Here is a 55593-nt window from a genome sequence, read left to right as displayed (position 1 = left end):
CTGATCGGGCCGGCAGCCCAAAAATCGGACACGCTTGAGGCGCTGCAAGACCTTGGCTGTATGCATGTTCTACCGCTTGTTCCCCCGCCGAATGAACCTGAAAAGATCAGCGAACGTGGTGCAAGAGAAGCGTATAAAGCGTTGCGTTTCCTTGCAGAAGTTCCCGAGCCACGGCGCCAGATCCAGCGAAACCCCGGTTTTGACATGGACGGTTTCGTGAATGAGGTGACTGACCTCATGCAGCGCACTCGGGATACGATGGACCGGCGGGATTTTCTGGCGCATCGTATCGCTCAGGTGCGGCCCTGGGGTGATCTGGACTTCCCGCCAACGGATGTTTTGGCAGGCAATCGGCTGTGGTTCTATCAGTTGCCACTGAAACACCGTGAAGCTCTGTCAGAGGTCAAATTGCCCTGGGCGATTTTGGAAGAAGACCACCGATTTCTTTACGCGGTCCTGATCTCTCCCGACGAGCCCGACGATGACATTCTTCCGATCCCGCGCACGCATGTGGGTTCGTTGCCCATTCACGAGCTTGAGGCGCAACTGGAGGAGGCCGAAATCGCGCTTGAGGCCTTAGAGGCAGAGCGCGTGGCGCAAACCCGCTATCTGACCTTGATGCGCCGGAACCTGTCCGTTGCAGAAAGCGCCGCCGAACTGGCTCATGCAAAGCAGAAAGTACGCGATGAAGAGGCAGTTTTTGCTGTGCAGGGCTGGGTCCCCAAAGACCGTATGGACGCTGTATTGGAATTGGCGAAAGCAAAAGATGCGGCAGTTCTGATCGAAGAACCGGGGCCGGAAGATACCCCGCCCACATTATTGGAACAGCCTGAAAAACGTAGTTCTGCGGTGGACTTGGCGCTGTTTTATCAAGTACCCGGCTATAAGGATTGGGACCCCAGCGTGATCGTCGCAGCCTCGTTCGCGTTCTTCTTCGCAATGATCGTGGCAGATGCTGGATACGGGGTCGTAATCCTGCTGGGCCTTTTGCTGTTCTGGAAGCGTATGGGCGCGACTGCGGGTCAGCGATCGTGGCGTCTTTATGGGCTGACCGTTTCTGGGGCTACAATCCTCTACGGCATCTTGGTCGGCAGTTACTTTGGGGTTTCTCCATCTGCAGGTTCGATCTGGGCAAAGCTCAAGGTGCTGGATTTGAACAATTTCGGCGCAATGATGATGGTGTCGATTGTGGTTGGTGTCTTGCATCTGGTTCTGGCCAACGCATTAGCGGCCCATGCCGCGTGGGGGCAACGCAAGGCGATTGCCAATCTGGGTTGGATTGCTGCCTTGATCGGCGGGTTTGTACTGTGGCTTAGCTATATGAACGGCAAATCGCCTGTGCCGGGGTCGGCGATCCTGATCCTCGGCGTTGCGGCGATTGTCTTGTTTTCCAGTGAGCGGATGATCCAGAAGCCGACAGACTGGATCTGGCGTCTGATCGAGGGCTTGCAAAGCCTAGCAGGGGCGATGGGCGCGTTTGGCGATGTCCTTAGCTATATGCGCCTGTTTGCGCTTGGTCTGGCTTCGGCGTCGCTGGCGATCACGTTCAACGATCTGGCCGTTTCCGTCATGCAGGCGCTGAAAGGGCCGGGCATTCTGTTTGGGCTGCTGATCCTGATCATCGGTCACGTTTTGAACTTCGCGCTCGCCATGATGAGCGGCGTCGTCCACGGCTTACGTCTCAATTACATCGAATTCTTTAAATGGGGTCTGCCGGATGAAGGCATCGTGTTTCGTCCGTTTGCCCGCAAGGAGGTTCAGGAATGAATGAGCTTGTTCTTACACTGGGTTGGCTGGGCATCTATGCGCCTATGGCGTTGGGGGCTGCGGCAAGCGCCATTGGCTGTTCGATTGCGGGGATGGCCAGTATCGGAGCCATGACAGAAACCGAAGGCGGCTACGGGCGTTTCGTCGGCGTTTCGGCCTTTCCGTCCACGATGGTGATCTATGGGATTGTCATCATGTTCACCCTGAACCGCGCCGTGACACCGGAAAACGCAGGCGGATTGTTCGGCATTGGCATTCTGTCGGGCATTGCACTGATGTATTGCGGCATCTGGCAAGGTCGAGCCTGTGCGGCAGCAATCAACGCCACCAAGGAAAAGCCCGAAATTTTTGGCCTCGCGCTCGCACCGGCTGCGATTATCGAAGGCTTTGGTGTTTTTGCCTTTGTGTTCGCCTTGGTCATTAGTGCGGGGATCAGCTGATGGCACAGACCGGAGCAATTTCACATGGCGTTGATGCCCTGATCGACAAGCTGCGCAACGATGGGGTTGCCGCAGGTCAGGCCGAAGCCGAGAAGCTGCGCGAAGACGCCAAGGCCGAGGCCGCGCGCATTCTGGCGGATGCAAAACGCGAAGCCGATGAGTTTAAGAAGAAAGCCCGCACAGAATCTGACAACTACCGTGCAGCGGGTGAAGAAGCGTTGAACACCGCGATGCGGGACGCCGTGTTGACCATGAAGGCCGGTCTGACGGATCGCTTCAAAGAAGACGTTGAACGCCTTGTGACCAAAGAGATGTCCGATCCTGAGCTTCTTAGGCAAATGATACTGGAGGTTGTCGGTCGGGCCAGTGAGGGAGCCAATCTGGACGGCAAGGTTCAGGTCATTTTGCCTACCAAGGTCGCCACGCAGGAAGACATCAAGCAAAACGCGGATGACATTCAATCTGGTCAGCTGACGAAGTATGTTCTTGGACTGACGGCGAAGATGCTGCGCGAGAATGTCGAACTGCATGTGGCAGACGACACCCAAGAAGGCATCCGCGTTCGGGCAGAGGACGAGGGAGTCGTTCTGGACCTGACAGACAAGGCGGTGGCTTCATTGCTAATGGAGCATTTGCAGCCGAGATTCCGTGCCGTTCTGGAAGGGGTCATCCGCTGAGATGTCAGAGCAGGACGCCTATATCGCATTGATGTGCAGTCTTCCGGGATCGGAGCGCTTGTTTGTTGCCAAACAGCCTCCGCTTTCGCGCATCAGGCTCGACCGTCGGTTGACGGCTCTGACAGCGGATGATGCCAAGGTCTTGAATGTTCTTGAGCACACGCTGAGCTGGAGCGCCTATGACATGGATGTCACTGACGTTCAGGCAATCCAGCGCTGTAAACAGGCGTTGATGGACATCCCACAGCCCACCTTACGCAAGCTCTTTATGGAGCGCGTGGAACTCCGCTCGGTTGTTGCAGCACTGCGCCTTAGAAAACGCGGAGAACCCGCGCCTTCAGGCTCGTTCGGCGTCGGACGATGGAGCCGCCACATTCCAGCCTACTGGACCGATCCTACATTTGGGCTGGATACGCCCATGCCGTGGCTGAAAGAGGCGCACCAATTGCTCGAAGACGAAGATCCGCTTGGACTGGAACGTCTGCTTTTGTCGATCAGCCACAAGCAACTCAAACGACATGCAGCCCGCCACATGTTCGATTTTGAGGCGGTCGCGATTTATGTTCTGATCTGGAATATTTTCGACCGCTGGGCGCAAAGCAGCGCCACCGAGGCGGCCAAGCGATTTGAGAAACTGGCGCAACAGGCCATGGCCGATGTCGCCGATATCGATTTTGAGGGAGCAAGCGCATGACAGCCCCAACCTCAGCTAAGCAAACCTCGACTGCACGGGTCGTCTCGGTTCAGGAAGGGCTTGTGCAAATACAAGCCAACCCGGACGCGACCGGTCAGCCAGGCCAATTGGTCAAAAACGAGGTGGTGTTCATCTTGCCATCGCGCCCCAGTCCCGGTGGGCGTCAGGAACGTCTGAAAGCCGAAGTGCTGCGAGTGCGTGGCGATACCGCAGACGTACAGGTCTATGAAAGTACCGACGGCGTGGCTGTTGGCGATCCGGTTGAGCAATCGGGTCAGTTGCTGTCGGTTGAGCTGGGGCCGGGACTATTGGGGCAGGTGTTTGACGGGTTGCAATCGCCTCTGCCCAAAGTGGCCGCCGAATTTGGCACCTTCCTGCCACGCGGTGCAGATGTGGCGCCCTTGGATGAGCTGGCGAAATGGTCCTTTACGCCTTCGGTCAAGGTTGGCGACGCAGTAACTGCTGGGGACAGTATCGGGACAGTGCCCGAGGGACACTTTAGCCACAAGATCTTGCTGCCATTCAATTGGTCCGGTACATACAAGGTGGTCTGGGTACAAAAGGGCGCGGCCACGATCCATGACATTGTCGCGCGCCTTGAAGACGAAAACGGGGGCGAGCATACTCTGACCCTGTCGCAGAAATGGCCGGTTCGACGGCCATTGCCGGAAAACATCCTGAAACGCACCTTGTCCGAGCGCCTGTATCCGACCGAGCCTGTTCTGACTTCACAACGTTTGATCGACACGTTCTTCCCGATTGCCCGCGGCGGAACCGCCTGTATTCCCGGACCGTTCGGGGCAGGCAAGACCGTATTGCAGAACCTGATCGCGCGGAACGCAAAGGTCGATATCGTGATAGTTGTAGCCTGCGGTGAACGTGCGGGTGAGGTGGTGGAAACCATCGAGGAATTCCCGAAGATGACCGATCCGACCACGGGGGGTAGCCTGATGGATCGGACAATTATCATCTGTAATACGTCCTCGATGCCGGTTGCCGCGCGCGAGGCTTCGATCTTCACTGGCATTACGTTGGGCGAATATTACCGGCAGATGGGCTATGACGTATTGCTGATCGCCGACAGCACAAGCCGCTGGGCGCAAGCCATGCGTGAAACCTCGGGCAAGCTTGAGGAAATTCCAGGCGAAGAAGGGTTCCCCGCCTATCTGGAAAGCTCCATCAAAGGGTTGTACGAGCGGGCAGGGGCCCTGAAAACCAACGACGGTGATCTGGGCAGTCTGACGCTGATCGGAACGGTTTCACCTGCGGGCGGTAATTTTGACGAGCCTGTCACGCAATCCACCCTGTCGACGGTCAAGTGCTTCCTCGGCCTGTCGTCCGAGCGTGCCTATAAACGCTTTTATCCGGCGGTTGACCCGATGCTCAGCTGGTCTCGGTACACAGATCAGTTGTCGGATTGGTACGACAAGAATGCCGAACCCGGCTGGACGGGTAAAGTGCGCGACCTGATCGCTCTGATCGAAAAGGGCGAACAGGTTGACCAGATGATGCAGGTCACGGGGGAAGAGGGTGTCACGATCGACGACTTTGTAACACAGCAAAAAGCGCTGTTTGTTGACATGGTCTACTTGCAGCAAGACGCCTTCGACAAGGTCGATGCGACCGTTCCGCTGGAGCGGCAGAAAATGACGTTCAAGCTTATCTATGATGTCACGCAATCCAAAGCGGCCTTCTCGGACAAAGCCGAAGTACGGCAAGTGTTTACGCAGCTGACCGGGTTGATAAAGAACTTCCATTATGCGGCGGAAAACACGCCAGAATACAAATCGATTTGGACCCAGATCAAAGATCTATGCCGCGAAAAATTCGGAACTTAGGGAAGGAAATGGTAGCCCGTAGGGGAATCGAACCCCTCTTTCCAGGTTGAAAACCTGGCGTCCTAACCGATAGACGAACGGGCCATTTGGTAGTGGCGCAAGCAAAAGTGGTAGCCCGTAGGGGAATCGAACCCCTCTTTCCAGGTTGAAAACCTGGCGTCCTAACCGATAGACGAACGGGCCACGCTGGCTTGTGGAGGGCCTTTTACGGTTTCACCGTGACCCCCGCAAGCGGAAAAATGCAGGGATGTGAAAGTTTTTTGGGCCACTGTCGCAGAGCGCTAATTTGCCTCTGCTGCATCCTCCAGCCTGAGTTGCACCGATTGGCGCCCGCCCCATGTATTCAACTCAAGCCGTCCCGCGAAATGGAAACGCGCGCCACCATGATTTGACAGCTTCTCGCCCATGGGTCCGTCAAAGGCGCCAAAGGCAATTGCGTCGAGCCCACCGCCCATGCCATCGGCCAGCGACAGTTTCAGATGTGTTTCCCCGACTCGTTTAGCAAAGCGCACCTGAAGGTCCGGCAAAGCATAGCGTGGGGCAGGGGCGCTGGCGCCAAATGGTCCCGCCTTTTCAACCTGTTCTATCAGATCAACCTTCGCCGCGCCGGGCATGAGTGCGCCGTCCAGTTTCAGGTCAGCCGGGCCGCTCTGACCGGCCCCTTGTTTGGCCAGCAACTCGCTCAGACGCTCCATGGCAGGTTCAAGCTTGTCGCGCATCACCGTCAGACCCGCCGCCATCTTGTGGCCGCCGCCCTTGACCAACAGACCTTCAGCGGCGAGACGCTGGATTGAGGCCCCCAGATCAACGCCCGAAACTGACCGACCCGAGCCTTTGCCTTCATCCCCATCAAAGCCAATCACGATGGCCGGGCGGTTGGCGGTTTCCTTCAGGCGCGATGCTACGATCCCCACCACGCCGGGGTGCCAGCCTTCGCCCGCCGCCCACACCAAGGGCGCGTCCAGGCCACGATCCTCGGCCTGTTCCATGGCTGCCGCGCGAACAGCGTTCTCAATATCACGACGTTCTGTGTTCAACGCATCCAAACGCTCTGACAAAGCTTGCGCTTCGTGCGGGGACTCTGTGCTTAGCAATCGCGCGCCCAGATCAGCTTGACCGATCCGTCCGCCTGCGTTCACACGAGGGCCCAGCAGAAATCCAAGATGATAGCTGTTCGGCGCGGTATCCATGCGCGAGACATCGGACAGGGCCACAAGACCGGGGCGCCGCCGCTGCGCCATCACTTTCAAGCCCTGCCGAACCAAAGCGCGATTGGCATCGATCAAAGGTGCGACGTCGGCCACGGTAGCCAGCGCCACCAGATCCAGCATCGACATCAGGTCCGGCCCCTTCGCTCCTGCTTCGCGCAATTGTCGTCCGGCTTCGACCAGCATCAAGAACACCACACCTGCTGCGCAAAGATACCCCAGATCGCCGCTTTCGTCCTGGCGGTTCGGATTCACGACAGCGACGCAATCGGGCAGGGTTTCGCCCCCAAGGTGGTGATCCAGAACGATCACGTCGGCCCCCTTGGCCGCTGCGATCGGGTCATGGCTGAGTGTTCCGCAGTCAACGCAAATGATCAGATCATGCGCTTCCGCTAAATCCCGCATGGCAGGTGCATTGGGGCCATATCCTTCGTCGATGCGGTCTGGCACATACAGCGTCGCCTGCAAACCCATATGGCGCAGCCAGACCATCAGCAGCGCGGCAGAGCTGCCGCCGTCGACATCGTAATCGGCAAACACAGCGATTTTCTGACGATGTCTAACCGCGTTAAGAAAGCGTGTCGCTGCAACCTCCATGTCTTTCATCGCACGCGGGTCGGGCAGCAATTCCTTGAGCTTTGGGTCAAGGAAACCGCGAGCCTCCATCACCGGCACACCGCGTCGGGCCAGAACCTGGCACACCGCGCGTGGCAGATCAGTCTGCTGTGCCATCATTTCTGAGGCGCGCTCGACTTCGGCGCTGGGGCCAACCCAGCGTCGCCCCGTCAATGATTGTTCGACTCCTAGAAAACTCATCGCTCGCCTCTTATGCGCCAAGGCCGGACCCTTGCGGACCCGGCCTTTTCATTTTTTCAGAAATACTCTCGCCAAAGGCAATGGCGCAAGCCGTCACGCCTTGTCGTGCGGCCAGGTGGGCGTGCGATAGGACATGCGGCGCACCGACCCTGTTTTGGACCGCATCAGCAGGGTTGTGGTTTCAACCCAGCCCGGTTCACGTTTGATGCGCGGCAGCAGTGAACCACCTGTAACACCGGTTGCGGCAAAGATCACATCTGCGGTCACCATCTCATCGCGCGCATAAACGCGATCCAGATCCGTGATGCCTGCTTTGGCGGCGCGCCCACGTTCGTCATCGTTGCGGAACAAGAGGCGACCAAAGATTTGACCGCCCATGCATTTCAGCGCGGCGGCAGCCAGAACACCCTCGGGCGCACCACCTTGACCCATATACATGTCGATTCCGGTCACTTCGCTTTCGGCACAGTGCATGACGCCAGCCACATCACCATCGGTGATCAGGCGGATCGAGGCACCGGTCTCGCGCACTTCGGCGATCATGGCTTCATGACGGGGACGTTCCAGAATGCAAACGGTGATGTCGGCCGGTTTGCAGCCCTTGGCCTTTGCCAATGCTTCGACGCGCTCGCGCGGGGACATGTCCAGGTTAACGACGCCCTCAGGCAGGCCGGGACCAACGGCCAGCTTGTCCATATAAACGTCCGGCGCGTGCAGCATCGATCCACGCGGACCCATGGCGATCACGGTCAGCGCGTTGGGCATGTCCTTAGCGGTCAGCGTTGTGCCTTCCAGCGGGTCCAGCGCGATGTCCACACCGGGGCCGGTGCCGGTGCCAACTTCTTCGCCGATATACAGCATGGGCGCTTCATCGCGCTCACCTTCACCGATCACCACGACACCGGCAATGTCCAGCAGGTTCAGCTGTTCGCGCATGGCGTTTACGGCTGCCTGATCGGCAGCTTTCTCATCGCCGCGCCCGACAAGCGAGGCTGAGGCCAGTGCAGCCTGTTCCGCCACCCTTGCCAGCCCCAGAGACAGCAGGCGGTCGTTGAAATCAGTCTTGGCAGCACTCATTGTTCATTATCCCTTGGTCAGTAAAGCCGTTTCTTTCGGCATAGCTTGCGTTTCATGCGGGCTGCAAGATCAAACCTTTTCAATCCGCAGCGCAACAGGCTCACCTGCCACTACATCCGTATTGCGGAAACCGTCCAGCGCCACGTTCAGTGCGGCGCGGGTGGTTTTGTGCGTAACGATTAGAACGGGGGCTGTGCTTTCCGCGTGCGCGTACTGGCGCATCCGGTCGATCGAAACGCCCGCGTCGCCCAGAATAGCCGCAACTTTTGCCAGAGCACCGGGTTTGTCTAACAGGCCAAGCCGCAGGTAATACGGCGCAGGCAGGCCAGTGACCGCGGGCTTGGCAACCTCGAGCGATGTAGCAGGGCGGCCGAAGGTCGAAATCTGCATCCCGCGCGCCAGATCACAAACATCGCCCATCACCGCGCTGGCGGTGGGGCCTTCGCCTGCACCGGGACCGCGCAAAACGATCTGCTCGACCGAGTCGCCTTCGATCACCACCATATTGGTGCCACCCTCCAGCTGACCCAGCGGAGAGTCGCTGGGTACGAGGCAAGGTTGCATACGTTGCTCTAGCCCGCGTGCGGTGCGCTGCGCGACACCCAGCAATTTGATGCGGAAACCCATGTCGTCGGCCTGATCGATATCATCGAGGCTGATGTGCTGAATGCCTTCAATCTCGATGCCATCGAAATTCGGCTTGGTGCCAAAGGCAATCGAGGCCAGAAGCGCCAGTTTATGTGCAGCGTCGATGCCGCCCACGTCCAGATTGGGGTCGGCCTCAAGATAGCCAAGCTCGGCGCATTCATCGAACAGGGCGTTATACCCCTGACGCTGTGATTGCATTCGGGTCAGGATGTAGTTGCAGGTGCCGTTCATCACGCCCATAACACGCGTGATTTCATTCCCGGCCAAACCTTCCGTTAGGGATTTGATTACCGGGATACCACCAGCAACAGCAGCCTCGAAGCGGATGACACGACCCGCAGCTTCTGCCTGTTCTGCCAGTTCTTGTCCGTGGATGGCAAGCAATGCCTTGTTGGCAGTGACAACATCCTTGCCCGAGGTCAAAGCGGCCTCGACCGACGCCTTGGCGGGTCCGTTTTCGCCGCCCATCAACTCGACAAAAACATCGATATCGTCGCGTTTTGCCAGTGCCACCGGATCGGTTTCCCAGGCATAATCCGACAGGTTTACGCCACGATCCTTGTTGGGATCTCGTGCTGACACGGCCACGATCTCAATCGAGCGGCCCGTACGCGCTTTCAGCAAGTCGGCATGGCGGCGGACAATCTTTACGACACCGACGCCGACCGTTCCCAAGCCCGCAATTCCCAGCCGCAGTGCCTGTGTCATGTCGTATGTCCCTTTCCGCCGGATTCTAACTGTATTCGGACGTTTGTCCGATCAGCGCTGCATTAGCGGGTTCGGGCCAAGGGTGCAATCCGTCACCGGGCGAATGTGGAGGTGAAATGCTGTGCGTTAGTTGGTTTGTGCGTTTTGCAGCGCTTGGGCCTTTTGGGCGAGCGCTTCGCTTCGCTGCGTTAGGTCTTCTTCGACCGTGGCAGCTTGGCTGACCGGATCAATGGCAGGTCCCAGTGTTTCTTGCAGAGGAACAAGGCGCGGGTAGGGAGCTTTTTTCACCGAGGCCGGTTCACTGCCTTCCAACTCGGGGAAATCTGCGCAGCCGGCGCAAAGAAGGATAAACGACAGTATAGGCAGCAGTTTCATAGGGTGCGCTTTTTTGTTTTGTGTGCCGTATTGTGATGCACCTTTTGGGGCTGTCGATCAAGCGGGGTTCTATCTGAACAATTGTTCAGATATCGTAGGTACATGGCACGAACTCAAGGCTCTCACTCGGACATAACCGGCCCGCGCATTCGCAAGGCTGCTCTGAACTTGTTTGCACGACACGGCTATGCCGCCGTTTCGATGCGGCAGATCGCGAAAGAAGTCGGAGTGCAGGCTGGGGCGTTGTACAATTACACGCCGGACAAGCAAAGCTTGTTGCACCGATTGATGCGTGAACACATGCAGGAGTTGTTGTCTGCATTTAGCGAATTGCAGGGCGGCGAAGACGCTCCACAAGCATTGCGCCAGTTCGTCGGGTTTCACATTCGCTTCCACCTGCAACGCCCTGATGAGGTCTTCATAGCCTATATGGAGTTGCGAAATCTCTCGCCAGAAAACTTCGCCGAAATAGAAGACCTTCGTCGACAGTACGAAAACGCGCTGGAAAACATCCTTCACGCGGGGCAGCAGGCCGGTCAGTTTGCAATTCCAGACACTAAGATTGCGACGCTTGCCGTGATTGCCATGTTGAACGGTGTGATGACCTGGTATCGATCCGGTGGCCGATTGTCGCTGGATGAGGTCGAACAGATCTATTGGAACATGGTGCACAAGGCAGTGACGGCCTGACAACGTCAAGCCGCCAATAGGTCAGTGCGCGGGGCGAATGAACGTCCCGTTTCGCAGCTCCCGAAACGCTTGTTCCAGTTCGGCCCGTGTGTTCATCACAATTGGACCGTGCCACGCGACTGGTTCATCAATCGGAGCGCCAGAGATCAACAAAAACCGAACACCTTCCTGGCCTGCCTGAACGGTGATTTCATCCCCGGTGCCAAAGCGGACAAGGGTCCGGTCGCCAGACATATCGCGGATGTTGACCTCTTGCCCGGCGACCTCTTTTTCCAACAGCACGCCTGTTGGCTGCGAAGCGTCGGCAAAGGCGGCCTGACCCTGGAACACATACGCGAAGGCTCGGCGATAGGTGTCGATCCGAAAGGTCTTTTTCACACCTGCGGGGATCGAGATGTCCAGGTATTGCGGGTCTGCCGCGATACCATCCACCGGCCCGGTCTTACCCCAGAAGTCTCCAACAATCACACGAACAGTTGTGCCGTCGTCATCGATGATTTCGGGAATGTCTTTGCTTTGAACATCCTGATAGCGAGGGGCGGTCATCTTCTGATCCGAGGGCAGGTTGCCCCACAATTGAAATCCGTGCATCTGCCCCGAGGTGTTTCCGTGCGGCATTTCCTGATGCAGTATACCTGACCCGGCCGTCATCCATTGCACGTCGCCCGCACCCAAGGTGCCGGTGTTGCCCAATGAATCGGAATGCTCGACCGATCCGGCCAGAACATAGGTGATTGTCTCGATCCCGCGATGCGGATGCCAGGGAAACCCGGCCTGATAGTCCTGCGGCCTTTCGTTTCGAAAGTCGTCAAACAGAAGAAAAGGGTCCAGTTCCGACGGGTCTTGAAACCCGAACGCACGATGCAGTTTCACTCCGGCCCCTTCCATCGTGGGAATGGCCTGACGCGTTTCCAATGTAGGTCTGAGCGACATGATAAACTCCGGTTCGTTTGAGCAGCATGTAATCTCTGCGCCTGTGCAGTCAATTTGCGCGAACAAACCGAACCTGTGCGAATTTGCAACTTAACCAACCCCCTGTTGTTTCCCATTCAAAGAAGCTAAATCGAGGGGAACAAATTGGGAGATATTGATGCAGGACGACGTGTTGGCAACGATTCAGGCATCCTCGCCCAGACGCTGGGCCGGGGTAGGGATGCTGACAACGGTCGGGGCGCTGGTGACGTATGTTGCCTTGGCGTCGCCGCCCGAGCCGATGTGGCAAGTGTTTTTGTTTGCTGTGGGTGGCGCATCCCTATGGCTGGCCTACCGCGTCTGGCATGCGACACAGGATTGCATAGAACTGACTCAATCCGAACTACGCACGGGCTCGGGTCAGATCATCGCAAGAATCGAAGATATTGAGACTGTCGATAGAGGTGTTTTTGCCTTCAAACCGTCAAATGGCTTTCTGGTTCGCATGCGCCACAAGATGTCATACAAATGGGCACCAGGGCTTTGGTGGAGGCTTGGTCGTAGGGTGGGCGTGGGCGGCATGACAGCTGCCGCCGAGGCCAAGTTCATGTCAGAGGCTTTAAACGTTATTATCGCAGACAAAGGGCGTCTTCGCTAAATTGCACGCCACTTCGTTTGTGAATCTCGGCCTGGTAAAGATGAAGTTTTCAAAGGTAATTCCAGTGGCGAAGTCCCAGCCGGGTCTAAATGTCGGAATATACTCGTTTGATGTCTCGACCAGAATGAGCGTGTCCTGATTGGTCATCGGCGGCAGACGGGTTTCGATTTCGTCGATGTTGTTGTTGTCCCACGATTGCTCAAAACCGCGTACAGTGGACCACCGCACATAGTGACGGTCATCGTCTTCGTCGAATAAGATAAGCGACACCCGCATTTTCATCTCAGACCGATTATTGATCATCTTGCCCGCCAAATCGTGAAGCGAGTCGAAATATGTATCGGTTACGGCTTGAGTTTCACGTGAGATTAAATCGCTGATTGTATAAGCGGCCTTAAGATTCGACGCGCTTTGACGAAACCCTTCGAACGCTGTGAAGGTGAACGTGATCGTCCACAACATAAGCGGGAAGATCATAAGCGCTTCAACGGAAAGAATACCGCTTTCATCGTTCTTGAAGCCTTTGGTGCGGTTTTTTAAATTACTGAGTGTAGACATGATCTTACAGCGGCTCCTGTACAAATGCTGTCGTCGCGGTGACTGCGTAATGGCCAGTGTCATCGGGAACAACTTTTGCAATTGCGGACGCCTCCAGAATTGGATCGATACGCAAGCAGGCCCGCAAGATCATCAACTCGTTGGATTGCCCACTTTTAAAGTCCAGCACGGGTTTTGGATCTTCCGAGCTGTCAGTGCATGGAACTTTGTCCGAAAGAACGATACCTGTGAACGCATCTTGTTGGATCATCTGCAGTCGCAGGTTCCCAACACAGTCCGTGATGCCAGATACGTCACAAATCCTTGTCTTGATGTCGTCGTGGTTCCAGTTGGTACCAGTGCCCAAACGAATGTCCCTCACGATAAGGTCAACTCCGCGTTCCAACGCCGCGTGACGCATCGTGATTAACGACAGTTCGGCACCCGCGACAAGAAATGCCAAGAAAAACGGAACAAGCATGACAAACTCGATCGTCGCGCTCCCCGTCTCGGACCTACGAAACGGCCCGAGTTTCGACAGCATTCTGCGGATCATTGGGTCAGCCTCAATTTATGGATGGAAGAGGCGATGGATTCGAATGCTTTTTCAAGGTCGAGTCCACTAACATCATAGACGTGGCTGTCCGAGCTTGCGCAGTCTTTGAGCGTTCTGAAGCCCGCACGCGGTGCTTCAAATGCGATGCCATAGACAATAATACCTTGGTCTTTCGCTGCACCACACACATGTTTCGTGTGCTGGTTTTTCGCCGAAGTCTCTACTTTCGAGTAGGCTTTGGAGTACCATTCCGCCCAACCGCTGGATTGCCAGTAGTAATTGTATCTGGCGTTCCAGGCCAATGAGACACGGTTAAACAGCTCGGGATAGGTCAGGCGAACCGCCGTTCCGGTTTCCTTGTTCAATTCCGTCTCAGGCTCGGGGTTTCCGAAGGGATGATCCGCCCAAGCGTTTTGCTGGGGCCAGAAATAGTTCGGTCGGCCCTCGGAGTGATACACGGTATACTCACCAGCATCGGAATTGTACCAAACGTCTGACATACCTTCGCGCAGCGAAGGATTGAGCATGTATTGGTCTGTGTTCTGACCGTCCGTCATTACGATGATAATTTTAAGAACGTTCGAGTCGTAATCAGTGGGACGTACCGAAAACTTGCTAGGAACAATTGTTGACGGTGCATATGCAGGGTCTTGTTCCGTCGAAAGTTGCTGCACAATTGGCCGAGTGCTGGGGTCCAAAAGGGCAGTTCCCCACTTCACTCCGATATCAATCGATGTGTTTCCACCCGGTGTGAGCGATGCGATTTGCCCAAGGAGCTTATCCATATTGTCGGTCACAGGAGTGATTGCGCTGCCTGCGCGAACTGGGCAAACGGGCAGGGCGATTGAACCTTCGGAATAGGTGAAAGGATCGAAATGAGCCGTGCGTTCCAACCTGTCACCTACGTGCAGGTCGGCATCGCTGTACTGTTCCGGAATAAAGTTCACGCAATGCGAATAGCTATGCTCCTGCGTAACGTCGGTAAACTTGTCCAGAATTGACGCGCCAGCGTTGACCTGCGTTGCGTATGGTACGATTGAGATAGAAATCTCGCCATTGCCGGATTTGTCGAGCATAAGCTTGACAAACTCGGACGCTGCCTGCTGCAGAACCTTGATCTTGGATTCCCCAGGTGTCGCAGATGCTCGAGACATGGATCCGGAAATATCAAGGACCAGAGAAATTTCCACTGCACCAATCGATTCTTCGGCCGCGCTGGTGGCCCTCATCCCTAGTTCGGTTACTTGTCCGTAACGCAGGTATCGAGTCTCCATGACCGCTTCAGCAGACGCTGTTACCGATCTGGAACCAAACCCTTCGACCACTGTGGTAACGGCATTGAGGTTGCCCAGTCCAGCTTTGTCCATATACGCGTCTACAACGTCTTTGGCAGGAAGTTGCTGGTCAAGGTCAGCCGCGGCCAGGACAGCACGGTCCAAAGTGGATTGCAGGCTCGCGCGGTCGCGTTCATACTTCATGAATTCCATCGACATGCCTGTGACCGCAAGCATGAGAACCATCATAAACAAAACAAAGATAGTGAATGTACCATCTTCTTCTTTGGCAAACTTGCGAATTTCGGAAGCGCGACGCTTGAGTGTCGAACCGTTATTCTGAAGCGAGTATTTAATCATTTTGATGACTCCGCTCCGCACATGGAGTTCGTGCGATATGAAAAGAGATTTGGGTTAAATTTAATTTTCAATCATGGCGTGAATTGGGCGAAAAAGGCTTGGTTTTGGCCTTTTTACGCGTATTTCGGGTATAAAACTGTGCGCCGTTACCGTTCTGTCGATGAAATGAAAACAATTCATTAACTGTTGAGGCGATTGCCCGACTCACCTCGTTTGGTGACGTATTTGTTAACGAAATGATGAAAAAAAGTGCATTGTTTGATTGCAGCCTGACGCAACTGGTGCGACAAAACGTCATGACGTTACGTCTGGTATCGATACGGAGGAATGTATGACCGGCATCAAAGAACCCAGCTTTCGTGAGAGTGTTGATCTGATGTTCAACAGGGCAGCGTCACTAATGGACCTGCCGCCAGGGCTGGAACAAAAGATCCGGGTGTGCAACGCAACGTATACGGTTCGCTTCGGGGTGCGTCTGCGGGGTGAAATCCACACGTTTACTGGCTATCGCTCAGTCCACTCTGAACATATGGAGCCGGTCAAAGGTGGTATTCGTTACGCCACTGCCGTTAACCAGGACGAAGTTGAGGCGCTCGCTGCGCTGATGACCTACAAGTGCGCGCTTGTCGAAACGCCGTTTGGTGGATCGAAAGGCGGGTTGTGCATCGATCCGCGCCAGTATGAAGAGCATGAGTTGGAACAAATCACGCGGCGCTTTGCTTATGAACTTGCGAAGCGTGACCTGATCAACCCGTCGCAAAACGTACCGGCCCCTGACATGGGCACGGGCGAACGTGAAATGGCGTGGATGGCTGATCAATACGCGCGCATGAATACGACTGATATCAATGCGCGGGCCTGTGTGACCGGCAAGCCGCTGAATGCAGGCGGTATAGCCGGGCGGGTCGAGGCAACCGGGCGCGGCATTCAATACGCGCTGCGCGAGTTTTTCCGTCATCCCGAAGACATCGCCAAGGCGGGGCTGGAAGGCAGCCTGGACGGTAAGCGCGTTGTTGTGCAGGGGCTTGGCAACGTGGGTTACCACGCGGCGAAGTTCCTCAGCGAAGAAGATGGCTCTCGCATCGTGGGGATCATCGAATGGGATGGCGCGCTGTACAACCCCGACGGTATCGACGTAGAGGCGGTTCGGCAGTGGATCGTCAAACATGGCGGCGTCAAGGACTACCCTGATGCGACCCACTCAGCCGAAGGTGCAAGTGTGTTGGAAGCGGATTGCGACATTCTGGTCCCGGCGGCCTTGGAGGGGGTGATCAACCTGTCCAATGCCGAGCGGATCAAAGCACCGCTGATCATCGAAGCGGCGAACGGTCCAGTGACGGCGGGTGCGGATGAAATCCTGCGAAAAAAGGGCACGGTGATCATCCCGGACATGTATGCCAACGCTGGTGGTGTGACGGTCTCGTACTTCGAATGGGTCAAAAACCTCAGCCATATCCGCTTTGGCCGGATGCAGCGACGCCAGGAAGAAGCGCGCCATGAACTGATCGTCAGTGAATTGGAGCGTTTGGACCGTTATCTGGGCGAGGCCTGGTCGATGTCTCCGGATTTCAAAGCCAAATACCTTAAAGGTGCGGATGAGTTGGAACTTGTCCGGTCGGGCCTGGATGACACTATGCGCATTGCCTATCAATCCATGCGCGAGGTCTGGCACAGCCGTGATGATGTCGAGGATCTTCGGACCGCGGCCTATATCGTCGCAATTGACCGTGTGGCCAGCAGCTATCGGGCCAAGGGGCTATGATCACGGCCGGAGGGGGAGGGCGTTCCACCCCCTCCGCAACGCAAAACCCTGAACACGTTTTCCAAATGGTAATGGCGGGTCTGTCTATGGGCGGGTAAGCTGCGGTCAAACCAATGATTCCGGGAGACCTCAATGTTGCGTATCGCTATCGCTGCCGTTGTGCTTGCCACACCCTTGGCTGCAGCTGAAACCAAGGAACAAAGCTGCAAGTATCAGGCCGACGTCGTTGCCGCGATCCAGCAGGCGCGTCTGGACAGGGTGAAGGAGCGCGACGTTCCGAAGGCTGTGGCTGACAGTGGCCCGACCTGGCCCGAGAATTACAATGCCGCAATCCCACTGATTACGCCTTGGGTCTACGAACAGAAGATGCGAGACGTGCGCAAGAAAGATTTGGGCGCGGCCTGGTTGGAGCTGTGTTTGCAGCAGTAATCCACATTCCCGCATTTCCTTGTGGATAAGCCCACGCCATCCCCTTGGCGTGGGTTTTCATTTCTGGCAGGTTTGATCTATGTCTTTGCCCCCCGGATTTCTGGATGAGTTGCGCACCCGGCTAAGCCTGTCTCAGGTCGTCGGACGCAAAGTCATGTGGGATCAGCGCAAATCTAATCAGGGCAAGGGTGATATGTGGGCTCCGTGCCCGTTTCACCATGAAAAGACTGCTTCGTTCCATGTCGATGACCAGAAGGGCTTTTATTACTGCTTCGGCTGTCACGCCAAAGGTGACGCGATCAGTTTTGTGAAGGAGACCGAGAATGTCTCGTTTATCGAAGCAGTCGAGATACTAGCGCGTGAGGCTGGGATGCCCATGCCCGCACGCGATCCCAAAGCGCAGGAAAAGCTGGACCGCCGGTCGCAACTGGCCGATGTGATGGAGCAGGCGGTGCAGTTCTTCCGCCTGCAGCTCAAGACCGGTGCAGGGGCGACTGCACGCGATTACCTTGCGGGCCGAGGGCTGGATGCCCAGGCGCTGGATCGGTGGGAGATCGGATTTGCCCCGGACGGCTGGCAGGCGCTGTGGGATCATTTGCGCGGTAAGAATGTGGCTGAGGATCTGATCCTTGGGGCGGGGCTGGCCAAGCCGTCGAACAAGGGTAAGAAGCCCTACGACACGTTCCGTAACCGGATCATGTTCCCCATCCGCGATGCGCGTGGACGCTGTATCGCGTTTGGCGGTCGGGCGATGGATCCAAATGACAACGCCAAGTATCTGAACTCTCCCGAGACCGAGTTATTCGACAAAGGGCGCAGTCTCTATAACCATGGTCCTGCGCGGCAGGCGTCCGGCAAGGGGCAGCCGCTGATCGTGGCTGAAGGGTATATGGACGTAATCGCGCTGGCCGAGGCGGGTTTTGGAGCATCAGTTGCCCCTTTGGGCACAGCCATCACCGAGCATCAGCTACAATTGCTCTGGCGTGTTTCCAATGAACCGATCATCGCGCTTGACGGTGACACGGCGGGTCTGCGTGCGGCGATGCGCGCCGTCGATCTGGCCTTGCCGTTGCTCGAGGCAGGAAAATCTCTGCGCTTTGCTTTGATGCCAGAAGGCAAAGACCCCGATGATCTTTTGCGGGCAGAAGGGCCGGGGGCCGTGCAATCGGTGTTGGAAAGCGCCATTCCGATGGTCAAACTGCTGTGGCAGCGCGAAACCGAAGGTAAGATTTTTGACAGCCCCGAGCGCAAGGCGGCACTGGATAAATCCCTGCGGGAAAAGCTCAAGCTGATCCGTGACCCGTCGATCCGATCGCATTACGGGCAAGAGATCAAGGATTTGCGCTGGCAACTTTTCCGTCCCCAGCGCCAACCACAGAACCGACAGTGGCAACCGCGTGGTAAGTGGCAACCGCCGCAATCGGCAACGCCGGGTGCGCGGGCGTCTTTCCTGGCATCGTCCGAGACCGCTGATATTCAACTGCGCGAGGCGGCCATTCTCGCCATTTCTATCCTCAACCCACAGGTCGTTGTCCAGTTCGAGCACCAGCTTGAAGACATGGAATGTCTCAACCCCGAATACGCTGCCCTGCGGGACGCCATTCTGCGCCACGCGATTGATGATCCGGATCATCTGAAAGACCACATTGTGGATTCTTTAGGTCACCAGCCCCTTGAAAACCTGCTGGCCCTTCGCCATGTCGCAGTGATCCCCTGTGTGTACAAACCGGGCGATGTTGAAAAGGCCGAGATGACACTGGCCGAGGAACTCGCAAAGATCAAAGCGCTCCGGGGGTTGGATGCTGAGATAGCCGAAGCGGCGGAGGAATTGTCTGATCTGGCCGATGAGGCGCTGACATATCGGCTGGCGCAAGCCGCTGAAGAGCGCAACCGAACAAGCCGCAGCCAGAACGAAGACAGGGCCGTTTTCGACATTGCCGACAATGGAGCGCGAATCAACCGCGACGAGAAAGACGCGTTCGAGGCAATCATGTCCGGTATCAATTTCGAGCGGAAACGCCGGTAAACTGGTGTTTTCATAAGGCACTGGAAAAGAAAAACGGGTAAACGGGTGGCCGAATCACTTCTAAGCGCTAATGATTCGGTTCAAACGAATCACCCATCCCTGCAGGAGCATTGAATGGCCGCCAAAGACACGACCGAAGATCGCAAATCCGAAGAGCAGGAACAGGAAATCTCGCTGGACATGAGCCAGGCCCAGGTCAAGAAGATGATCGCCGAGGCCCGCGAGAAAGGTTACATCACCTACGACCAGCTCAACCAGGTTCTGCCACCGGATCAGGTCAGCTCGGAACAGATCGAAGACGTAATGTCGATGCTGTCCGAGATGGGCATCAACATCATCGAAGATGAAGAGGCAGAAGAGGAAGAGAACAAGGGCTCGACCGAACTGACCACCACCGAAAGCAACCGTGAGGTTGCGTTGGCCGGGGCCGCCACCGAAAAACTGGATCGGACCGACGATCCCGTTCGCATGTATTTGCGCGAAATGGGATCGGTTGAACTGCTGAGCCGTGAAGGCGAGATTGCCATCGCTAAACGGATCGAAGCCGGCCGCAACACCATGATCGCTGGATTGTGCGAAAGTCCGTTGACGTTCCAGGCGATCACAATCTGGCATGACGAATTGCTGTCCGAAGACATTCTTCTACGCGACGTCATCGATCTGGAAACCACCTTTGGCAACCAGATGGACGAAGACGGCGATGTGGAAGAGCCTGTGGTCGACACGTCCGCTGTGCAGGCGGCCAAGCCTGCGAAAGATACCGGCCCCGAGCTGGATGCTGACGGCAACCCGCTGAACAATGACGACGATGACGACGACGATGATCAGGCCAACATGTCGCTGGCCGCGATGGAAGCGGCGTTGAAGGATCAGGTTCTGACCACGCTCGAACGCATTTCGACCGATTTCTCGATGTTGTCGGAAATGCAGGACAGCCGGATTTCAGCCACCCTGAACGAGGACGGCTCGTTTAGTAAAAAGGACGAAGAAACCTATCAGAAGCTGCGTGCCGAAATCGTTGAACTGGTGAATGGTCTTCACCTGCACAACAACCGGATCGAAGCGCTGATCGACCAGCTCTACGGTATCAACCGTCGAATCATGTCTCTGGACAGCGCGATGGTAAAATTGGCGGATCAGGCACGCATCAACCGTCGTGAGTTCATCGAAGCGTACCGGGGCCGCGAACTGGACCCGAACTGGCTGGCAGAGATGGCTGAAAAGCCGGGCCGTGGCTGGCAAATGTTCATCGAACGCTCGACCGCCAAGGTTGAAGAACTGCGCAACGACATGGCGCAGGTCGGTCAGTATGTTGGTCTCGATATCTCGGAATTCCGCCGCATCGTGCAGCAGGTTCAAAAGGGTGAGAAAGAAGCCCGTCAGGCCAAGAAAGAAATGGTCGAAGCCAACCTGCGTTTGGTGATCTCGATCGCCAAAAAGTACACGAACCGTGGCCTGCAATTCCTTGATCTTATTCAGGAAGGCAACATTGGCCTGATGAAAGCGGTGGACAAGTTCGAATACCGTCGCGGCTACAAGTTCTCGACCTATGCGACTTGGTGGATCCGTCAGGCGATCACGCGGTCTATCGCGGATCAGGCGCGGACGATCCGTATCCCGGTTCACATGATCGAAACGATCAATAAGCTGGTCCGCACGGGACGCCAGATGCTGCACGAAATCGGTCGCGAGCCGACGCCGGAAGAGTTGGCCGAAAAGCTGCAGATGCCGCTTGAGAAGGTTCGCAAGGTGATGAAGATCGCCAAGGAACCGATCTCATTGGAAACTCCGATTGGCGACGAGGAAGACAGCCAGTTGGGCGATTTCATCGAGGACAAGAATGCTGTGCTGCCGCTGGAAAGCGCCATTCAAGAAAACCTCAAGGAAACCACGACACGGGTTCTGGCCTCGCTTACGCCGCGTGAGGAACGCGTTCTGCGGATGCGTTTTGGCATCGGTATGAACACCGATCACACCTTGGAAGAAGTGGGTCAGCAATTCAGCGTGACCCGCGAACGGATTCGTCAGATCGAGGCGAAGGCGCTGCGCAAGTTGAAGCACCCCAGCCGATCTCGAAAACTGCGGTCTTTCCTGGATCAGTAAGTACAAAGGCGCCTCGTCCGAGGCGCCTTTTTTATTCGGTCTTCACGATGGCCTGTTCTCTTATCACATTGGCGGGAAATCACACGGGATGGGCGGCGTCCCTGTCTATATCTGTTTTGTCCACTCACGGGACGGGGCCGGGGCGAGGCTTTCGGGCTTATGACCCCCGGTCTCACCGCTGAAGGGGATGTTCGACGCGGGTCTTGAAAGCGCTTGGTGGTTGGCCAGTCCAGCGTTTAAAGGCGGTCGAGAAGGCGGCCTGATCTGCGTACCCGAGTGAAAATGAAATCTCTGACAGAGTCATCCGGTTGGTCAGGAAGGTCTGGGCAAGATCACACCTGAGGTCGTCCACGATGTCGCGATAGCTTGTGCCTTCTTCTTTCAGGCGACGGCCAAAGGTTCTAAGGCTCATTCCAAGGTTCGAAGCTATGACCTCGGCCTGTGGGATTGTGCCGGGCAGGGATCGGGTGATTAGCCCTTCGGTCCGAGCACGGATCGAGTGTTCGGGTTTCTTGCGTTCCGCCAGTAGGCGCTCTGCGTATTCCAAAAGATGCTCGCGCAGTTTGGGATCATACGTCGGAACCGGCAGATCCAGTGCCGAAAGGGGCAAAACAATCTCAATTTTTTCCGATCCAAAGACCACCGGAAAACCTGCAAGTTTTTCAAAGCTTTTGATATGATCCCCAACCTCATGCTGAAACCTTATCTCAATCGGGTTCAGGTTGATCTGAGTCAGGTTCCGCATTCTTGCGAGGGCGGCGAAGATCAGAAATTCGGTGCGCCGGTGATAACGGGCAAAACCCGCATCTTTCCAATCGGCTTCCAAAGTAGCGAAATTCCCGGCGATACGCAGACTAAGCGCGATGGCCGGGTCGATGATGCCGTGAAAGCGTGAAAGGTTCTCCATCACCTGTTTCAGGTCGCGTGAATACTTGCTGATGTAAGCCGTCACGGTCGAGGCGGATGTGACCTCAAGCCCGGTACGGGCCGCAAAGGTAATGTCTTTGGTCGCGTCACATGCGAAGCGGACGAACAGGGCCTCTGTCTGAATACTGCAGGTTTCAACCGGTGGGGCGACATCCTGCGGCCTGAGGCCGGTTCGCTTCAGGACAGCCTTAGACAACTCTCCGTTTCCACTGTGACGATCCAGCGCCTGAATAATGAAATGTAGACGGCCAACATCCACGTCCATCGCGCAACAATACCTTACGATTACAAAACAATAGACAGCATATCATAGAATTTCGAATGACACTTGGGATTTTGACGGTCGCGACATCATGTGATGGCAGAAACGCAAAAGAAACTGGCCAGATCGAACATGGGTTTTGCGGTGTGAACACCCAGATAAGCTGTGTTGCCGGGTCAGCACCTTTAGGGGATGAGGTCAGAGCCTTCGGAGAAATCACCACTCTCTGCTCAGCGCTCCCCGGCACGCCCCCCCTTCGCAGATGTCGCATTGTTCTGGAACAACAGATTTGACACCCTGTGGGAAAGGCGATGTCACGGATGTCAACGATATGCGGGAAAGTGCAGTAAGTTCAAAACTCTACGATCAAAACTTGATTGTGTTTGATGGCCAATGCGTGCTGTGTTCGGGTTTCTTCAGATTCATGCTCAGACATGATCGGTCGCGGTGCTTTCTGTTCGCAACTGCCCAATCCCCGCTTGGGCAGAAGCTCTATCAGGAGTTGGACCTGCCCACGCAAGATTTTGAAACCAACTTGGTGATCGTGGATGGAGTGGTCTATCAGCATCTGGATGCGTTTGCCGCAGCTATGCGTCAACTTCCCGGAATGTGGCGGCTGTTGTCACTGTGCCGTTTCTTGCCCAATGCGCTCAAAAACCCTGCGTATCGTCTGATCGCGCGAAACAGGTATAAACTGTTCGGAAAATCCAGCACTTGTCTGGTACCGGGGCCTGACATTTGGGCGCGATTTGTGAGCGATGGTTATTGATGATGAATGACCCGTTCTTGCAGGCATTGGGATCGGTCGAGTATTTACCCGCTGCGGTTCTTCGCCTGCACAGCACAGAAGGATTGTATTCCGGCCAATGTGATATCGAGCCAGGCAGAGGTGTGTTGGCGGCGGTTGCCACCTATCTGGCCGGATTTCCCCCTAGTGGAAAAGATGTTGCGGTCTCGGTTTCGATCCGCGACCGGGGCAAAGCAGTGTCCTGGGAGCGCGACTTTGGCGGGCATCGCACCACTTCGCACCTGACATACGATGAAAACCGGAAATGCGTTCGTGAAGACTTTGGTGCGATTTCGATTTGGTTGCGACCCGCTTGGCAGAACGATGCACTGCACATCGAAATTCATCGCTTGACCATCTTTGGTATTTTGATGCCCGCCTTTGCGTTGCCGCGCTCTCGCACGCGAGAATGGCAGGATGCACAAGGGCGATTCCGGTTTGATGTCTCAGCCCGGGCACCGGGTTTTGGATTGCTGATCCGGTATCGCGGGTGGCTCACGCCGGATCACACAATGCAGGGGGCTGGCTGAATTGGTCGTGAGGGGCACTGTGCAATGCAAGAAGCTGGACTAACCTATCTGGGACACACAATCAGGGAAGATTAACGATGAAAAAGTTATACACATTTGCCGCGTTGGCGACCGTTGCCTTTAGTGTTCCCATGGCCGCCGATGCTGCGCGGAACGGGTATCGTACTGAGCCGATCAACGCCACGGATTTCGAAGTTATACCGCGTGGGGATCAGCGCACAGAAGGCTATTGGTGTGCGGCTGCGGATTATGCGCGCCGGACCTTGGGGTTGGGTTGGCAAGACAGGATCTACGTGTTGCGCGGATACGGGCCCAGTGTCACCACCGGTCGCAGAACGGCAGTTCAGTTTTCGATCAAGCAACCTGAGACCGCCGAGGTGCAACCCAGCAGCTTTATTTCGTTCGGGTTTCAACCCGGCAACAGTGAATCTGTACAAGGTGCAAACTCACGGTGTAACTATCGGCCGTTCTTCAACGACTGATAAACCCACAGGATCGTCACGATGCAGACTGAATTCGTTGTGCACACCCAAGGTCCGGGGCTTTACGAATTCACGTCTGACATCCGGGAATGGGTGGATCAGTGGTCTGCCGATGGCGTTCTGACGCTGTTCGTTCGCCATACTTCGTGTTCCCTGCTGATCCAAGAAAACGCCGACCCCGAGGTTCAAACCGACCTTCAGGCGTTTTTCGAACGACTTGTGCCTGCGTCCGACCATCCGGCAATGTCTTACCTGCGGCACACATATGAAGGACCAGATGACATGCCTGCGCATATCAAGGCTGCACTTATGCCTGTGTCGTTGACGATCCCTGTGTCTCAAGGGCGGATGGTTCTTGGAACCTGGCAGGGGATTTACCTGTTTGAACACCGCACTGCACCTCATCAAAGACGTGTCGCCGCGCATCTGGCCTGACCCTTTATCTAGCGGTTGAAAATTCCGACTACCCAAATCCTAGCGGCTGCCCTATAGTTGTGGATAAGTAAGCCGCAGCGCTTACAAAAAGAGGCCGAACAAGGGACGAGGAGACGGCGGATGCGCTGCCCGTTTTGCGGAAATATCGACACTCAGGTAAAAGACTCACGCCCGGCAGAGGACCACGTGGCTATCCGCCGACGCCGGTTTTGCCCGGCCTGTGGAGGGCGGTTCACAACGTACGAGCGTGTGCAACTGCGAGATCTGGTGGTCATTAAAACCAACGGCAAGCGCGAGGATTTCGACCGCGACAAGCTGGAGCGTTCGATCCGCATCTCGATGCAGAAACGGCCTGTTGATCCGGAACGGATCGATCAGATGATCTCGGGCATCGTGCGTCGGCTGGAAAGCATGGGCGACACTGATATTCCGTCAAACAAGATCGGTGAGATCGTCATGGAAGCTCTGGCGCGGATCGATACCGTCGCCTATGTTCGCTTTGCGAGTGTGTATAAGAATTTCCAGGCGGCCGATGATTTCGAGGAGTTTGTCCACGAACTGCGCCCGCCGCAGCCTCCGACGGACGAGTGAACGAAACAGATAAGCGATTTATGGCGCTGGCCCTGTCATTGGGGCGGCGCGGCCAAGGGACGTGCTGGCCGAACCCAGCTGTGGGCTGTGTCATCGTGCGCGATGGCCGGATCATCGGGCGCGGTTGGACCCAACCGGGGGGGCGTCCGCATGCCGAGACCGAGGCGTTGGCCCAAGCCGGACAGGCCGCGCGTGGCGCTACCGTCTATGTAACATTAGAACCCTGCGCGCATCACGGCAAAACGCCGCCCTGCGCCGAAGCTTTGATTGCAGCCGGCGTCGCCCGCGTTGTGGCCGCCGTGGAAGACAGCGACCCGAGGGTGGCAGGGCAGGGCTTTGCCATGTTGCGCGAGGCTGGAATCGAGGTCGAAACGGGCGTTCTGGCAGAACAGGCGGAGCAGGATCTGGAAGGTTTTTTCTTAAAGACCGAACAGGGACGGCCGTTTGTGACCCTCAAACTGGCCAGCAGTTTTGATGGTCGGATCGCTACCTCAACCGGACACAGTCAATGGATCACCGGACCTAAGGCGCGGCGTGTCGTGCACGCGATGCGCGCCCGCCACGATGCGGTGATGGTAGGGGCAGGGACGGCGCGTGCCGATGATCCCTCGCTGACAGTGCGAGACCTGGGTGTCGCGCATCAGCCGGTGCGCGTGGTGGTGTCGCGTCACATGGACATCTCTTTGATGGGGCAGTTGGCACGCACTGCAGCGAAAACACCGGTATGGCTCTGTCATGCCCATCATCCTGATCCAGAGCGTGCACGCGCTTGGGAGGGTCTTGGCGCAAAACTTATCCCGTGCGCCTTGAAAGATCATCATATTGACGCGCTGGATCTGCTTCAGCAATTGGGGCAGGCCGGCCTGACAAGCGTATTCTGCGAAGGCGGGGCGGCTCTTGCGGCTTCGCTTTTGGCCGAGGATCTGGTGGACGAACTGGTGGGCTTCACCGCTGGGGTGACCATCGGAGCCGACGGGCTTTCGGCCGTTGGATCTCTGGAACTTAAGACACTGGACGAAGCACCAAGGTTCGAGCTGATTGAAACGCAGGTTGTGGGCGGGGATATCCTGCACTGCTGGCGCAAACCCTCGCTGTAGGATTAACGCCACAAATGCGCGTGGGTCGCAAACGCGCCCTGAAGTTTCGACAGCACTCGATTTACCGGCCCAGTGGGCACAGAATTCCCTTGGGCAAGACGCTCTACCGCCACTTCCACCGGACAGGGCTGGCCTGTGACGGGATCGAAGTAGCGGGGATAGTCGATCAGGGTTGCATGTACCAACCCCGTCAACGACGGTCTCGCACCGCGCCGAACTGGAACCGCCCCTAGATCGGTGGTCAGGCCCCAACCGGCATAGAACGGTGCGCCGAGGGTTGTAACCTTTACCCCGCGCAACAAAGCCTCGAACCCCAGAAGCGATGTCATTGTCCAGACTTCTTGGACATGGGGCAGAAGCGAGGCGGGATCTGTGTCAGCGACGACTATGTCGGCCAACGTCGCGGCGTCGATCCTGCCTTCGCGCAGCCCGGCTTCAACATCGGGGTGCGGCTTGTAGATCAGGATTGCGTTTGGATTGGCGTTGCGGGCAGCTTTCAGCAGATCCAAATTGCTGCGCACCGTGCTGGTGCCCAGCAGGACCGAGGCATCATCCTCAACCTGTCCCGGCACTAAAATACGATGCCCTTCGGGCAGGGCGGAGGCGGGCTGGCCCATATTGTATTTGCTCAATCCCTCTGCCAACAACCGCTGTATCAGGCGCTCGGCCCGCAATTCCTGATCCGGGCGTAGAGTTTCACGTCGACTGATCAGGTCTTCTAACTGGCTAGGTTTTGTCGGATCGTAGTAAATGCCGATTTCATCCGTCACCAACGAGAGTGGAGGGACAAGTTCTGCCCCCAAGCCACGCGACCTCAGAAACCCGTCTTCGACCCGCACCGCACCATCGGTGTCGCGTGCCTGATTGGCCCAGACCATATGTGGGCGCTCTGCAGTTTCGGGCTGTGCCGCTGTAAATCGCAGCTTTGCGTGCTGCCCGAATATCTGCTGCAGATGCTTGCGTTTCCACAGCCGCATACCAGAGGCGGTCCATCCGTTCCGGTCCTGCCGCCACGCGCGGGTTTGCGCTTCGAGCGTGTCCAGCACTGTTTCAAGTTCGCATAGTTTATCCCGAAAAGGATCGTACCATGTGGGGTACAGCAGCATAGCTGCAGCGAAAAGCTGCGCGCGGGTCAGGTTGCGTTGGCGGCGCGCAATTGGGTTCTCATCCTGTGTCAGGCCCCAGCCAGCGTAGAATGGCTGACCGAACACACGTGGTTTGTGCCCGGCCAGAACAGCCTCGAACCCCAGTTGTGAGGACACAGTGTAAACGGCAACAGCACCTTCCAGCAGGGGCCAGGGGCTGATCGGTGCGTTGAACAGCGAGATCCGATCTGAAAGGTCCTGATCGGTGAAATGCCCTTGGCGATGACCCGCCTGCGTTTCCGGGTGTGTCTTGATCAGTATCTGTGCGCCAGGGTTTTCTTCTTGCGCGACAAACAGCATTTCAAGAAAACGAGCCCGGTCCGCGCCGCTGGCTGTAACCGCAGCGTCGCCCACCGTTTGATCGACGACCAGAACATATCCGGGGTCCGGAGGGGTCAAGGCCAGATCAAAGGCGGAATATTTGCTGAGATGCAGTTCTTTGATCCGTTCGATTGCAGCGCGCGCGCGATTCAGCAGGGCGGTGTCGTCCAACGGCTCATTGATCAGAGTCTTTTCAAGGTCCGATGGGGCTGACGCGTCGAAATGCAGCCCCGAGCGATCTATGAATAAGCCCAGGGGGCTCTCTCCCTCGCGTCCCGGGTGCAACGATCTGAGGAATGCATCTTCGATCCGTACAACCGGCGCGTCGTGTTTTTCGGCGACCGTTAGGCCGCGATGTGCAGTTGGGCTGTCGCCCCAAACCCCTACGCAATCACCGCTTTTGGGAATGCCCAAACGAACGTCAAAGCCAGCAAGGGACAAGATCCGCTTCAGGCGCTTTTGCGTCAAAAAGCCACCATTATAGACAAACAGCCGGGTACGGCTGTCCCCGGCTGAGCTGTCCTCGTCGGGGATCATGCATCAGTTACCAGTGAGCGTGGCAACGTTGGCAATAGGTGTCAGGCCGCCCGCGATAAGTGAGATGGATTTGCTCCACTGTGCGTATGGCGCTTCGGTCACGTAGATTGTGTCGTCGTCGCGGATCACGAAATCCCGCGCGATGAACAGGCCGTTGGGTGCTGTCAGATTCAGCAGATAAATCATGCGTTGGTCGCCCTTCAGGTCCGCACGGCCGGTGATGCTGCGAGCCACGCTCTCGCGTTCTTTGCGCAGGATGAAGATACCTGTCGGATCCGAGGATAGCGTCAGCAATCCACCTACTTGGGCAAGTGCTTCAAGGGCAGAAAGGTCCTGGCTTTCAAAGGCCACGCGGGACTGGCCGCCTGTAGCGCCAAGCGCGATATAGGACCGGCTGTCTTCTTCCACCAGGATGCGATCGCCACCGCGAAGGGCCACATCAAGCTTGGGATTCCGATACAGGTCTTCGTACCAGACAGTGCCCCTTTGTCCGCCACGGATCAGTGTCACCAATGCAATGTCAGACGCCACCGAGACGCCCCCCGCCTGAGACAACATGCCCAACAAAGAGCGGGTCGGCCGTTGGATCGCGTATATGCCCGGTGCGTTTACTGTGCCGGTCAACGATACAGTGGACCCGTCGCCTGCAGCGCGCCGCACTTCGACCTGTGGATCCGGTGTCTGTTCCTGCAATTTGTTTGTGATCAGAACGCGCAATTGTTCCGGTGTGTTTCCGGCAGCCCGTAAGCGACCTGCATAGGGAACAAAGATGAAGCCTTCGCTATCAACCTGCACCTCTTCCAGCGCCGTTGCCGCGCCAGTTTCGGTGGTCAAAAGGCCGTCATCAACGTTTTCCCAAATGGTCAGGCTCAGCACATCACCGGGGCGAACCGTATCAGCGGTCAAGGTCTGGGCACTGCTGAACGAAGGGGAAAAGCCGAATTGTGGGATCGCGGATGTGGCACGTGTCACTCGATCATCGACCTCGACAACAAACGCGTTGCCACCATTCTGCACAGCACCTGCCAGGATTTCGGTTTTGTTCGGTCCGGATTTCGGAAGCTGGCACGCGGCCATCAGGCCGATTGCGGCCACAAGGGAAACCCCCCGCATCCAACGCATAGGAGAGATCTTCACTGCCGGTGTCCTCAGTCTTTTTGTACTTGTGCGCAGCCTATCCGGTCAGACGCTCAACTTCCAGTCACAGCACGCCCTTGTCCTTCAGCGATTTTCAACTGTGGCGTCCGCGCCGCGCTCTTGTTGAGGATCACCTGATATGGATCATTCGCACTCAGCATCATGTCTACAGCACGCCGCAGAACCTGCCGTCGACCACGACGGGAATAGAAACCGCCTGGCACCTGACTGGTTTCCAGAAGGAACTGTCGATAACACCGATATGCCTCGCTGTCGGGATGTTCAGGCGCTGCAAAAAAGGCAGCAATAGGCTGCTGAGACACGAATTCGGGTTTGTCGTAAACGGACCGCCCGAAAATCCGCAGTGGAATACCACGCCAAAGAATCTGCTGCCCGGCTGTTGAGTTCACGGTCACGGCTGAATTCGCCTCATCCAGAAGCTTGGCCAGTTTTCCGCCGGGGACATAGTGAACCCTTTCTTGAATACCGTGCCTTCTAGCGCATGCCATTGCGTGGCGGCGCAATGGTTCGCGGTGGTTTTCCAAAGGATGCTCCTTGATGACCAGCCTGTGATGTGAAGGCGCGCCCTGCGCAAAGCCCTCGATCACCTGATCCAGAAATTCGCACATGCCAGAATAGTTGGAATGTGCCCGGACCGAGCTGTCATGTCCCAATTGCAGCAGGACCAGGTGGTACGGATGACCACGCCACCTGACACGGGCTGTCGCAATACTGCGGCGAAGTCTGTGAAAAGGCATCAAAATCAGTCGCTTGAAGTAAAGCCTGAACTCAGTTGACACAGGCAGTTCCCGATGTCGCCGGAAGTTGCGATATCGCCCGTTCATGAACATGACGAACCAGTGGTAAAGGGCGCCATAGAAAATGTGCTGCCGCATGTCCCCCCAATGTGATGGTGGCGGGGGTGTTTTGTAGTCCGCGTCTTCCAATGCTAGCCGCATCTGATTTGTGCCCAGCGACATGAGGTGCGAGTTCCCGTTTGATCCGTTCCGCTCATACGTCACCCACCAAGGACGCAGATAGCCTTCCTCAAACACATGAACGATTGCCCCGTGCGCCCTGGCAACATGAACCGCTTGCGCGTGAACTGGCCGTGTATCCCCATAGAGGACTATGTCCGTGATGCCCTTTTCCGCGATGATCCCGGCAAGCGTTTCAGGCCAGGTCTCGGCTGCGTCGAGGAATGGAACATAGCTTGCCTTATCGGCCCAGAACGCTTGGTCACCAGCGTTGAACCCGACGCGCCAGACCTGAGCCCCAGTGGAACGCAGCATTTTTCCCAATGCGGAAAAAAACGGCCCATGTGGTCCCTGAAGAAATAGGAATACGCGATCTTTTGGATCTAAGGGCGTATGCTGCATTTGGACTGCTCGTTTGGCTTTATTGTCGAAACTATGCCCGTTTGGGCAAGGCGCGGCAATGCAGGGCTTGCTCGCGCGGTCTGATAGGCTTACCTCGGCGGTGAGACTAAGACAGCGTAGAGACTGAGGGTTAACGGAATGTTTACAGGGATCGTTACCGACATGGGCACCGTCACCGAACTGGAGCAGAAGGGAGACCTGCGCGCCCGTATCAAAACAGCCTATGATACGTCCGGTATTGATATCGGGGCTTCAATTGCCAGTGATGGCGTTTGCTTGACAGTGATCGCACTGGGGGATGATTGGTATGATGTTCAGATCAGCGCTGAAACCGTGTCGAAAACCAACCTGGATACGTGGACTGTTGGCAAACGCGTCAATCTTGAACGTGCGCTAAAGGTTGGCGACGAATTGGGTGGCCATATCGTATCCGGTCACGTGGATGGCGTGGCCGAGGTGGTTGCCGTCGAAGACGAAGGCGACAGCACCCGTGTGACTCTGCGCGCGCCCAAAGACTTGGCGCGGTTTATCGCCCCAAAGGGGTCAGTGGCACTGAACGGAACCTCTCTGACGGTCAACGATGTGAAAGACTGCGATTTTGGTATCAACTTCATTCCGCACACCAAAGAGGTGACCACCTGGGGCGACGTTCGTGTTGGCGATCGTGTCAACCTTGAGATCGATACGCTGGCCCGTTACGTCGCGCGTTTGGCCGAGATGTCCTGATACGTCGCGTCGCGCCCGATCTGCGCCGTTTGCAGGCTGGCCTTTGGGGCCTGAGTGGTCTATTCCGCCGTGCAAACATGCCATCTGAAAGGCTGCCCCATGAGCTTTGAAACCCCCGGTCCGGTTGAGGCCCAGCTGCGCGATGCGATCAGCCCGATCGAAGACATCATCGAAGAAGCGCGCGCAGGCCGGATGTATATCCTCGTCGACCACGAAGATCGTGAGAACGAAGGTGATCTGGTCATTGCCGCTGAATTCGCCGATGCCGAGGCAATCAACTTCATGGCGACCCATGGGCGCGGCCTGATCTGTCTACCGATGACAGCGGAACGCGTGGATGCGCTGGGGCTGCCGATGATGGCCGTCAACAACTCGTCCCGGCACGAGACGGCCTTCACCGTATCGATTGAAGCGCGCGAAGGTGTCAGTACCGGAATTTCCGCTGCTGATCGTGCGCTGACCGTGGCTACCGCGATCAATGAGCAGAACACAATGGCGCACATCGCGACGCCTGGCCATATCTTCCCATTGCGGGCCAAGCGGGGTGGGGTGCTGGTGCGTGCGGGCCATACAGAGGCTGCCGTTGATATCTCGCGTCTGGCAGGGTTGAACCCGTCCGGGGTGATCTGCGAGATCATGAAGCCCGACGGCACCATGGCGCGTCTGCCTGATCTGGTTGAATTCGCTCAAGAGCACGACATGAAAATCGGCACGATCAGTGATCTGATCAGCTATCGCTCGCGCAATGACAATCTGGTGGTGGAAACTTCGCGTCAGACCGTCACGTCAGAATATGGCGGCGATTGGGAAATGCGGATATTCACCGATCAGACCCACGGCATCGAACACGTGGTCATGATAAAGGGCGACATCTCGACGCCTGAGCCGGTTTTGACCCGCACGCACGCGCTGCACGAAGCGCCGGATATCCTGGGTCTCGGGCCGAAATCTTCGCGCGAATTGCCGCGTGCGATGGAAAAGATCGCCGAAGAGGGGCGCGGTGTCGTCTGCCTGTTCCGGCAACCACGCAACTCACTTTACGCTATTGACGATGATGGCCCGCGAACCATCAAGCAGACCGGGCTGGGCGCGCAGATCCTGTCCAAAATGGGTATTCAGGACCTGGTGCTGCTGACCGACTCGCCTGAAACCGTGTATCTGGGGCTCGACGCCTTTGGTTTGTCCATCGTGGGCACCCGCTCGATTTTGAAGGAAGACTGATCATGGCTGAACAAGACAAGCATGGCATCCTGCCGACGCCCAGTTTCGACAAGCCGGTGAAGCTGTTGATTGTGGCGGCCCCGTTCTATCGCGCGATTGCCGACAATCTGATCGCCGGTGCCAAGGCCGAGATCGATGCCGCAGGCGGCACCTGCGAGGTTGTTGAAGTTCCGGGCGCGCTGGAGATCCCCACCGCCATCGCCATGGCCGACCGTCAGTGCAATTTCGACGGCTATGTCGCCCTGGGCTGCGTCATTCGTGGTGAGACCACGCATTATGAGACCGTCTGCAACGACTCGAGCCGCGCCATCCAGCTGATGGGTCTGCAGGGCCTGTGTATCGGCAACGGTATTCTGACGGTCGAGAATGATGAACAGGCCGAAGTCCGGGCTAACCCCGAAAAGATGAATAAAGGTGGCGGGGCGGCCGCTGCGGCCTTGCATCTGATCGCACTCAGCCGTAAGTGGGGCTCTTCCAAAAAGGGCGTTGGCTTCAAGCCGCCGTCCGAGTCCATCCTTGTGGCGGGCGACAACAACGGACCCACGACAGCATGACCCAGACAGACGCGCCGAAACCGGCCAACCAGAAACGCCTGATGAAATCCGCCGCCCGGCTTTATGCTGTGCAGGCGCTGTTCCAGATGGAGCAGTCGGGTCAGACAACTGAACAGGTTGTTAACGAGTTTCTGGATCACCGTTTTGGCGCCGTCTATGAGGGCGAAGAAATGCTGGATGGCGATATCAGCGTGTTCCGATCGCTGGTCGACAACGCGGTGAACTATCAGGCGCCGATCGATCAGATGACCGACCGCGCTCTGGTCGCAAAATGGCCGATCTCGCGCATCGATCCGACCCTGCGGGCGCTGTTCCGCGCGGCTGGGGCAGAGCTGACCCAAAGCGACACGCCACCCAAAGTGGTCATCACCGAGTTCGTTGACGTTGCGCGCGCTTTCTTCCCCGAAGGCAAAGAGCCCAAATTCGTCAACGCCGTGTTGGACCACATGGCACGCGAGGCTCAGCCCGAGGCGTTCTGACGCCTTTACCGTCGCCCTCCAAGCGCTAGACTTCTGATATCAGCGCAAGGAGAGATGCGATGCCGAAACTGATCCGTCTGTATATCACTCAAGTCGCTTGGGGTTTTGTTATCTCGGCAGTGTTTGTCGGGGTTCTATTGGCGTTGAACGTGGCGAACTTGCGCAACCTGATCACGGGCTCGGAAATCGGTCTGATCGCGCTGATCATGATCTGGTTCATGAACGGTATCGTCTTTGCCGGGGTACAATTCGCCTACAAGATCATGAGCATGGCCGAAAAGCCCGGTGGTCCACGGCGTGGATCGCTTGTCGTGCATAGCTTCAAGCCTGCACTTGCCAAGCAGGAAGCCCGCGCAGAGCGCTGAAATTCAGGGGAAATTGCGGCGGGACCACCAGTCAACCGTGCGGTGTGATTCCCGAGGACCTGTATGTACAGGTGGGCGCCAGGTAATCAGGCCAGGACCTGAACAGAGCCAGCCCCCTCGGAATTGCTTAAGGCCACCAGAATGCTACCTGTCACAAGAAGGGCAGAACCCGCCACGCGTTTAACTAGGGTGTCTGGCGGGTTCGCACAAGGGGTCAGGCATCAACAGTTTCGTGCAAAGCCACGCGCATCTTGCCAAAGTGTTCGTCCCACCCTTTGTCCAAGGCCAGGATCAGTCCGAAGGCATCAGTACCCTGCGGCAAGCCTTCGTGCCGCAGATCAAGACGCGTTCCACCTGCCACAGGCTCCAAGGTCCATTTCACGGTGCTTACAGCATCGCCCATGGGTTTCACTGTGAACGTGTATTCAAGATACTTGGGAGGTTTAGCGACGCGAACTTCGCCCCAGATCAGCAAGTCTCCACTTGTGGTGCCAAACATCTCAAGCTTTTGACCTTCGACCAACGGCCGTTCCGGTTTGTGAAACCATTCTGCCAAATGGTCAGGGTCCGTAAGATAAGCCCATACGGTTTCCGGTTCGGCCCTGAGGAATATTGATTTCTTCAATACAGAATCGGTCATTTTGATTTTCTTTCAACAGCTTCCTTGAGAGAGTTGAGGCGGTCGTCCCAGAACTGGTCAAAATAGCTGAGCCAATCCAGAACAGGGGCCATCCCCAGTGGTTCAAGTCGATTAATGCGTTCCCGACCGCGCACTTCGACCGAGATCAAGCCACCGTCAGAAAGAACAGTCAGGTGTTTCTTGACCGCAGCTCGGGTCATGTCGAACCGGTCGGTCAATTGCCCGATTGTCATGTCCTGAACTGCAAGCAGTTGCACGATGTCCCGGCGGGTTGGATCAGCCAGCGCACGAAACGCGTTTTGAGTTTGGTTTTCCATAAGCACCCTCAAATGAGATACCATTTGGTATCATATTAATGCAGTACCAAAAGGTATCATGTCAAGTCTGAAGGGGTGCTTTACTTTTGTTCACTAATTGTTCACATTTGAAGAATGGTGTTGGATTTGCAGCCTGGACAGAAACTGGCGCGGGGTGTCGCGCGACACCTTGCGACGCATGGTTTTGTATCTGTTGAGGAATTTGTCCCGGCACGTGGTTTGCGGGTCGATGTGATGGGGTTGGGGCCCAAGGGTGAGCTTTGGGTGATCGAATGCAAATCCAGCCGGGCCGATTATCAGTCAGATTCGAAATGGCAGGGCTATTTGGAGTGGTGTGATCGGTTTTTCTGGGCTGTCGACACTGATTTTCCGGTCGATCTTTTGCCCGCGGAAACCGGTTTGATCATCGCCGACGCATATGACGCAGAAATTGTGCGCATGTCTCCTGAGGACAAACTGGCCCCGGCACGGCGGAAGAAGATGATCCAGAAGTTTGCAACAGATGCGGCACGTCGTCTGCACGCGTTGCGCGATCCGCGGCTTTAGCGTCAGCCTTTGACGGCCAGAGCGGCTTGGACAGCCGCGCGGATTTCATCGGCAATTTCTTCGGCTTCTTCCGGGTCGAAATCCATCGGAATTTCCACCCCGTCAGCTTCGATGAACAGGCGCACCATACCCTGATCGGTTGGGCCGATTTGCAGATTCGCCTGAATGTCGCGTTCGGTATTGATGCCCATCTGTGCCTCCGAGACTGAGCATTCCTGCTAGCGCGCACGGGGTTGAGAATCAAGTCACCTTTGCGGTCAGATAAATCATGGATGATGTTACACTCAGAACCTTTCAACCTGACGACGCCGCCTGGCTGGTCGAACAGCACGGTAGGCTCTATGCGCGTGATGAAGGGTTTGACGACAGTTTCGCGCCTTTGGTGGCACGTATTCTTGACGAGTTCATCGCATCCCACGATCCCACCCGCGAAAGAGGCTGGATTGCAGAGCAGGGCAGGCAACGGCTGGGCAGCATTTTTTGTGTAGGTCTGGATCAGCACACGGCAAAACTGCGCTTGTTTCTGCTTGTCCCCGAGGCACGCGGTCATGGGGTGGGCAAGCGGCTGCTGAAAGCCTGCACAGGCTTTGCAAGGAACGCAGGATATCAGGAAATGGTTCTGTGGACCCACGAAAGCCACAGGGCGGCATGTTCGCTTTACAAGGCGTTTGGGTGGGAACTGACAGACAGCAAACCGGTGCATTCCTTTGGGGTCGATCTTGTCGAACAAAGCTGGAAATTTCGGCTTTAATCCTCTTGCATTCCCCCGGCGCGTTCGGTAAATCGCCCCTCACGAGTGCCGCCTTAGCTCAGTTGGTTAGAGCGCTGGATTGTGGATCCAGAGGTCCCCTGTTCAAGCCAGGGAGGCGGTACCAATTTTATATCTTAATTTCATTATTTTACGTGGTTAGGCCACTTGATTATCGTAGGGACGTTCACCTAAAGGCAACTCTAAGGCAACTGCGCTACACGAAATGATTGGATTTCTAGCCGCACTTCTTGTGGCGCTATAGCCCAAGGGTTACCAAACTCTCCTGATGCGATGTGTCAAGCGCCGTCGATCACTATGCCACCAGAAGGGACCGAACGCACAAGAATGGTTGGTCAATCTTACGTTATCGCGCGCGAGCGATTGACCTGTGCATACAAACCCAAACCTCCAAACCTGGCAGCAGCTACGAGATGGTTGGAGGCTATTCATCGTCATCCAGCTTTGCCTCAATCACCTTCTGTTGAGCCAATCTCTCTGGAAGGCGGTCGCTGATGTCTTTGAGTCGCTGTGTTGGATTGACGTTCATGCCTACAGTTCCGCTGTGGGTGTGCGTGATGCTAACGCCATCAGCGCGTCCGAATGCTCGGTCCTGAGCTAAGGCCAGCAAGGCAATTTGTTCTTTCCCCGAAAGTTTTCCTGATACAAACTCACCATTCTCATCTCGGCGATTGAAGAGTTCGTCCATCGACAACAGATCGTTCATGCGTTTCACAGCGACCTCGCCGTTCGACTGGATCAACTTTCTTGTCTCTGGGTCCAGCTTGGGTCGCCCACCCGGATTACCAGAATGACCAGGCTTGAAGAGAGGTGTTGGCACAGTAGACTCCTCTGTTCTCAGAAGGTGAAGGCACCAGGTGATAAGTATGTATTTTATATATCGTAATTCGGCATGAGTTGCGAATATTTATGCCTTTTACGGCATGGCTGGGCGGTAGTTTTGTTCGAACGACAGGCACAGCGGACTATTATCGCCAGCGATTGCTATCGTGCCGAGCGATCACTAAATGCAGAAAGTTGGACTGTCTGCTGCCGAAGGACCTCTTAGCGGGGCTTAGCCGTCATCTGAGAAAAACAGTCGGATGACCGAGTCGAGCCCGAACTGCACATTGGTAAAACGCGCAGCACCCGTCATGAAGGGCGGACTGCCGACATTCGCCGCGTCCAAGACCGAAGCCCGAGTCGCGGACGAAACTGCTGTTCGCGGCACAGCAGCGCTGATGGGCTCAACGGAAAATTGCCAAACCGATGCACCAGTCATGGCACGATTGTGATTATCTACCCTTCGATCTAGAGTTCCATTGGAACCCTTTGAAGTGCGGGCCGAAGCTATGATGACATTACCTATTTTGGAAGCCGCGCTTTGGTTCCTAATCCCTGCGTTGTTTGCGATGATCGCGCATTGGGGTGCGCATGCGCTGTTTCCGAATAAGCCATCAGAGGAGACACTGGATGCAGCCAAATGGGGGGCTGTCAGGATCGGTGCCGTTCATGCCCTTATTCTTGCGCTCGCCTTTTCCAGCGTGCGATCAGAATACAATGAACTTGGGGAAAGCATAGACAACGAGGCATTGGCGATCGAGCAACTCTATCGCCAACTTCAGGAGTTCGGCACCGATGAATCTGAAGCGATTCGAGAAGACTTGGAGCGCTATACCCGGCTGGTCGTGAATGAGGAATGGCCGAGTATGGCGACGGGAAGACCGCTGGAAGAGGCGGATTTGCTGGTCGATGCGATTTATCGTCAGATCATTGTGCTGGCGGATAACGCGGAAAGATCGAATTCGGCGTCAGCGATGTTGAACGACATAAACGACATAGAAAACGAACGCGGTCAGCGCAGTTTCGATATCGAGGAGCCGATCAGCCCGATGTTTTGGATGATTGCGGTTGTCGGGCTTGTTTTGACCTGCCTGTCGTTTTTTCCGACGCCGCATGGACTGCTGCGCTCGTCGTTTCTGGGTATGTTCGCGGGAATGAATGGATTAGTGTTCTTTGCCATCATTGGTTTTTCACACCCTTTTTCGACCGCATTCCCTATCCAGCCAACGCCGTTTTTAGAAGTTCTGCAGCGGACTATCGAAACCGCTCAGTGACCGGAATCACTTCACAGGCCTCGCCACCACGAGTCCGACCAGCCGGGCCACGATCACCGCGAGGTAAAACTGCCCGATCAGCGCCTGAACCACCGCAAGGCTCGCAATGCGGGCGTTTTCGGGCGCAATGTCACCGTATCCGAGCGTTGTCATGGTCACGAAGCTGAAATAGGTGGTGACGAAGGCCGCCAGATCCGGGTCGCTCTCGGCGAATCCAAGCTCAAGGGACACGTCGCCGAGCCCGACCAGATTGTAGATCGCGGCGAAGGTGAACCCGATGAGCAGATAAACACTGAGAGCGTTGGCAACCACTCTCCAGTTCACGTCACCGGTTGTTCTAAAAATCTTCTCAAGTAATCCGATGGCAAGGGTCAACGAGAACAGCAGGTCAAAGATGATCGCAAGCCGCTCGAAAGCCGGGAGCATGTCGCTCGACATCGTGTCCAGAATGAAGGAGAGCAGCCCGAATGCCACCACGGCGACGAATGTGACGCGGCGGGTCGATGCCGCCGCCGCGGCAACAACGATGAGAAGCAGAAAAACGCCCTCAAAGGTCTGCTCTGAGACTTGAGTTCCCAAAAAGAACGGCCACCAAAGCAACGTCAAAAGCAGACATAAGGGGAGCAGCAGTTCTCCCCAGACCGCAATCGACGGATGATGATGGATTATCGGCTTCATTGTACAAGCTTAAATCTCACGAAGGTAAAGCGCGAGACCAATTTCCGAAGTGCGTACTTGGGCTGCGAACGCTGTCATTCCAAAGAAATGGCAGTCATACTCGCAAGGAGGAGGCGAGGGTTGTGTTGCAAATTTTTGGAACGATCAGAGTAAGCGTCTTACCAGGCACACCTATCCTGCCGTCTAAGCAAACACCCGAAAGCCAGAGGTAGCTGCGCTGGAGAATTGCTTCTTTCGGATCATGTTGGCGACCTCGATACCATCCAGCGTAGCGGACGCGGATGCGAGGGATTTGAACCCACACATATGTCGAACACGCCGTTTTATCAACCGATGATCCTGCTCGATCATGTTATTCAAAAATTTGGACCTGATTGTCTGCACCTTGGCTTGGCAACCAAACCGCTTCAAAATCCTCTTCACTTCTCGAATACCGGCTGCGTTGGCTCCGCTCTTATCGATGAGGACTTTGTCTGGGATTCCGTTTGAAGACAGCGCTTTGGCAAAGAATCTGGTTGCTGCGGGACCGTGTCTTTGCCCCGTAAAATTGGGCCACTACTTTGGTCGAGAGGGGGGAACAAGGGATGGCTCGGAAGCGATACTCGGACGAAGACATTCTGAAGCTGCTGCGTGAGATTGAACTGAAGCTGGCAGATGGCGATGATGTTCGGACAGCCTGTCGTGGTGTCGGTGTCAGCGATGCGACCTACTACAATTGGCGGCGTCGGTTCGGTGGCATGGGCAAGTCGCAACTGTCGGAGTTGCGCAGCCTGGAGAAAGAAAATGCTCGGCTGAAGAAGATCGTGGCCGAACTGGAACTGGACAAGCTGATCCTCAAAGAAAGTCTGAACTACCTAAAACCGAGGGCCTGACGACGAGCCAACTTCGTCAGGCCGTCATTCATGCTCGCCAGAAGCTCGGCACATCAGAGCGTCGCACCTGCAAGGTGGTCGGCCTTGCACGCAGCTCCATGCAATACCAGGCCGTAGAGAAGAACGATGATGCTCTTCGACTGGCCATGATCCGTCTGGCCAAGAGCTATGGCCGGTATGGCTACCGTAAGGTGGCGCAGCTACTTCGGGTCGAGGGCTGGCGTGTCAATCACAAGAAGGTAGAACGGCTGTGGCGGGAGGAAGGTCTGCAACTCCCGCAGCGGCACAAGAAGAAGCGTCGCCTGTACCACAAGGACAGCTCGATCATTCGACTCCGACCGACGCATCCCAACCATGTCTGGAGCGTCGATTTCGTTCACGACAAGCTGAGCAATGGGCGGAGCTACAAGATGCTCACGGTTTTGGATGAATACACCCGCCAGGCGCTTGCAGTGGAAGTTCGGACCCGCATGGGTTCTGAAGATGTGCTGGAGGTTCTCTACGGGCTGTTCCTGCGCCACGGAAAGCCTGATTTCGTTCGAAGCGATAACGGCCCAGAGTTCTCTTCACGGGCGACCCAGAGTTGGCTCGAGAAGGTCGGTGTGAACCCGACCCGGATCTACCCGGGCTCTCCCTGGGAGAACGGATACAACGAGAGGTTCAATGGAACGCTCCGCCGCGAGGTTCTCAATTCCGAATGGTTCACAACGACCAAGCAGGCACAGATCGTGATCAATTGCTGGCTCAGGCAATACAACCACACCCGACCGCATCAGGCCCTCAACATGCGCCCACCAGTCCCCGAAACTCTAGTCCGAAATGGCCCAGAACACGGGGGCTAGACAGTCAGATGAGGCATTCCAGGATGCTGCTGCAGAAGCGAAAACTCTGAACTCCAGATTAGGCCGAGTGCGCCTCTTGTTGAACCGGTGGCACTGCTCGACGATGTTGTTATCCGACTTAGATGAGCTCAGCGCTCCAATCGGTGGTGTTAAAGGCCTTGATGTGCATAAGAGTTGATCCACCGGGTATGGGGTGAGAACGGCGTAAGCAAAGGGACCACTTCTACTCTATTCTCGAGGTGGGAAGGTGTCTCGGTTTAGCAGACCCGACAGCTCCAATTGAGTAGTGCCACCGCTATTGCCGATGACTTAGAATTTCCTCTAGGGAACTTCGATGTTCACGCTACGAATTGAGAAAGATCAGATACCGTCTGAACGCTTACATCATTCAAGTCTGTTGCCCGTCAACCTCGACTTAGCATTGATAAGAAAATTCGAACACCGGGTTATTTATCAAGCCGCCGCTGGTGATACCACAAATCCTTCCGGTGGAGTTCAGGTACGCTTGCGCAGCTGCTCGGTACCGGGATATCTCAGATGTCGGGTCGTCGAACAGGCCGTAGGTTCTTCCGTCGAAAAGACCCTCCAAAACAGCGGAAGCGGCCGAGGGACCAATCTGTATCTTCGATGCTTCAGGTCGATCGCTTACTGTAAATGTCTGACCGTCGTACCGGAATGAACTGGATGATGAGTTCAGTTGGTCCCCGCCGCCGGCGCATGCCGAGATAAAAAATGCACCCAAAAAAAATGTAACACAGCGTCGCATTCTAAACATCTCCAAAATCTTCGTCCGGCTGTTCAGCACCTTTATTGCAATTAGCATCTGCAGTGCAACCTCAGAAGACACTGAGACAAAACTTTGCTAGTCATCTAAATTGATGGCCTTCCAGCAACGATCAGGCTTCGACAGATCGGCTCCTGGAAAGGCTAAATTGCCAGCATGCACCAAACCCTAAGGCGGTCACTTGGTAGATTGCGAGCGCAAACCTAGTAAAGGCTTACTTGTTCCATAAGCCAGGGCAAATCTCGACCTGCCGCCTCTTAATCAGGATTAGTCGGGTAAGTTGAGTATTTCGCTATTGCGACCCCGGTTTCGCGATTGAAGGCAATATAAGCACCGTAGGATCCGATGCCAAACGCGACATTCTCGTCAAGCACGTACCATTGGTTGCTATAGTGTTTAAATCCCGGCAATGCCGACGCGTAAGGACCATCCTCCCAAGCCGCAGCTTTATCTGCATCGGCAGAAAAAATGTCTGCAATGTAGTCTTCCGAGATCACCTGCTGTCCGTCCACAATACCACTATTGGCCATTGCATGGGGAAGTTTGACGAAATCGCGCAGGGTAAAAGGCTTTGTTGCAAAGTTTTGAGCTAGCCGAACTGTCTTGGCGATCGGAACGAAGTTAGGCTGCCAGTTCAGCTAATTGTTTAAACGGACAGAGTCCGGGCGCGAATTGGCCCTTTCGGATCATGTGTGACACCTCGATGCCAGCAAGTGTTGCTGCTGCTGAGGGAAAGCTCTTGAAACCGAGCATCGGGCGCGTTCGCCGTTTTATGAAACGATGGTCTTGTTCTACAATGTTGTTCAGATATTTCCGCCTGATCATCTCGATCGGGATGGGCAGCCAAAACCCGCAAGCATCTTGTTGATTGCCTTGATGCCAGCGGTGTTGGCACCGCTTATGTCGATCACGATCTTTCGCGGCAGACCGTTGACCTCCAGCATTCGGGCGAAAAACCTTGTGGCGGCCGGCTTGTTTCGACGCTCGGACAGCATGAAATCAAGAGTTTTACCGTGTTTGTCTACGGCACGATAAAGATAAACCCATGTACCTTTTAGTTTGATGTGCGTTTCATCCATTCGCCAGGAGCGGTCGCAATGTCCCTTGCGACGACGCGCTGCATCAGCGATTGCACCAGAATACCGTGTTACCCATCGGTTCAGCGTGGTGTGATCCACTTACACACCGCGCTCGGCCATGATTTCTTCCAGATCCCGGTATGACACACCGTATCGGACATAGAAAAACACCGAGAACAGGATCACATCCTTAGGATATTGTGCGCCTTTGAAGGAAATCATGAACTGACTTTCGACTGATTTAACCGAAGGTCATTCACCCGCGGCATCTGACGTCGTCAACAGACAAAAGCTTGCAACAGATCCCCCAGACGGCACAGGCGATGATCTCACGCGGAAAACGAAAGCCCTTCAGGCGAGGCATCTTGGACGGCATCTTCATGCGTGAGGCCTAACCAGTTCAGAACGCACAAACAAGTTGGCAATGCCCGTTCAATCTGTCGGTAGGAAAGTTGTTCTAGTAATTGATTCTCCAGACTATTATAGTGTCAAAATACAAAGGAATACCTGCGGTGAAGAAAACAAAAAGTGCAATCTTAATTATTGCCTTTATCGCTATGGGCAGCGCGCCTGTAGCCGGCGAAGATTATTAGGCTGGTGCCCACGCCGGTATACAACTGGGCTTCGCTTCCAGTGATTTCGAGGACCTCGCGGCTATTTTCGATGGTGATGACAGTGACGACGGTTTCGTCGCGGGTATCAGTGTTGGCTACAATTGGAGTCTGAACAATGGCTGGTACATAGGCCCGGAACTTCAGTTTGATATTGAAGATCTCAGCATTAATGACCCCGATACCGGAGGCAGTTTGGCATACGACGCGATAGTTCGATTAAAACTTGTCGCTGGCCGGGAAATTGCGGATGGTCGTGGCTTGCTGTTTGGCAGCTTGGGCGTGGCTTACAGTGGGCTCGACGCGGTTGGTGAGTTCGTTGCGGATATAGATGACAGTCAGACTGACTGGATGGTCGGTATCGGGTATGATCACAGGCTAGGCCAATCTGATTGGACGCTTGGCGGCGAGTATATTTACCATAATTTCGATGACTTCGACTATGATCTGGTTCAATTACGTCTCCAGTACCGCTTTTGAATATCCTAAAGCGCACAAACGTCAAGTAACCGATCAATACCAAGAATGTTCAACAGCCAACTGCCTTAGCCGCCGAAGAGTGGAACTTTTTGTCAGACCGTGAAATCGAAACAGTAACCATTTTGGCTTAACTGTGATTGCGTTTCCGAAATCACGAAACGGCTCTAAAAGGTATCGACGTTTCAGAGACTTCCGCTTAATCCGAATAGGGGTCCACTCTTTTAGCGGACAACTCGTAGGCAATGTCAGCCAAGTGAGTGTTTGCCACGCGTGTGTTGAACTCGCCTGTGACCCACACCGGTTCAAACAGTTCTGCAAATTCAAATTGCACCTCTGACTTTACAAAGACCATCTGGTTAGCCGGTGGGGGCGGTACATGTATACAAGCGCCCACATAAGGCACCAGAATAAACTCACTTACTGCAGTACCATTGAACTCAAGTGGAATTGTATACCCGGGAAGCCGAACAACCTGTCCGTTCCAATCTGTGCGAACCCCTTCATACCGAGGCTGCTGACTTAACATGGAAGCAGCGCCATGTTGTAAAATGCCGGTTATGGGTTCCGGTACCGATTGACCTTCCGGTATCAAGTCGCCCCACGCCAGTTCTACAGGTTCATCGGCCGCTGCAAAACCCGGTACCAGTGACACGGCCGCCATCCCCTGCAACAGACGGCGTCGTTTCCAACTATTTCCCTGCTTAGGGTGTCTATTTTCAAAAGTCTCTCTCATACTTCCTTCCTTCCTGACGCCAGAAGCGTGAAGTAATGCAACAAACTGACCAATTCTTGCTGTAGGAATCGCGAACAGCATGGGTGAACACCTAGAGAAGCGCTAGTAGGGCCGTGCCTTATTCCTCAGCTAGATAAACTTCTTCTCCGGCGAAGACCGTTCGCAAAACTTTGGTATTCTTGATATCCGTAGACTCGATTTTTGTGATGTCGCGATCAAGGACAATCATGTCCGCGAACTTGCCGACCTCGATGGAACCTGTTTCGTTTTCGACACCGATCACATGCGCAGGTCCAAGAGTTGAAGCTCGGATTGCTTCCGACGCAGTGACTGCATTTTGCGGAAAGAAAGGACCGCTTTCCGGATCGTCTGGCCTCACCCGCGAAACCAAAAAGCCTATCCTCGCCCATGGATCAAGTGGTCCGACCGACCAGTCACTTGCGAATGCGACTTCCGCACCGGCGTCCAGCAAGCGGCGCGGGTTGGTGTATGCGGCGACATTCATCCGGCCCATGACGTCTTCGAAGGTTTTGACCGTCGCTGACGGGAACCAGACAATCGGCGATAGCTCGATCGTCAAACCAAGGTCTGCAAACCTCTTTATGTCTTCTTCACGGATCAGGCCGTTGTGCGTCGGGTGGTGACGGATGTCGGACTCCGGGAAGGCTTTTTTCACTGCCTTGATAGCGTTCAAACTCTCACGAACTGACCTGTCACCCGTCCCGTGGGCCATGACCACCCGATCCATCTCTGTTGCCAGCGAATAGAGAGCAAGAAGGTCAGCGGGCGAATAATAGTGCACGCCGAAGTTGTCGGTTCCCGGGTAAGGGTTGACCAACCAGCCTTCTCGAGTGGGCGGAGTCCCATCCAAAAAGATTTTGAAACCACGGGGATCGAAGAAATCCAATACATAGTCATCCGCGCTTTGAATGGTCTCGATCTGCTCGTCCAGAGTGCTGCCGGCATCATAATAGTTGTAGCTCATCGCCATGTGCATGCGGAGTTTCCACTCTCCGGCGTCATTCAGCGCATGAACCGCATCAATGTGGCTTTGATAGCCTGCAGCGGCTTTGACGCTCGTTATTCCGAGTGAGTGAAACAGGTCCTGAAATCCTCTTGCCGTTCCGATCATTTCTTCTTTCGGAAAAGGTGGCATGGAACGCCGGGCGAACCCGATTGCGAATTCTCGGATTGTTCCACTCGGAACTCCAAACCCATCCCGAACCACCACTGACCCGTCCGGAAGGTCAGCATCACGTGCCGCCATGATTCCTGACAATTCAAGCGCCTTGGTGTTCATCCAGACGCTGTGAGCGCTCTGGTCCTGAATGAATACCGGACGGTCCGGGATGACTGAATCCAGCAATTCTCGTGTCGGCGCTTCATCAGGGAACATGCCGGGGGGCCAGGAGCCGCCGATGATCCACTCCTTGTCCGGGTTGGCGTCAGCATAGGCCTTGATCTCGGCCAGAATGGACTCCGGCGTGCTGTTGTCCTCGATTCCCAGCAGGTAGCTGTCGCGATGGAAATCCTCGAAGGGATGCATGTGCACATCGATGATCCCCGGCATGGCAAAGCCGCCGTTCAAATCGACGACTTGCGTTTCCGGGCCGCGGTGGTTTTCCACACTCTCGGCCGATCCGACCGCAATGAACTTCCGGTTCTTGATTGCCACGGCTTCAGCCAAAGGGATCTCTGCGTTGACCGTGAAGATGGTGCCGCCAGTGTAGATCGTGTCGGCTTCTTGTGCATTTGCACTGCTCAACGTCAAAATCGACGCCGCAATCCCTAAAACGGTCAGGTTCTTCATGCTTTTCTCCACTTGTGTCGCCACGTTATCCCCTTACTGAAGGTGTGTCCAAAATATTGTACCTTCATTGAGCCGGTAGTACTTTCACGGAACTCCGCGTTTGGCGCGCACCCCAGATTTCTTGAATGCTGAATACGTCGCGCCGGCCATGAAAGTCGAGAGGTTGATATGACAGCGCGCATCACACTCAAATCTACAGCATTTGTGCTTTGTACGGCAACAGCGGTCGTTGCACAGGACGTAGCGGATGCGATCTATTCCAACGGCAAAATCTACACTGTGGACGAACAGGCGTCTTGGGCCGAGGCCGTGGCCATCAAGGACGGGAGGTTTATTGCCGTAGGCGCTGCTGAAGACGTCTTAGCCCTTTCGGGCCCCAATATGGAAACCTATGATCTCGAAGGTCACTTTGTCATGCCCGGCTTGGTGGATACCCACACCCACCCCTTCATCGACGCGATCCGGCAGGTCGATCAGTTGTCCATCGACGGTGCGTCGGAATCGGCAGAGGACATCAGGGACCAGATCGCAGCCTATGCGCGGGCCAACCCGGAGAAGGAGTGGATCTTGGGTATGGGTTGGCCAAAGGGCGTATTCCCCGAGGAAAACCCGCACCGCGACCTTTTTGACGAGGCGGTGGCCGACCGTCCGGGATGTCTGATGGATCAGGGCGGCCACTCATTCTGGTGCAACTCACTGGCTCTCGAGATTGCCGGTGTAACGGCAGATTTCGAGCCGCCGCGTGGGGCAGTCATCGAAACCGACGAAGACGGCACGCCGTCAGGCACGGTCCGCGAGACTGCGCTTGGGTACATGAAGCAATTCGTCATCAAACCAAGCGATGCCGTGTTTCTGGAAGCAGCTGAGTATTTTCAGGACTTGGCCAGAAGCAACGGAATAACTGCGACACGAACGGCCACCGGATCCGAGGATACCCATCGCACACTCACCGGCATGATAGAAAACGACGCTTTGACAATGCGTTGGGCCGTTGGTTTGGACGTGAACTACTTTGAGTCGGCTTACACATACGAAGAGCGACTGGCGCAGATCGAGCGCCGCGGCCAATCCGACCATCATCCGGGCGAAGATGCCCTTGTCGCTCCAACGTTTCCAGCGGTTGTAGAGAGTCTTGTGCGGGCCGTATTCCTTCGGCGCATCGCGCCAGCGCAAACCATTGCGATTAATAAAGACTATCCCGCTCAACACCCGCCGGTCATCGACGCGGGGTTTGCAATGAGACTTTGGGAAGAAGGGCTCAAGACGCGCCATCTGGGCGTCGGTCAGCCAAAACAGATCAGACATGTTCACCGCTCGTTTTTCAAACTGTGAATCACGCAACCCCACAGAAATCAATGGGTCCTGATCCTAGAAACGCATTGAAGGTTGCAATGATTTTCTTTGCCTGCCAAGTTCTACCATATTCCTGTTCAAGGTGAGCAGTAGTGAAACAAAAAGTTGTGTGGGCTTTTGTTGGCGGGCTAGTTGTGATCGTGGCTTTAGCGGTGACACTGGGTAAATTAGTGTCCATAGCGGCTTCAGTGGTCCGACAAACTTTTTATGCCGTCGAAACTGATGTCTTTGACACAAATCGAATCCATGATCTCGAGCTGAAAGAGCCATTTACTGTTTTAGCGGCTGGAGACATCGCCAACTGTGATACAGAGGGCTCAATGAATCGAGCGTTTCGAAATCTCAGTTACTCACTGAATATTGCCTGAAGCAAATTGAACCCTAACGATGGTATGGTTGCCACAACGAAATTGCTGAGCAATCAACCGGATGCCATTGTGTTGGCTCTGGGAGACCTTGCATACAAGCGTGGAGAACCGGCCGCCTTCAACGATTGCTATGATCCTTACTGGGGTTCTGCTAAAGCGCGGACATGGCCTACTCCCGGGAATCATTAATACAAGTCACCGGGCGCCTACGGATACTACGACTACTGGCAAGAACGTGCTGGGCCAGATCGCGCCGGCTACTATGGGCTTGTAACAGAAAACTGGCTCATTTTATCCCTAAACATCGAGATAGATGCGTCGCCTGGCTCGTCACAGGCCACATGGTTAAAAGGTATTATCAGCGCCTATCCATATTCTTGCATCGCTGCATACTATCACAAACCTGCCTATTCAACAGCACCACGGAAGGATAGCGATAACGCGCGAGCATTGTTTGGAATCTTGGCGGACTCCAACGCCACACTTGTGTTGAACGGGCACAACCACTTCTATGAGCGCAGTAAACCGCTGGATGCCAGCGGTACACCAAGTAAAGATGGCACTGTAATCTTCATCTCTGGTGCCGGCGGGGAGATATTGGTCGATCAAGTAGAACCCGCTGCTTTTGCTGACCGGCTGATTACTAATATTCCCGGCATTTTGAAGCTGGATTTTTCAAGTACTGGAGTTCGATGGTCGTACTTGACGAGCGAAGGATCGACCGAATCCGACAGCGGCGCTCTATCATGTCAAAAAGGCCTTCAGCCGTATACTGCAAGATAGATTACATCTTCGCTTCCTAGCCAGAAGCGCAATTACTTATCAGAGGTTCGAGTATGTTTTTTCCTAACATTTGCTCACTTCACCACTATCAACACATGTTTTGCGACGAGCAAATCTTAGTGATTGGATTTAGTTTGGCTAACTGGGGTTGAGGCCGCCCTTAGTTCCGTCTGTTTTTGTTGCGAAAGGCCAAGGCAGCCCAAAAGAGCCAAAATACAAAGGCAGCTTAGTCCGCGTAGCGGTCGTTCACGCCGAGTGCAGCGAACGACCGGACTGAGCCCAATTTTGCGCAGGCTGCGGGCTAAGCGAACGGCAGCTTTTGAATAGCGGTCAAAATCGTGACAAAATCAAACGCAACTTTGCCAAGGGTTTCTGGTACAAGATTCTTCGACCTCGGCGAGAGCGACACCTGTGACAAAAACGACCGATTTTGACAAACTTAGGTTGAGCTCAACGGCCCTTTGACGATGAACCGAAAATTTTGTGAGCATTGGGTGCGCGAGGCAAGGTCGTCCAGCGATAGATGGAATTAATTGTGACACCAGCTAAGAAAGATCAGAGTACTGTTGGAGATTTGCTCAATCACACTTACCGCTTGGAAGCTGCACTAACGCGCGGAAAGCTTAAGGAGACATATCTCGCCAGAAACGAAATTACGGGCCGCAAGTTCGCCGTGGAGCTAATCACTGGTGAATTGTCCGGTAACGGTGGCTCTCTCGAATTGATGAATCTCAAGGAAAAGCTACGTGACGTCACTCACGATGCGATTGTTCGTTACGTCGAATGCAGCCGTTTGGATGATGGTCGAGTAGTCATAATCTCGGAATTTATAGAAGGTCCGGTGCTGGACTCCATTGTTCGACAGGGAGGAATGTCCCCAGAGAACGCCCTGATAATTTGTCGTCGACTGTCGGCAGGCTTGAGGGTCGCCCATCTTCAAGGTGTAGTGCACGGCGCCATCGCGCCCAAAAAGGTCGTCTTGAAAAACGGCGATTGGGAGCAACCAGTCCTTGTTGGTTTTACGACCAACAAATTACGCACCTTGGACTTGGTGGGGCGCGCAAATAAACCACGCAACTTGCCTTCAAACGGCATGCAGTATCTGGCTCCAGAACAACTTGCAGGGCGAACTGAACCTCGGTCTGACCTCTACTCGCTTGGCGTAACTCTTTTGGCAGCCGTGCACGGTCAAGATCCGAGCGACACCACCAACACAAGCAGAATATTGGTCAATGAGGGCGGAGCACGAAACCGCATAGTCATTCCAGAGCCTCTCAAATCGGGGCTTGAGAAGATGACCGATCCGGAGCCTGAGCGAAGATTCCAGTCATGCGATGAGTTGCTCAGTCACATTAAGGAGAAGACGCCGAACAGTTCCGCCGCCTCGAGTCCATCTAAGCGAGGCTCCAGAAGTCGAAGATGGAAGTTTCGGAAAGGCCGCGCGCTTTTCAACCCGCCGAAGCTCATGTGGGTAGATTTGATTGAAACTGTTCAGCTTCGGATCAAGGTATCTGATGTTCTCTCAGTGGCAGAGCGAGCCGACATGGAAAAAAGTATGCACGGAACAGGGAGGGTACTCGAGCAATCGGTTTCGAAGATTGGTTTGCGCATGAAAGCGCAGCTCATCTGCGAGGACGACTTATTGCAGCTAAAGTCTCTAAGCTCTGATGAGCAAGATATTTTGGTGTCAGGAGTTACTCATTGGGATTGGGCAGTCAGGCCAGCAGGTACTGGCCAGAGTGTACTTACACTTCGCATGACGCTTCGAAAGGACATGGATGGGAAACCAATCACAACTGACCTTGAGGCGCTTCGATCGGTAGTGAATATTGAAGTCAGGTCGCCTTTCTCAAGACCTATTAAATTCTGGCGACAGCATTGGAAGTGGCTGGTTGCATTTTTCGTGGGAATTCCAAGCGCATTGACGGCATGGCTGGGACTCCTCCAGTGAGCGCGCACCAATTGTGAATTACCACTTAAGCGAGAATACGGCCAGTTGGTATTTCAAATTCGTTCTCAGACACCTGCTCGAACGAATGACCCAAGCACCGGGGCAAGAGCTAACGTTTACCCGAAAGTTCCAAAACCCACCGTTTTTGGCGCTTCTTGAACGTCAAAGCAGACATTGGCGAGGTCGCAGCGAAATGGCGCTTCGTCCGCATTGCGGATAATCATCGGAATGGATCGGGTGTCTGCGTAGAGCCCAAATTGGCCTTAAGAAATACGTCGACTTTGAGGGCACGTGACTGAGAAGAAAAAGACCGGCGCAAACGCGCCGGCCAGTCCAACAGGGAGGTTGCAGAGTTGACCTCTGCATCGTGAAGTCATCACAGGGATTTGGCGTCAGTTGGACCTCATTTTGGATTATTGTGCGGTTGTGGCTTCTTTGCCAACACGTCAATCTAGTGAACTTCAAATGAATGGCAGCTCTTGGAGGCGCGAGAGCGATCAGCCTGCCGCTGTCTGAGGTTGTTTATTCAAAAAAATCGAAAAATTTTTTGGGAAGGGGTGACGGGCTGTGGCGGTGCCAAGCTCCACTCGCCCCCGAGTTTTTTGTCGGGGTGGGGGGGTATTTTCGGGATTATGCCTGGCCTGACAAAACCCACCCCGACGCCTACCTTTCGATCGACTAAGCCTCATTGAATGCTGGTACCAAGTCTATCTCTTTGTGTATCTCGATCGGCATTGGTTTTTGGTTTCGCGGGAATGCGCGGTTTGCCTGCGTCGCTCACGACGGTTCTTGACACGACCCCAATCTGCGCGCGGCGCATCCACGGGCGCGCGCGATACAGAAAGGCTGCAGAACAAAGAAAACTTCAGGTTTCTCATACGGGGAAATGCGTGTGTGTTTTAGTACGTTCATTTCCACGTTAGAGAATTCAATACTTTTCTGACTTTTCTGCCTTTGTTGTTTTCTAATCGCGCACAGCGCCCCTGAGAAAATTGGCTATCGCTCTTTTTTGGCTCGGCAAATCTCCGATAGTCACCTGTCGGTCAGTGTTGGATGCAGAAACCTCCAAATCGAATGCACCACAGGCACGTAGTTGGTTCCAGAAGGCCTTTCCATATGGAATGTTGTATCGCTCATTGCCGTGACCGCGCGCCCATTCCTCGTAAACCTCACGAACTTTCTGCCTAGAAACCGTGAATGTGCGCCCTTCCCAGCCCGTTCCGATTGGGTCAACTTCGCCGTTTGCTTCCGAGAACGATGCCAGCACCAATTCTTTGGGTAGTTCGCCATCTTCGACGATGCTGGCCCACCACCGCTGCGGCCCCGTGAGTGACCTAGCGCGCTGTTCCAAGGTCGCTTCCGTGATCACGCGGTCTGCCATTGGGTTGAAGCCGGACACGTCGCGGTCGAGCATTTTTTGCAGAAAGTGCGCCGCACCGTCGCCGCGAATGTGGTCGTGCAGAGGCTTGAAGTATTCAGTGTCGTCTTTCCGATGGTCTGCGACCTCGCAGACCACCACGCGGCGGTCGTCCACGTCGATTTGGATTGCATGGTCCCGGTTGGTTGCGGCCACGATGCCCATCGATGAGGCCACAGAAAAGCTGTCTATGCCTTTCGGCTCAATTGCGATGGTTCCTCCCGTCACGCGGCGTTTAAGCTTCTGCGCCGCCCGTTTATCGCCCGCGAACAACGCCTCATCAGCAAACACATAGCAGGCGTTTGCGAGGTGCTTGTTGAACTTGCCGGTCAGTTGCTCCGCGTCATCGACCAGCAGCCCGTGCTGCCCGAAAATCCGCATCATCAGGTCTTCGAGAATGATGCCTTTCCCGGTTCCCTGCCCAGACCGGAACACCAGCATCGTACCCATCACACGGGTCGGGTTTTGGACTTTGAGCGCGAACCAGTCCATAACGTACTCATATAATTCCACGTCGCCTGCGCACAGCACGTCAAAAATGTGGTCGAGGATGATCTGGCAGTCACCGTGCTTCGGTACGACGCCGAACCCCTGCCAGAGGTTCAGCACGTCCTCGGATACCGTGCCGGTAGGGTCGAGGGCGACCGACAGGTACGTAGGCCGGTCCAAGCTTTCGAGCCACAGGCGGCTCGCAGGTTCGCTTTCGTTGCCGACCCTTATGAACTCGTTTTCCATCAGCAACGCGAAATCGGCGCGGGTCATCAGGTTCAACACTTTCCGGGTATCGCCGTCCGCGTTGAACGCTTCCACGGCCCAATACCCCACACGGACTTTCCCGCCCTGGCGGAGAACGAAATATTCGCCGTCCGCGAACATTTCGGCCAACTGCTCGCCTACGCTGGTTCTATCTCGCGCCGTTATCATGCGTTTGAGAGACTTTTCCAGCGTAACCTTCCGAACGCCTTTCTGTCTCACCTTAAGCCACAGTTTGTGGAGTGCCGCATCGCGGTCCACGGCAGAATCCAATTCAGCGATGTCAGCGAGTTTCGCCTTTAGTCGCTCCTTTTTCATATCTTCACATCCATCATTTTTGCGCGGCGTTCGGCGCGGGTTCCAGACCTTGAAAGATGTCCGAACCGCGCCCTGCCGAGCTTGTCCCCCATCACTGCAACCACCGGCGCGCCAAGGTCTGCGAAGCGGTCGCGGTAGTCCTTGCTGCGCCTGTTCTTGCAATGGCCGTGGAAGCAGTAGATTGCTCGTTCAGAGTCAGCCGAGTTGGGCGGGTGGTAATAAGTTCCGGTCTCGTCACAGCTGCTGTGTTCGGCGCTGAACGGGCAGCGGATGGGCACCCAGCCGTCATTCGTGAATTGCCCTAGGACGTGACCGCCATCCGACAGCCACTGCAGCAGCGGGTCGTCGGTCTTGATCTCGACCGGGACGCCACGACGCACGGCACCGCCGGTGCGGTAGACCGAGACGGTTTCCTGCACCAGCGGCACCTGGAACGCCTTCTCGACCAGAACATCCGGATTGAACCGCCGGGAAAAATCGGAATAGACCAGTTTGGCCGGTACCTGCTTGTTTGGCGGCAGAGAACCGGGTAGGCGGAAAATCCGCGTGATGTCGGTCACGCACGGGTCCGTCAGTCCACCCTCGGACGCGCTGCGCAGGACCGTGGCGACCTTGCTAGGGTCGCGCACAATTCGGTTCAGGGCGTAAACCCACTGCGTGGACCCCGGTTTCGTTTCGATGATGAATGTGGGCTTGACGGGCGGCTCCTTGATCCGGACGCCGTTCTTCACCTCGCCAACGTCGTCCAGGCCGATTAGTGGCGTCCCAGTCCAGCGTTCCTTGCGCCGCCGGAAGTCATGCGCCGTGGTGGGCGTGTTGAACTCGAACAGGTGCAGGGAGAAATGCGTGTCTTCCCCGGTCAGATCAGTGAAGGGCCACGGGCGAGCGACATATGCGCCGCTCTTGTATTGAACGCCAATGCACACGCTCTCTGTGGGGCCGATATCGTAGACCGACGGTGTGAACAGTTTTTCCAGAAATTCATCCATAGTGCACCTCCGACAATACGGACGCCAAGCGTTTCTCGGCGGGGTCGTCATTGCGCGGCATCGGATTTCACCGGCGCGTTGTTCTCGCGGTGATAGCGGACCGCTCCGCCAAACTTTACGAATGGAATTTTTGGATGTTCCCTAAGCCGGTCCTTGCGCAAGAAGGACAAACTTAGTTGAAGCTCCGCCGCCTTCTGATGCTCGGTCAGCAGCACCGCATCAGCGGGTGGGGTCACGGGATATCTGGACATTTCAGCACCACTAATTCGTTTAAGGTGCTACCCAATATTCCCATTTTTTCACGTGAGGCTACATTCTTGCTTTCCAAGTGGGTCACTTGGAAAACTACGGTCTGAACCGGCTCCACCCTTTGACGGCCTTCTTCGCGGCATCAGGTGCAAGCCCGTCGAGACGCGCATTCATGTATTGTGTGGCAACCGCGATTGTGTCCGCCGTCACGCCTTTTCGCAGGAACGCCTTGATGAAGGATTCACGGCGTGGCTCGTCAGGGCCTAACTTCCACACGTCTGCTATCGTCTCCGCATTTTCCGCGAACAAGGTGGCTAAATCGGGCAGATCGCGGCGTTTTGGCCCGTTTGCCGGTTGTGTCTCCAAACGGTGGTCACAGGCGAGGCAGATCAGGAACCAGCGGCTCGCGGCAGCGGCGCGTTCAATGGTGCGCCGTTCCACCCCGTGCATTTTCCTCTTGAATGCCTCGTCATAGCGTTCGGCTTCGCGCCCGATCTTAATCCCAAGTTTGAAAAGCTCCTCCGATTTCATGACAACAGACCGGTTTCGATACGTTCGGCAAATTCGGGTAGTTGCGGGCGCAGGGCCTTCGCGTAGGCTTCGGTGATGTCACCCGTGCTATGAC

The 55593-nt window shown here is 55.5% G+C and carries 57 protein-coding genes, 3 tRNA genes and 4 pseudogenes (1 of these 64 only partly in view); 34 read left to right on the top strand and 30 right to left on the bottom strand.

Translation table 11 applies throughout. The features are described from left to right. The 5 genes in view from GS632_RS16350 to GS632_RS16330 are tightly spaced (each overlapping or abutting the next) and all read left to right on the top strand, a layout consistent with a single transcriptional unit that may run on beyond the window. A protein-coding gene (locus tag GS632_RS16350) for a V-type ATP synthase subunit I (protein ID WP_171174901.1) crosses the window boundary here: on the top strand, positions 1–1767 show its 3' portion. The gene continues 30 nt to the left of window position 1, outside the view; the window shows 1767 of its 1797 coding nt (coding positions 31–1797); its start codon lies off the left edge, out of view; it ends in the stop codon at positions 1765–1767. Further along, the gene (locus GS632_RS16345; protein WP_171089197.1) at positions 1764–2207 is read left to right on the top strand and encodes an ATP synthase subunit C; all 444 of its coding nucleotides are present in this window, start codon (positions 1764–1766) and stop codon (positions 2205–2207) included. The genes GS632_RS16350 and GS632_RS16345 overlap by 4 nt, the downstream gene beginning before the upstream one ends. Continuing rightward, positions 2207–2884, top strand: a complete 678-nt coding sequence (locus GS632_RS16340; protein WP_171237336.1) for a hypothetical protein — start codon at positions 2207–2209, stop codon at positions 2882–2884. The genes GS632_RS16345 and GS632_RS16340 overlap by 1 nt, the downstream gene beginning before the upstream one ends. Next, entirely contained in the window at positions 2856–3578 is a 723-nt protein-coding gene (locus GS632_RS16335) for a hypothetical protein (RefSeq protein ID WP_171237337.1), read from the top strand. The genes GS632_RS16340 and GS632_RS16335 overlap by 29 nt, the downstream gene beginning before the upstream one ends. Further along, positions 3575–5416 (top strand): V-type ATP synthase subunit A, encoded by a 1842-nt coding sequence (locus tag GS632_RS16330; RefSeq protein WP_171237338.1) that lies wholly within the window; start codon positions 3575–3577, stop codon positions 5414–5416. The genes GS632_RS16335 and GS632_RS16330 overlap by 4 nt, the downstream gene beginning before the upstream one ends. Before the next feature lie 9 nt (positions 5417–5425). Here the strand turns inward: GS632_RS16330 and GS632_RS16325 are convergent. From GS632_RS16325 to GS632_RS16300, 6 genes are all read right to left on the bottom strand, one after another. Then, positions 5426–5500, bottom strand: a tRNA-Glu gene (locus GS632_RS16325). 24 nt (positions 5501–5524) lie between these two features. Then, positions 5525–5599, bottom strand: a tRNA-Glu gene (locus GS632_RS16320). Positions 5600–5697: 98 nt separating this feature from the next. Continuing rightward, positions 5698–7440, bottom strand: a complete 1743-nt coding sequence (gene recJ / locus GS632_RS16315) for a single-stranded-DNA-specific exonuclease RecJ (RefSeq protein ID WP_171722208.1) — start codon at positions 7438–7440, stop codon at positions 5698–5700. Between the two features lie 93 nt (positions 7441–7533). After that, positions 7534–8517 carry a class II fructose-bisphosphatase gene (gene glpX / locus GS632_RS16310; protein ID WP_171174891.1) on the bottom strand — a complete coding sequence of 328 codons (984 nt, stop codon included), beginning with the start codon at positions 8515–8517 and terminating at the stop codon, positions 7534–7536. 69 nt (positions 8518–8586) lie between these two features. Continuing rightward, entirely contained in the window at positions 8587–9873 is a 1287-nt protein-coding gene (locus tag GS632_RS16305) for a homoserine dehydrogenase (protein ID WP_171237340.1), read from the bottom strand. Between the two features lie 126 nt (positions 9874–9999). Continuing rightward, entirely contained in the window at positions 10000–10248 is a 249-nt protein-coding gene (locus tag GS632_RS16300; RefSeq protein ID WP_171174887.1) for a hypothetical protein, read from the bottom strand. 102 nt (positions 10249–10350) lie between these two features. Here GS632_RS16300 and GS632_RS16295 point away from each other — a divergent pair, with 102 nt between their 5' ends. Further along, a complete protein-coding gene (locus GS632_RS16295) occupies positions 10351–10938 on the top strand; it encodes a TetR/AcrR family transcriptional regulator (RefSeq protein WP_171722207.1) in 588 nt (195 codons plus the stop codon). A gap of 21 nt (positions 10939–10959) precedes the next feature. Here the strand turns inward: GS632_RS16295 and GS632_RS16290 are convergent, their stop codons facing one another. Continuing rightward, the gene (locus GS632_RS16290; protein ID WP_171174883.1) at positions 10960–11871 is read right to left on the bottom strand and encodes a pirin family protein; all 912 of its coding nucleotides are present in this window, start codon (positions 11869–11871) and stop codon (positions 10960–10962) included. A gap of 157 nt (positions 11872–12028) precedes the next feature. Here GS632_RS16290 and GS632_RS16285 point away from each other — a divergent pair, with 157 nt between their 5' ends. Then, positions 12029–12508, top strand: coding sequence for a hypothetical protein (locus tag GS632_RS16285; protein WP_171174881.1), 480 nt, complete (start codon positions 12029–12031; stop codon positions 12506–12508). Here GS632_RS16285 and GS632_RS16280 read toward each other — a convergent pair. Genes GS632_RS16280 through GS632_RS16270 form a run of 3 tightly spaced genes read right to left on the bottom strand, consistent with a single transcriptional unit; the run spans position 12470 to position 15235 of the window. Then, positions 12470–13066, bottom strand: coding sequence for a TadE/TadG family type IV pilus assembly protein (locus GS632_RS16280; protein WP_171237341.1), 597 nt, complete (start codon positions 13064–13066; stop codon positions 12470–12472). The genes GS632_RS16285 and GS632_RS16280 overlap by 39 nt on opposite strands. Positions 13067–13070: 4 nt before the next feature. After that, positions 13071–13601, bottom strand: coding sequence for a TadE/TadG family type IV pilus assembly protein (locus GS632_RS16275; protein WP_171174877.1), 531 nt, complete (start codon positions 13599–13601; stop codon positions 13071–13073). Beyond that, positions 13598–15235 carry a TadE/TadG family type IV pilus assembly protein gene (locus GS632_RS16270; RefSeq protein WP_171237342.1) on the bottom strand — a complete coding sequence of 546 codons (1638 nt, stop codon included), beginning with the start codon at positions 15233–15235 and terminating at the stop codon, positions 13598–13600. The genes GS632_RS16275 and GS632_RS16270 overlap by 4 nt, the downstream gene beginning before the upstream one ends. 331 nt (positions 15236–15566) lie before the next feature. Here GS632_RS16270 and GS632_RS16265 point away from each other — a divergent pair, with 331 nt between their 5' ends. The 4 genes from GS632_RS16265 to rpoD all read left to right on the top strand — a co-directional run bounded on the left by GS632_RS16265 (position 15567) and on the right by rpoD (position 21555). Further along, the gene (locus tag GS632_RS16265) at positions 15567–16997 is read left to right on the top strand and encodes a Glu/Leu/Phe/Val dehydrogenase (protein WP_171174873.1); all 1431 of its coding nucleotides are present in this window, start codon (positions 15567–15569) and stop codon (positions 16995–16997) included. Between the two features lie 132 nt (positions 16998–17129). After that, the gene (locus GS632_RS16260; RefSeq protein WP_171174871.1) at positions 17130–17426 is read left to right on the top strand and encodes a hypothetical protein; all 297 of its coding nucleotides are present in this window, start codon (positions 17130–17132) and stop codon (positions 17424–17426) included. A 79-nt stretch (positions 17427–17505) separates the two neighbouring features. Further along, the gene (gene dnaG / locus GS632_RS16255) at positions 17506–19452 is read left to right on the top strand and encodes a DNA primase (RefSeq protein ID WP_171237343.1); all 1947 of its coding nucleotides are present in this window, start codon (positions 17506–17508) and stop codon (positions 19450–19452) included. 114 nt (positions 19453–19566) lie between these two features. Continuing rightward, entirely contained in the window at positions 19567–21555 is a 1989-nt protein-coding gene (gene rpoD, locus GS632_RS16250) for an RNA polymerase sigma factor RpoD (RefSeq protein ID WP_171722206.1), read from the top strand. Between the two features lie 172 nt (positions 21556–21727). On the opposite strand, the gene GS632_RS16245 is transcribed toward rpoD, so the two are convergent. Beyond that, the gene (locus tag GS632_RS16245; protein ID WP_171174866.1) at positions 21728–22747 is read right to left on the bottom strand and encodes an AraC family transcriptional regulator; all 1020 of its coding nucleotides are present in this window, start codon (positions 22745–22747) and stop codon (positions 21728–21730) included. A 328-nt stretch (positions 22748–23075) separates the two neighbouring features. Here GS632_RS16245 and GS632_RS16240 point away from each other — a divergent pair, with 328 nt between their 5' ends. The 6 genes from GS632_RS16240 (at position 23076) to ribD (ending at position 26666) form a co-directional block, all read left to right on the top strand. Further along, positions 23076–23513 (top strand): thiol-disulfide oxidoreductase DCC family protein, encoded by a 438-nt coding sequence (locus GS632_RS16240; protein ID WP_171722205.1) that lies wholly within the window; start codon positions 23076–23078, stop codon positions 23511–23513. A gap of 2 nt (positions 23514–23515) precedes the next feature. Beyond that, complete coding sequence (locus tag GS632_RS16235; RefSeq protein ID WP_171722204.1) at positions 23516–24061, top strand: DUF4166 domain-containing protein; 546 nt, start codon at positions 23516–23518, stop codon at positions 24059–24061. Positions 24062–24138: 77 nt separating this feature from the next. Continuing rightward, the gene (locus GS632_RS16230; RefSeq protein ID WP_171174862.1) at positions 24139–24543 is read left to right on the top strand and encodes a hypothetical protein; all 405 of its coding nucleotides are present in this window, start codon (positions 24139–24141) and stop codon (positions 24541–24543) included. Positions 24544–24564: 21 nt separating this feature from the next. Continuing rightward, positions 24565–24978: a secondary thiamine-phosphate synthase enzyme YjbQ gene (locus GS632_RS16225; protein WP_171236439.1), complete on the top strand. Its 414-nt coding sequence runs from the start codon at positions 24565–24567 to the stop codon at positions 24976–24978. A 120-nt stretch (positions 24979–25098) separates the two neighbouring features. After that, on the top strand, positions 25099–25569 hold the full coding sequence (gene nrdR / locus GS632_RS16220) for a transcriptional regulator NrdR (RefSeq protein ID WP_050602693.1): 471 nt from the start codon (positions 25099–25101) through the stop codon (positions 25567–25569). Beyond that, positions 25566–26666, top strand: a complete 1101-nt coding sequence (gene ribD, locus GS632_RS16215) for a bifunctional diaminohydroxyphosphoribosylaminopyrimidine deaminase/5-amino-6-(5-phosphoribosylamino)uracil reductase RibD (protein WP_171174858.1) — start codon at positions 25566–25568, stop codon at positions 26664–26666. Before nrdR ends, ribD begins: the two co-directional genes overlap by 4 nt. A gap of 2 nt (positions 26667–26668) precedes the next feature. Here ribD and GS632_RS16210 read toward each other — a convergent pair whose 3' ends face one another. Genes GS632_RS16210 through GS632_RS16200 form a run of 3 tightly spaced genes read right to left on the bottom strand, consistent with a single transcriptional unit; the run spans position 26669 to position 31185 of the window. Next, positions 26669–28669 (bottom strand): capsular polysaccharide biosynthesis protein, encoded by a 2001-nt coding sequence (locus tag GS632_RS16210; protein WP_171237347.1) that lies wholly within the window; start codon positions 28667–28669, stop codon positions 26669–26671. Between the two features lie 3 nt (positions 28670–28672). Beyond that, positions 28673–29806 (bottom strand): polysaccharide biosynthesis/export family protein, encoded by a 1134-nt coding sequence (locus GS632_RS16205; RefSeq protein WP_348540074.1) that lies wholly within the window; start codon positions 29804–29806, stop codon positions 28673–28675. A 53-nt stretch (positions 29807–29859) separates the two neighbouring features. After that, on the bottom strand, positions 29860–31185 hold the full coding sequence (locus tag GS632_RS16200; RefSeq protein WP_171722203.1) for a capsule biosynthesis protein: 1326 nt from the start codon (positions 31183–31185) through the stop codon (positions 29860–29862). Between the two features lie 138 nt (positions 31186–31323). On the opposite strand from GS632_RS16200, the gene GS632_RS16195 reads away from it, so the two are divergent. The 5 genes from GS632_RS16195 to GS632_RS16175 all read left to right on the top strand — a co-directional run bounded on the left by GS632_RS16195 (position 31324) and on the right by GS632_RS16175 (position 34530). Further along, a complete protein-coding gene (locus GS632_RS16195; protein ID WP_171174852.1) occupies positions 31324–31911 on the top strand; it encodes a riboflavin synthase in 588 nt (195 codons plus the stop codon). Between the two features lie 99 nt (positions 31912–32010). Further along, entirely contained in the window at positions 32011–33132 is a 1122-nt protein-coding gene (ribB, locus tag GS632_RS16190; RefSeq protein WP_171174850.1) for a 3,4-dihydroxy-2-butanone-4-phosphate synthase, read from the top strand. A 2-nt stretch (positions 33133–33134) separates the two neighbouring features. Further along, positions 33135–33686 carry a 6,7-dimethyl-8-ribityllumazine synthase gene (locus tag GS632_RS16185; protein WP_171174848.1) on the top strand — a complete coding sequence of 184 codons (552 nt, stop codon included), beginning with the start codon at positions 33135–33137 and terminating at the stop codon, positions 33684–33686. Beyond that, the gene (gene nusB / locus GS632_RS16180; protein WP_171174846.1) at positions 33683–34165 is read left to right on the top strand and encodes a transcription antitermination factor NusB; all 483 of its coding nucleotides are present in this window, start codon (positions 33683–33685) and stop codon (positions 34163–34165) included. Before GS632_RS16185 ends, nusB begins: the two co-directional genes overlap by 4 nt. A gap of 59 nt (positions 34166–34224) precedes the next feature. Then, a complete protein-coding gene (locus tag GS632_RS16175; protein ID WP_171722202.1) occupies positions 34225–34530 on the top strand; it encodes a hypothetical protein in 306 nt (101 codons plus the stop codon). A 214-nt stretch (positions 34531–34744) separates the two neighbouring features. Here GS632_RS16175 and GS632_RS16170 read toward each other — a convergent pair whose 3' ends face one another. Both GS632_RS16170 and GS632_RS16165 read right to left on the bottom strand, forming a co-directional pair. Next, positions 34745–35170: an SRPBCC domain-containing protein gene (locus GS632_RS16170; protein WP_171174841.1), complete on the bottom strand. Its 426-nt coding sequence runs from the start codon at positions 35168–35170 to the stop codon at positions 34745–34747. Continuing rightward, complete coding sequence (locus GS632_RS16165; protein ID WP_171174839.1) at positions 35167–35487, bottom strand: helix-turn-helix transcriptional regulator; 321 nt, start codon at positions 35485–35487, stop codon at positions 35167–35169. Before GS632_RS16165 ends, GS632_RS16170 begins: the two co-directional genes overlap by 4 nt. Positions 35488–35601: 114 nt before the next feature. On the opposite strand from GS632_RS16165, the gene GS632_RS16160 reads away from it, so the two are divergent. Beyond that, positions 35602–36033 (top strand): MmcB family DNA repair protein, encoded by a 432-nt coding sequence (locus GS632_RS16160; RefSeq protein WP_171174837.1) that lies wholly within the window; start codon positions 35602–35604, stop codon positions 36031–36033. A 2-nt stretch (positions 36034–36035) separates the two neighbouring features. Here GS632_RS16160 and GS632_RS16155 read toward each other — a convergent pair whose 3' ends face one another. Further along, entirely contained in the window at positions 36036–36224 is a 189-nt protein-coding gene (locus GS632_RS16155) for a DUF6324 family protein (RefSeq protein WP_171089264.1), read from the bottom strand. Positions 36225–36301: 77 nt separating this feature from the next. Between GS632_RS16155 and GS632_RS16150 the strand changes: the two genes are divergently transcribed. After that, entirely contained in the window at positions 36302–36784 is a 483-nt protein-coding gene (locus GS632_RS16150; RefSeq protein ID WP_171174835.1) for a GNAT family N-acetyltransferase, read from the top strand. Between the two features lie 47 nt (positions 36785–36831). After that, positions 36832–36908 (top strand) — tRNA-His (locus tag GS632_RS16145). A 318-nt stretch (positions 36909–37226) separates the two neighbouring features. Here GS632_RS16145 and GS632_RS16140 read toward each other — a convergent pair. Next, on the bottom strand, positions 37227–37508 hold the full coding sequence (locus GS632_RS16140) for a hypothetical protein (protein WP_171722201.1): 282 nt from the start codon (positions 37506–37508) through the stop codon (positions 37227–37229). A gap of 376 nt (positions 37509–37884) precedes the next feature. On the opposite strand from GS632_RS16140, the gene GS632_RS16135 reads away from it, so the two are divergent. After that, positions 37885–38076 (top strand): hypothetical protein, encoded by a 192-nt coding sequence (locus GS632_RS16135; RefSeq protein WP_171722200.1) that lies wholly within the window; start codon positions 37885–37887, stop codon positions 38074–38076. Between the two features lie 75 nt (positions 38077–38151). Further along, positions 38152–38898, top strand: coding sequence for a DUF4239 domain-containing protein (locus tag GS632_RS16130; protein WP_171728251.1), 747 nt, complete (start codon positions 38152–38154; stop codon positions 38896–38898). A 6-nt stretch (positions 38899–38904) separates the two neighbouring features. Here GS632_RS16130 and GS632_RS16125 read toward each other — a convergent pair whose 3' ends face one another. Both GS632_RS16125 and GS632_RS22385 read right to left on the bottom strand, forming a co-directional pair. Beyond that, entirely contained in the window at positions 38905–39576 is a 672-nt protein-coding gene (locus GS632_RS16125) for an ion channel (protein ID WP_170390285.1), read from the bottom strand. A gap of 183 nt (positions 39577–39759) precedes the next feature. Next, a complete protein-coding gene (locus GS632_RS22385; RefSeq protein ID WP_371810099.1) occupies positions 39760–40071 on the bottom strand; it encodes a DDE-type integrase/transposase/recombinase in 312 nt (103 codons plus the stop codon). Between the two features lie 89 nt (positions 40072–40160). Here GS632_RS22385 and GS632_RS16115 point away from each other — a divergent pair, with 89 nt between their 5' ends. Both GS632_RS16115 and GS632_RS16110 read left to right on the top strand, forming a co-directional pair. Beyond that, positions 40161–40448, top strand: coding sequence for a transposase (locus GS632_RS16115; protein ID WP_171127984.1), 288 nt, complete (start codon positions 40161–40163; stop codon positions 40446–40448). Continuing rightward, the gene (locus GS632_RS16110) at positions 40445–41290 is read left to right on the top strand and encodes an IS3 family transposase (protein WP_253284500.1); all 846 of its coding nucleotides are present in this window, start codon (positions 40445–40447) and stop codon (positions 41288–41290) included. The genes GS632_RS16115 and GS632_RS16110 overlap by 4 nt, the downstream gene beginning before the upstream one ends. A gap of 1041 nt (positions 41291–42331) precedes the next feature. Here the strand turns inward: GS632_RS16110 and GS632_RS16105 are convergent. The 3 genes and pseudogenes from GS632_RS16105 to GS632_RS16095 all read right to left on the bottom strand — a co-directional run. Continuing rightward, a complete protein-coding gene (locus tag GS632_RS16105) occupies positions 42332–42571 on the bottom strand; it encodes a hypothetical protein (RefSeq protein ID WP_170601788.1) in 240 nt (79 codons plus the stop codon). A gap of 124 nt (positions 42572–42695) precedes the next feature. Next, positions 42696–43375, bottom strand: a pseudogene (locus GS632_RS16100) (IS6 family transposase). Positions 43376–43456: 81 nt separating this feature from the next. Next, positions 43457–43535, bottom strand: a pseudogene (locus GS632_RS16095) (IS6 family transposase); the annotation flags it as partial. A gap of 229 nt (positions 43536–43764) precedes the next feature. On the opposite strand from GS632_RS16095, the gene GS632_RS16090 reads away from it, so the two are divergent. Then, positions 43765–44244, top strand: coding sequence for an outer membrane beta-barrel protein (locus tag GS632_RS16090; RefSeq protein WP_171722220.1), 480 nt, complete (start codon positions 43765–43767; stop codon positions 44242–44244). 196 nt (positions 44245–44440) lie between these two features. Here the strand turns inward: GS632_RS16090 and GS632_RS16085 are convergent, their stop codons facing one another. Both GS632_RS16085 and GS632_RS16080 read right to left on the bottom strand, forming a co-directional pair. Next, entirely contained in the window at positions 44441–45058 is a 618-nt protein-coding gene (locus GS632_RS16085) for a DUF3299 domain-containing protein (protein WP_253284492.1), read from the bottom strand. Between the two features lie 37 nt (positions 45059–45095). Continuing rightward, a complete protein-coding gene (locus GS632_RS16080; RefSeq protein ID WP_170390265.1) occupies positions 45096–46787 on the bottom strand; it encodes an amidohydrolase in 1692 nt (563 codons plus the stop codon). Positions 46788–46955: 168 nt separating this feature from the next. Between GS632_RS16080 and GS632_RS22185 the strand changes: the two are divergent. After that, a pseudogene (locus GS632_RS22185) lies at positions 46956–47774 on the top strand (amidohydrolase); the annotation flags it as partial. Positions 47775–47842: 68 nt separating this feature from the next. Here the strand turns inward: GS632_RS22185 and GS632_RS16075 are convergent. Beyond that, positions 47843–48092: pseudogene (locus GS632_RS16075) on the bottom strand (transposase); the annotation flags it as partial. Between the two features lie 140 nt (positions 48093–48232). Here GS632_RS16075 and GS632_RS16070 point away from each other — a divergent pair. The 3 genes from GS632_RS16070 (at position 48233) to GS632_RS16060 (ending at position 51242) form a co-directional block, all read left to right on the top strand. Next, positions 48233–48508, top strand: a complete 276-nt coding sequence (locus tag GS632_RS16070) for a hypothetical protein (RefSeq protein WP_171722198.1) — start codon at positions 48233–48235, stop codon at positions 48506–48508. Between the two features lie 462 nt (positions 48509–48970). Next, the gene (locus GS632_RS16065; RefSeq protein WP_171722197.1) at positions 48971–49291 is read left to right on the top strand and encodes a hypothetical protein; all 321 of its coding nucleotides are present in this window, start codon (positions 48971–48973) and stop codon (positions 49289–49291) included. Positions 49292–49814: 523 nt separating this feature from the next. Beyond that, positions 49815–51242 carry a protein kinase gene (locus GS632_RS16060; protein WP_171236456.1) on the top strand — a complete coding sequence of 476 codons (1428 nt, stop codon included), beginning with the start codon at positions 49815–49817 and terminating at the stop codon, positions 51240–51242. Between the two features lie 964 nt (positions 51243–52206). Here the strand turns inward: GS632_RS16060 and GS632_RS16055 are convergent. From GS632_RS16055 to GS632_RS16040, 4 genes are all read right to left on the bottom strand, one after another. Next, positions 52207–53730, bottom strand: coding sequence for a DUF5906 domain-containing protein (locus GS632_RS16055; protein WP_171722196.1), 1524 nt, complete (start codon positions 53728–53730; stop codon positions 52207–52209). After that, complete coding sequence (locus tag GS632_RS16050) at positions 53727–54719, bottom strand: hypothetical protein (RefSeq protein ID WP_171722195.1); 993 nt, start codon at positions 54717–54719, stop codon at positions 53727–53729. The genes GS632_RS16055 and GS632_RS16050 overlap by 4 nt, the downstream gene beginning before the upstream one ends. 47 nt (positions 54720–54766) lie before the next feature. Then, the gene (locus tag GS632_RS16045) at positions 54767–54970 is read right to left on the bottom strand and encodes a hypothetical protein (RefSeq protein WP_171722194.1); all 204 of its coding nucleotides are present in this window, start codon (positions 54968–54970) and stop codon (positions 54767–54769) included. 94 nt (positions 54971–55064) lie between these two features. Then, the gene (locus tag GS632_RS16040) at positions 55065–55499 is read right to left on the bottom strand and encodes a hypothetical protein (RefSeq protein WP_171722193.1); all 435 of its coding nucleotides are present in this window, start codon (positions 55497–55499) and stop codon (positions 55065–55067) included. Between the last annotated feature and the right edge of the window lie 94 nt (positions 55500–55593).

This window comes from Ruegeria sp. HKCCD7296 (assembly GCF_013110775.1).
Taxonomy (GTDB): Bacteria; Pseudomonadota; Alphaproteobacteria; order Rhodobacterales; family Rhodobacteraceae; genus Ruegeria.
Note: the sequence above shows the minus strand (reverse complement) of the source record. Positions and strands in the feature narration are given on the sequence as shown.

Bases quoted from the DNA above. Each gene is read 5' to 3' on its own strand.
- GS632_RS16345 (WP_171089197.1), top strand. From the start codon at position 1,764: ATGAATGAGCTTGTTCTTACACTGGGTTGGCTGGGCATCTATGCGCCT.
- GS632_RS16340 (WP_171237336.1), top strand. From the start codon at position 2,207: ATGGCACAGACCGGAGCAATTTCACATGGCGTTGATGCCCTGATCGAC.
- GS632_RS16330 (WP_171237338.1), top strand. From the start codon at position 3,575: ATGACAGCCCCAACCTCAGCTAAGCAAACCTCGACTGCACGGGTCGTC.
- recJ (WP_171722208.1), bottom strand. From the start codon at position 7,440: ATGAGTTTTCTAGGAGTCGAACAATCATTGACGGGGCGACGCTGGGTT.
- glpX (WP_171174891.1), bottom strand. From the start codon at position 8,517: ATGAGTGCTGCCAAGACTGATTTCAACGACCGCCTGCTGTCTCTGGGG.
- GS632_RS16305 (WP_171237340.1), bottom strand. From the start codon at position 9,873: ATGACACAGGCACTGCGGCTGGGAATTGCGGGCTTGGGAACGGTCGGC.
- GS632_RS16300 (WP_171174887.1), bottom strand. From the start codon at position 10,248: ATGAAACTGCTGCCTATACTGTCGTTTATCCTTCTTTGCGCCGGCTGC.
- GS632_RS16295 (WP_171722207.1), top strand. From the start codon at position 10,351: ATGGCACGAACTCAAGGCTCTCACTCGGACATAACCGGCCCGCGCATT.
- GS632_RS16290 (WP_171174883.1), bottom strand. From the start codon at position 11,871: ATGTCGCTCAGACCTACATTGGAAACGCGTCAGGCCATTCCCACGATG.
- GS632_RS16285 (WP_171174881.1), top strand. From the start codon at position 12,029: ATGCAGGACGACGTGTTGGCAACGATTCAGGCATCCTCGCCCAGACGC.
- GS632_RS16280 (WP_171237341.1), bottom strand. From the start codon at position 13,066: ATGTCTACACTCAGTAATTTAAAAAACCGCACCAAAGGCTTCAAGAAC.
- GS632_RS16275 (WP_171174877.1), bottom strand. From the start codon at position 13,601: ATGATCCGCAGAATGCTGTCGAAACTCGGGCCGTTTCGTAGGTCCGAG.
- GS632_RS16270 (WP_171237342.1), bottom strand. From the start codon at position 15,235: ATGATTAAATACTCGCTTCAGAATAACGGTTCGACACTCAAGCGTCGC.
- GS632_RS16265 (WP_171174873.1), top strand. From the start codon at position 15,567: ATGACCGGCATCAAAGAACCCAGCTTTCGTGAGAGTGTTGATCTGATG.
- GS632_RS16260 (WP_171174871.1), top strand. From the start codon at position 17,130: ATGTTGCGTATCGCTATCGCTGCCGTTGTGCTTGCCACACCCTTGGCT.
- dnaG (WP_171237343.1), top strand. From the start codon at position 17,506: ATGTCTTTGCCCCCCGGATTTCTGGATGAGTTGCGCACCCGGCTAAGC.
- rpoD (WP_171722206.1), top strand. From the start codon at position 19,567: ATGGCCGCCAAAGACACGACCGAAGATCGCAAATCCGAAGAGCAGGAA.
- GS632_RS16245 (WP_171174866.1), bottom strand. From the start codon at position 22,747: ATGGACGTGGATGTTGGCCGTCTACATTTCATTATTCAGGCGCTGGAT.
- GS632_RS16240 (WP_171722205.1), top strand. From the start codon at position 23,076: ATGCGGGAAAGTGCAGTAAGTTCAAAACTCTACGATCAAAACTTGATT.
- GS632_RS16235 (WP_171722204.1), top strand. From the start codon at position 23,516: ATGAATGACCCGTTCTTGCAGGCATTGGGATCGGTCGAGTATTTACCC.
- GS632_RS16230 (WP_171174862.1), top strand. From the start codon at position 24,139: ATGAAAAAGTTATACACATTTGCCGCGTTGGCGACCGTTGCCTTTAGT.
- GS632_RS16225 (WP_171236439.1), top strand. From the start codon at position 24,565: ATGCAGACTGAATTCGTTGTGCACACCCAAGGTCCGGGGCTTTACGAA.
- nrdR (WP_050602693.1), top strand. From the start codon at position 25,099: ATGCGCTGCCCGTTTTGCGGAAATATCGACACTCAGGTAAAAGACTCA.
- GS632_RS16210 (WP_171237347.1), bottom strand. From the start codon at position 28,669: ATGATCCCCGACGAGGACAGCTCAGCCGGGGACAGCCGTACCCGGCTG.
- GS632_RS16200 (WP_171722203.1), bottom strand. From the start codon at position 31,185: ATGCAGCATACGCCCTTAGATCCAAAAGATCGCGTATTCCTATTTCTT.
- GS632_RS16195 (WP_171174852.1), top strand. From the start codon at position 31,324: ATGTTTACAGGGATCGTTACCGACATGGGCACCGTCACCGAACTGGAG.
- ribB (WP_171174850.1), top strand. From the start codon at position 32,011: ATGAGCTTTGAAACCCCCGGTCCGGTTGAGGCCCAGCTGCGCGATGCG.
- GS632_RS16185 (WP_171174848.1), top strand. From the start codon at position 33,135: ATGGCTGAACAAGACAAGCATGGCATCCTGCCGACGCCCAGTTTCGAC.
- nusB (WP_171174846.1), top strand. From the start codon at position 33,683: ATGACCCAGACAGACGCGCCGAAACCGGCCAACCAGAAACGCCTGATG.
- GS632_RS16175 (WP_171722202.1), top strand. From the start codon at position 34,225: ATGCCGAAACTGATCCGTCTGTATATCACTCAAGTCGCTTGGGGTTTT.
- GS632_RS16170 (WP_171174841.1), bottom strand. From the start codon at position 35,170: ATGACCGATTCTGTATTGAAGAAATCAATATTCCTCAGGGCCGAACCG.
- GS632_RS16165 (WP_171174839.1), bottom strand. From the start codon at position 35,487: ATGGAAAACCAAACTCAAAACGCGTTTCGTGCGCTGGCTGATCCAACC.
- GS632_RS16160 (WP_171174837.1), top strand. From the start codon at position 35,602: ATGGTGTTGGATTTGCAGCCTGGACAGAAACTGGCGCGGGGTGTCGCG.
- GS632_RS16155 (WP_171089264.1), bottom strand. From the start codon at position 36,224: ATGGGCATCAATACCGAACGCGACATTCAGGCGAATCTGCAAATCGGC.
- GS632_RS16150 (WP_171174835.1), top strand. From the start codon at position 36,302: ATGGATGATGTTACACTCAGAACCTTTCAACCTGACGACGCCGCCTGG.
- GS632_RS16140 (WP_171722201.1), bottom strand. From the start codon at position 37,508: ATGAACGATCTGTTGTCGATGGACGAACTCTTCAATCGCCGAGATGAG.
- GS632_RS16135 (WP_171722200.1), top strand. From the start codon at position 37,885: ATGACCGAGTCGAGCCCGAACTGCACATTGGTAAAACGCGCAGCACCC.
- GS632_RS16125 (WP_170390285.1), bottom strand. From the start codon at position 39,576: ATGAAGCCGATAATCCATCATCATCCGTCGATTGCGGTCTGGGGAGAA.
- GS632_RS16115 (WP_171127984.1), top strand. From the start codon at position 40,161: ATGGCTCGGAAGCGATACTCGGACGAAGACATTCTGAAGCTGCTGCGT.
- GS632_RS16085 (WP_253284492.1), bottom strand. From the start codon at position 45,058: ATGCTGTTCGCGATTCCTACAGCAAGAATTGGTCAGTTTGTTGCATTA.
- GS632_RS16080 (WP_170390265.1), bottom strand. From the start codon at position 46,787: ATGAAGAACCTGACCGTTTTAGGGATTGCGGCGTCGATTTTGACGTTG.
- GS632_RS16060 (WP_171236456.1), top strand. From the start codon at position 49,815: ATGGAATTAATTGTGACACCAGCTAAGAAAGATCAGAGTACTGTTGGA.
- GS632_RS16055 (WP_171722196.1), bottom strand. From the start codon at position 53,730: ATGAAAAAGGAGCGACTAAAGGCGAAACTCGCTGACATCGCTGAATTG.
- GS632_RS16050 (WP_171722195.1), bottom strand. From the start codon at position 54,719: ATGGATGAATTTCTGGAAAAACTGTTCACACCGTCGGTCTACGATATC.
- GS632_RS16045 (WP_171722194.1), bottom strand. From the start codon at position 54,970: ATGTCCAGATATCCCGTGACCCCACCCGCTGATGCGGTGCTGCTGACC.
- GS632_RS16040 (WP_171722193.1), bottom strand. From the start codon at position 55,499: ATGAAATCGGAGGAGCTTTTCAAACTTGGGATTAAGATCGGGCGCGAA.